Raw genomic sequence first — 40,688 nt, forward strand, 5'->3', positions numbered from 1 at the left:
CGCCTCACCACCTGGCAATCCACCGACCCCGCACTACCCAGCACAGCCACCAACACCACCAGCCTCTCCACCTACCTCTACGCCAACGCCAACCCCATCAACTACACCGACCCCGACGGACGCAACCCCCGCAAGCCCATCGCAGCAGGCCCACGAAACCTCGTCGCAGCTGGCGGCGGCAGCGCCAGCGCCAACGGCCGCACACCAATCGCCGCAGGCGGCGGTTCAACCGCCAAGGCCCTGCCGCTGACTGCTCCAGGTCGAATGTCCTCCTACAGGGTCGCTCCAACTGAGGGTGGCTTCTATGTGGACCTATTCAGGGATGGGGCCGGAATCAGGGCTGACATGAGCCCCGACGGTGTTGTGCACCTCGAAGTTGAGGCGGTTCAGGGTGTGACACCTAGAGGCACCGAAATGTACAACGCAGCGATGACGGTCTTCGGGGAAAATGTCAAGACAGTCCACGCCAAGTGGGTGACGTCAATGCCGACGAATCTTGATGAATTCAATAAGGCGCTACTTGATAATCCTGGACTGAGTGAAGAGAGTGCTGCGTTGAATCACACCTGGTCGGGCAGAAGGGCGCAGGACTGGAACTTCGATACGGCGACCGTAACTAAGAGAGTCGGTGTTCGAGGTCAGTACACCCAGATTGAGGTTGACTTCACTCGCTCAGGCGCGGCTGCTGGGGGCACGTTGGCTCCTGTGGCGAGCGAGGCAATGGAGCCGTCCGGAGTGCGACCTAGGAGTGTCAACGCAGTAGGCGCGGCCGGTGCTGCAATCAACATACTTGGTCTGATCATCATGTGGCGTGACTACCCGGCACTACAGAACTGGGCCTTCGCTGAGGGGTATCGAATTCGCCTCGAAAAGATGGGCGGGAGACCGGGAGATTCAATTTCCTGTGATCACGCGGGGTGCGGACTGCATCTCTCCCCCGAGCACAACAATCTCTAGTAATTCTGGAGTGGGATGCAGTGCGGTCACCGCCGGATCATTCTACGGTCGCGTTGATGCGGCAGAGATCCGGCGGTGGCCGCGCGCTGAACTGGCGGAAATTCGTGGGACTGCAGAATTTTTCTTATTGTATGATTTGAGGCAGGAAATGTTGACTGATCGGTATGGGTCGCGAATGCAATCCATTTCCTCTGTTACATTCTTTGATGAGACCCTGCGGGATGGTATCCAAGCTCCGGGGGTAGCTACCCCGACGGTCGACCAGAAGATCGAGCTGATGGAGCTTATTCATCGCACGGGGATCCGAGCGGCCGACCTCGGCTATCCGGGGTCGAGTCCGGCGGCGTTGAGTGAATGTCATGAGATGGCGGCTTCTGCGGCCCCGGACATGGCGGTGTGTTTCGCGGGGCGGACGCACCCAACGGACGTCCGTGCGATATGCGAGATTGCGCAGCGTAGCGGGCGGCCGGTTGACGCCTACATCTTCATTGGGGTCAGCCCGATCAGGCAATACGTGGAAGAGTGGGACGCCGACTTCATCATGCGCACAATCCGTGCCGCTGGCCGAGAGTGCCAACGGGGTGGGGCCGAGTTCGTGCTGGTACTCGAGGACGCGGTTCGCTGTACCCGGGAGGTCCTTTCAGCGATATTCGCCGTCGCCCTCGATATCGGCGTTGGCAGGCTTGCGCTTTGCGACACAGTCGGCGCCGCAGCACCCGCCGCGGCTGCGGACCTGATTCGCTGGACCGCTGAGTACTTCACGAGCAGGGATCACGCGGTTGCGTTGGATTGGCACGGCCACAATGATCGAGGGCTTGCGCTGGCGAACTCGATGGCGGCGTTGGCTGCGGGTTGCGATCGCGTGCACGGAACGATCCTCGGAGTCGGCGAGCGCGCGGGCAACACGGCGATTGACCAGCTGATCGTGAACAGCTGGTTGGACGGCGGCAGGCAGTACGACTTGCAGGCATTGTCCGAGTACGGCACCTATGCCTCTGAAGTGCTGAGGTTCGATGTGCCGAGTAACTACCCAGCCTTGGGGCGCGACGTTTTCAAGACGAGTGCCGGTATCCATGCGGCCGCGATCCTCAAGGCGCACGAGAAGCAGGACGAGGAAGCGAAGGACAGCGTCTACTCGAGCATTCCGGCCCGGCTGCTCGGCCGGGAGCAGGAGGTGGTCATCGACTCGTCGGCCGGCGCAAGCAACGTCAAGTACTGGCTCGCGGTGCGCGGTCTGCAGGCGGATGACGCGGCTATTCGGCAAGTCCTGACCGCGGCCAAGTCGCAACGGCATCCGATGAACGACGAAGAAGTTAGGCAGGCTCTTGACAATGCCCGATGAAGCAGGTGGGACGTCTCACGGCATACGCCTTCGGGGGAATGTTCTTGTGCTGACCCAGGACACGAGCGTCGTTGCCGCACAACTCGGCAACGGCAACCGGCCGCGGGTGGAGGACCTCGTGAACATGCCCCTGTTGGGGAATATCTCGACGGACGAGATCATCCCCGGACGCTGTTGCTACGTGTATGACGAACGGCTCGGCGACTATGCCTACCTGGGTCTGCGGGGCAAGGTTGTCGAGGAAGGTGCTGTTCGGTCGTTCGCCCCGCAGATCATTGTCAGCGGAGAGGCGAAGGGCTGCGGCTCGTCACGCGAGCACGCGGTCTATGCGGAGAAGTACGCGGGCGTAGAGATCGTGTTCGCCAAATCCTTCGAGCGCATCTACGAGGCCAACTGCCGGAACGTCGGCATCATCACCTCCGATGACTTCACGCTGCTGGACGCATTGCTGGCCGGTGACGAGGTAACACTCGAGGCCTTCACTCTGGGTCGCAACGACGTCGAGCGGGAGGTCATTCACAGCGGAGGCCTTTTCAGCTTCAACCGGTCGACAGGCGGTAGGCCGACGGCTCGGCGGTTCGATGGCCTTCGTCCGCTGAACAGCGTGGAGAAGATCCTTCAGGCTCACCTGTCGCCCCGCAACGAGCTCCCTAATGGCGCCTCTATCCGGGTCGGCGAGTCGTACTTCGTAGACGTCGACGTCCGTTTCTCGCACGAGTACGTGACGCCGATGGCCGCAGAGATGTTTCTTCGTGAATTCGGCGCGGAGGCGGCTTTGGCACAGCCGGAGTCCTGCTACTTCTTCCAGGATCATCTCTCGCTCGCTCCTTCGGTGCTCGAAGGACGCAGCGGCGGACCTGCTCTCATCGAGCGGGTCGAACTGCTCAACTCCAGGCAGGAGGAGTTCGCCGCGATGGCCGGCGGGCACTTCGTCGGTCCGGCGGTTGCCGGCGGCAGCCGTGCGATCTGCCACAACTACATCGTCGAGAACGTCGCGCTGCCGGGCGACATCATCATCGGCACCGACAGCCACACCTGCACTAGCGGCTCAGTGGGCTCCTTTGCGTTCGGCGTTGGAGCCACTGATATCGCGAACGCCTGGTACAACCGAGAAGTCCTGGTCAAGATCCCGCCGGTGATCAAGATCAACCTCCAGGGACAGCTCCAACAGGGTGTATGCGCCAAGGACCTGATGCTCGCCCTGCTTGCACACCCAGAGATCCAAGGCACCAGGACTCTGGGGAAAGTGCTGCTGTTCACCGGTCCAGCGTGCGCGACGATCGAGATGGACGAGCGGGCGACGCTCTGCAACATGGCGGTCGAGGCCGGCGCCACAACAGCGATCTTCGAGCGCGACACGATCACGGATCGATACGTCGAGGGCCGCGGTCTCGATGATCGGAAGGCGGATCGTTCAGCAGGATGGAGTTCCGATAAGGAGGCCTGCTACGACGCCATCGTCACGATCCGCCTCGGCCAGATCGAGCCGATGGTAGCCCTTCCGGGCGATCCGAGGAATGCAGTGCCACTCGGCGCAGTCCAGGAACCGGTGCTGGTCGATTCGGTGTACGGCGGTTCGTGTACCGGAGGCAAGGCTGCGGACATGGATATGTACGCGAGCGTGTTTGCCAAGGCCGATGAGCGAGGGCTACGCGTTGCGGAACAGGTGCACGCATACATCCAGATGGGTAGCGAGGCGGTGATGAGCTACGCGACGAGCAAGGGCTATGTCGAGCTCTTCGAGCGGGTGGGAGTCAAGGTCCTGCCGCCTTCATGCGGAGCCTGTATCAACGCAGGACCGGGCGTCTCGACCAAGGAGACCGAGGTCACGGTCAGCGCACAGAACCGGAACTTTCCAGGTCGGTCCGGACCTGGCCAGGTCTACCTCGCGTCGCCGTACGTCGTCGCGGCGACTGCGATCGCCGGTCGACTGAGCTCGGTCGAAGCAATGCTCGGGAACGAGGAGACGCCGTGAGGATCGCGGTCATTCCGGGCGATGGGATCGGCCAGGAGGTGATCTCCGCGGCTTTGCGCGTCCTTGCGAGGATCGGCGACGTTGTGGATGGCGGAATCCGCTGCGATGTATTCGACTGGGGTGCCGACAAGTGGCTTGCGGAGTCGGTAGGACTGCCAGAAGGATCGCTGGAAGTGCTCAGGCACGAGTACGACGCGATTCTGCTCGGAGCATTTGGTGATCCACGGATCCCAGACATGGCGCACGGACGCGACATCCTGCTCGGCCTGCGGCGGGGTCTCGATCTGTGCGTCAACTATCGCCCAGTACCGCTCCAAGGCGGTTCTCTCGATGTCTATCGAGAGAACACGCAGGGCCTGTATGTCGGCGTCGGGGGAACTGTGTGTGTGGGCAACACTGCCCAGGTCGCGATCGACGAGTGCGTTTACACCCGCGACACGGTGGAGCGATTCATGCAGTACTGCCTGGCGGATCTCCGACGCAGAGGACGTGCCAGGGTCACACTGGTTCACAAGTCCAACGCCGTGCCAAACACGGGTGGATTGTGGCAGGACGTCTTCAGGCGCGAGCTCGGCAGGCTCCCCGGGTTGGAGGGCACCGAGGAGTATGTCGATGCCTTCTGCTACCACCTGATCCGCGATCCTACGCGCTATGAAGGTGTCGTCACATCGAATCTCTTCGGTGACATTGTCAGCGACATAGGTGCGGCGCTAATGGGTGGGCTCGGGCTCGCGGCTAGCGCGAGCATCAATCCGGAGACCGGATTCGGGCTGTTCGAGCCAGTGCACGGGAGTGCTCCGGACATCGCCGGTACAGGTGCCGCGAACCCGTATGGCGCGTTGATGTGTGTCGTGCTTCTCCTGAGGCATTTTGGCCTGGAGACGGTCGCGAACACCTTGCACAGCAGCTTGTCGGAGGCTGTCGGCACCCGGGCCGCGACGCCGGACGTGGGCGGCACTGGAACGACCAGCGCATTCACGGATGAGGTCCTGTGCAGGCTGAACGCAAAGCTGTCCGGGGAGCTCATGAGTATCCATTTGGAAGGAACCGGACAGTGAGGCAATCCTCGTCCATGGAGGCGAACACCTTCGCGTGCTCGGTCTACATCGACGTTCCACCGCTCGAGGCCGCGAACTTCTTGCGCAACGGAGACAACCTGGGCGCGTTCGCCCTGGACACCGCAATGGCCGAGCGGGTCGATGATGTCACTTGGCGTGGTTCGGTGGGACCGTACCAAGATGGCTTCTACTGTCAGTCTCGGTATCAGGACGTCGTCGACGTTCAGGTAGTCGAGTGGTTCTGCGGGAGCGAGCACGGTCGGTGGAACCATTTCTATCCTATGGTTCTGTTCCCGGCCGGCTATTTCGGCAGTCAGCAAGCTGGCGTTTATTGCCACTGGATCAGTTTCGTCGATCCTGCCCGGTCGGCGCCGATTCTGGAGTTGCTGCCCTCTGTACGCAGGGGCGAGCGGCACTCGCTGAAGGCTGCGCTAGAGCGTCGCGCGGGTCACCACGAGCCGGTCGAGAGCACGATCGAGCTGAGGTCCCACACGCTCTATGTGGATGCCCCGGCCGCGTCCGTCGTCAGTTACTTGGCTGCTCGGTCGAACCTCACCGAGTGGAGTTTCCCTTCTCATCACGACGATCAGGAGTCGCGGGACGAATATGGCCGGCCGATCTCCGTCCGGATCGGCGTGCGGGATCTGCAGGACTATCACCTGGTGGAGCACGAGACCCGAATCGTGGAGACCGGGCAGACCGTTCGAGCCCCGTTTCTGGTGATTCCGACATCTTTCGCCTTCGGGCAGCCGGACGCGACCGGCGTGGTCCTGCATCGAGTGACAGCAGCGGAGATCGGATCGGGACGGCGAACTGGCGATCTGTACGACGCCGAACTCGTGCGAACCAAGAGATTCCTTGAGGCCGGCGTCGGGAACGGAGCGTCGTTCGCGCATGGTCCGAGTTATCGCCCAGTCAACTAGCTGCGTTACCGACTGAGTTCCGAGCGGTGCGCAGCGCCGTCCGGCTATCGAATGAAATGGATCAATGATGCACACTGCAGCAGAGTTGCTGGCCAACTCCCTCAAGGAACGTGGAGTGCGGCATGCGTTCGGTGTTTCGGGAGGCGCCATCTCCTTCTTCTGGTCAGCCCTCGGGGCAGCCGGCGTTGACGTCACGCATTTCCGCCAGGAGAGCGGAGCGGCGTTCGCGGCCTGCGAGGCTAGTATCGCGACCGGCGAGCCTGTCGTGGTCTTCGTGACGAGCGGACCTGGCCTCACCAACGTACTGACCGGGATCTATGCGGCAAGGCATGAAGCGGCAAGAGTCGTCCTGGTGAGTGCGCATACGGACGCGGCAATGCAAGGCCGCCACTCGATCCAAGAGACTGGGCCTCGGACTTTTCCTCAGGAGGGGATCTTTACCAGCGGAGCGTGGTTCGACTACGCGACAATGGTGTCGCGGCCCGAGCAGGTCTTGGATGCCTTGGCCGAGCTGGATGCCTTGGCTACCAGGCCGACTGGCTTCGTGGCCCACATCAGTTTGTCTCTGTCTGTACAGCGTCTGCAGGCTCCGGCAGGAGACAGCGTATCGCCGGTGACACCTGGTCCGCACGATGCCGAAGTGGCCTTGCCTGGTCAGGCTCATGAGGTGTACAGCCTACTTCGTGACAAGTCCTGGGCGATCTGGGTCGGAGGCGGGGCTCGTGCGAGCGCCAGACCGGTGCGCAGGCTGGTGGACCTCGCTGGGGTTCCGACCATGGCCACCCCCAGGGGGAAGGGCGTCGTCGCCGAGACTGACCCTCACTACCTGGGCGTGACAGGATTCGCGGGCCATTCCTCGGTACTCGAGTTTCTCCAACACAGCCGACCCGAGTACATGCTCGTCCTGGGTACTGGAATGGGCGACTTCGCCTCCGGATACCACGTCGGTTACGCACCCCAGACTGCGTTCATCCACGTCGATCTCGACAACTCCGTGCTTCGTGCGGCGTATCCGACCATCGCCACAGTGCCGGTGGTGGCGGAACTCGGCGCATTTTGCGAAGAGCTCGCACGGCTCATCGAAGACGATCAGGCTGTATCGCGAGTCGCCGGCGCGATCGCGTCGCCGTTCGAGCAGAAGCAGGCCCGGTCGGCCGGCCGATTGGTCGATCCGCGCTACCTCATAGAGGTGATTCAGACCGTTCTGGTGGATCGCGGTGTACCGGTGATGGCCGAGACCGGCAACGGGCTGGCATGGGCTGTCAACGGACTCCGCATCAGTGATCCAACGCAATGGCGGGCTCCCTCCGGGCTTGTCGGTGCGATGGGGCATTTCGCCGCGGGCGTTGTCGGTGCAGCGCTAGCCACATCTAGGACGTGGGCCGCAATCGTGGGGGACGGCTCGATGCTGATGAACAACGAGATCAGTACAGCGGTGCATCGGGCAGCCCCGGCGATTTGGGTAGTCCTGAACGACGCGCGCTACAACATGTGCGAGCAGGGAGCTGAGGTACTCGGCCTGACTAATGTTGACTGCTCCATGCCAGAGACGGACTTCGCGGCAGCAGCAATTGCGCTCGGGGCACGTGGTCTCCTGGTCGACCGCGCGGAGGATCTGTCGCTAGCCCTCCGATCGGCCGTCGACGTCGGCGGGCCCGTCGTGGTCGACGTACGTATCGATCCGTTGCCGCCGGCGCCAACAGCTGGCCGCAACGCCGGCCTACTCAGAGCCTCTGCGCCAGAAGGAGTGCACTGATGCCCCGATTCCGCCCGGCTCTCGACGACATTCCAGACTATCGTCCGGGTGAGCCGCCGCTGCGGCCCGATGGTGGTCCGGCATACAAGCTGTCGAGTAACGAGAATCCGTATCCACCACTCCCGGGCGTGCTTGACGCAGCGATCGATGCGGCCGCCAGGATCAACCGTTATCCCGACATGGTGTCCAGCGCGCTGCTCGACGCGTTGTCGGCAAGGTTCGCCGTATCGGTGGACTGCATCGCCGTGTCGAGCGGCTCCCTAGCATTGCTGCAACACGTTCTGCAGGCCACATGCGACAGCGGTGATGAGGTGGTGTACGCCTGGCGATCCTTCGAGGCATATCCGATATCGGTGAAGCTCGCCGGAGCAACGGCAGTGGAGGTGCCACTTATTACCGATGGTAAGCACGATCTGGATGCGATGGCTGCGTCGGTGACGGAGCGAACCAAGGTGATCATCGTGTGCTCACCGAACAACCCGACAGGCGCCTCGATGAGTACGGACGACTTGGCTTCCTTTCTGCGGAAGGTACCTCCGGCCGTCATCGTTGTCGTCGACGAGGCTTACCGCGAGTTCGTCCGAGATCCGGAATCCATCGACGATCCAGCCCTCTACCGGCTACATCCGAATGTCGTGGTACTGCGCACCTTCTCGAAAGCGTACGGGCTGGCCGGCCTAAGGGTCGGGATGGCGATCGGATCGAATGAAGTCATCTCGGCCGTGCGTAAGTGCACGACGCCGTTCGCTGTCAGCCACATCGCACAGGAGGCCGCCATCGCGTCGCTAGCAGCGGAAGCGGCCTTGTTGGAACGAGTGGAAATGCTGGTCGCAGAACGTGTCAGGGTTCTCTCGGAGCTCCGCGCTGCCGGCTGGGAGGTACCCGATAGTCAGGCCAACTTTGTCTGGCTGCCACTTGGGGAGCGGGCAGGTGCGTTTGCCGCAGCGGTCAAGTCGGAGGGCATCAGCGTCCGGGAATTTGCCGGCGAGGGAGTTCGGGTATCAATTGGCGAGCGCCCCGCGAACAGTCTGTTTCTTGAGGTCGCTCGGCGATGGGCTCCGCGCCGGCGGGCCGTATCAGCAAGACTTTCAGATAACAACTAGCAACCGGCACTGCTCCGGGGCTCTATCGGCGCGGCCGCGTGTTGTCGCCCACCGACAACAGTTGCCAGCGTTGATCGCGCCCGATCTCATCGCTCGCCAACTCCGTGAGCAGAGTCCCAGCAAGACAACTAATGGGCATACCGGGTCCCGTCGACCGGCTTGGTGCTCGTTGCACCCGAACGTGTCAGGGCGGAGAGTCGGCGCGGTCAGATGATGGTTCTCGCCATCTGCGTAGACCTTCGGAGAGGCTGGGCATCTGTGTGTCTGCGCCGTGGCTACAGATTCCTGGATCCGTACTCCGTCGCCTGCGCTGCGGCGGTACCTTTTGACGGATCCATAGGCTGGTGCGCCTTCATCGCCCGAGGTACGACGGTGGAGGCCTGGGGCAGGGAACGGTCAACCTCCGCTCGTCTCCGCCAGACACGACCCCTCACAGCTGACCTTCCCTGCCCTAGGCAATGAAAGGATGAGCGACTTGGCTGAAGCCATACTGACTCTGTCCTGAACAAGAATCCATCCGGAGCGCAGGACTGGTAGCTCGGGCCGGCCTTCAGTGGCAGAGGGACAACGGGAAGCGCCGGTGGTCCGGCTTCACCGCGGATGGTCAGGCTCGGACTCAAGCCCGATAATGCACAGGATGCATGCTGCGTTTGCCGCAGGCCTGGCAACGCATACCGACGCTCCTGTCGCTGCCTTTTGTGCCATATCTAATCCCTCCGATCTCCCAATACGACTGCTCCAAGCCGCAGTTTCGGCACGTAATGATCCAGCGGCGCGAGTCATGCTCGATCTGTTCAGCGCGCTTCGGAACAAGGCGCAAGATGATCTTCTGAAAGAGAGTCGGCATGCTTCTCAGAATGCCACAGGTATCAAACTGTCCCTGACCTGTGCTGTCCGCAGAACTCGCTTCTTGCGGCGACACCTTGCGGTGCGCAAATCCGGCGCGGCCGCGACTGACGCTGGCAGGAGCCAGGCGAGGTCGATTCGATCCTGCCACTCTGCTCGGGCCATCAGTGGCGCTGCGTGAATCATGGGAGCCGGCGACGGCCATGAGCATCGTTGGTTGCTGGTCAATTGCGGTGCTTCAGTGAGAGATCAGCGCCTTGGGCAACCATCGGAGCTGGAACCAGCTGGCCGGAGATGTCGGTCGTGGGCCACCGGCCGGCGAAAAACATGGTTGAAAGGGAGATCTTGGTGAGGTACGTACGAATGCCGACGGGCCGCAGGCCGGCCCGACGGCAGTGGAACGCTGCACTTGCGGCACTGTTTGCTCTGTTCGTGCTTGCGGGGTTGGTGCGGGCAGGTACTGCCCCAGCGTCTGCCGCGCAAGCTGGCCAGCCAATCTATGGGCAGGGGACACTTGCGCTCGTCCAAACTGGCAGTTCCTTCTACATGTTCGGCGTCGACAAGACCGACCGGATTTGGTGGCGCCAGACCAGCGGGGCCGACGGCACGACTGGATGGAGTGCGTGGCAGCAACTCAGCGGCTCGCTGCGCGGAATTACCGCCGTGCTGAATTCGGCTGGCCTGATTGAACTCTACGGCGTCAATGCGGATGGCAATGTCTATCGCAGCAAGCAGGTTGCCCCATCGGTTGCCTATTGGACGCCGTGGACCCAGCTGAGCGGCCAGATGGATTCGATCGCTGCGATCCGCGACTACCGAGGACGCATCAACCTGTTTGGCACGAGTCGGCCCTGGTACGCCTCGTGGTCGAGCTCCTATCGGCGAGTCGAGACGGCGGCGGGCTCCGGCGCGTTCAGGGACTGGATGAGCTTCGGCACCAGTGTTCGGAGCATCGCGGCGACGGCGGGGCCAGATCAGCGCATGCACATCTTCGGGGTTACCGACTCAGACAAGGTGCTCTACAAGCAGGAAGTTGTTCCAGGAACAATCGAAGGCTGGCGACAGATCGGAGAGTCGTTCATCTCGATCGCCGCTTCGACTGGCGGGGACGGGCGCATCGTGGTGTTTGGAACGGACCGGTCCGACAGGCTCTGGCAGATGATGGAAACGGCACCGAAGTCGGGTCAGTGGATGCCGCCCATGCAGATCGATGGCAGCATGCGGTCAGTGGCAACTGGAGCTAACGTCGTCGGGCGCGTCGTGCTGGTGGGCGTGAACCGCACAGGAGATACCTTCGCAAGAAAGCTGGTTGGCGAATTCTGGACGCCGTGGTCCCAGCTCGTGGGAGCTCTTTGAGCTAGCCAGCATGTAACGCCCGATGTGTGATGGAGACGGATCCCCGGTCGGCATGACAAACCCTGATCAGCCGACCTGGGATCTACTCTTCAAGGCTTTGCCAAGGCAGCCGAGTTGGCGGCTTTCCTCTGGGCCGGTCATCTCATGGTCTGCGGCGTCGGCGGCCCGTGCATCAGCTCTGCATCAGGTCCGGCTCAGGACAGATGCTTAGCATCGAGCTGTCATATCGAGCCCTGAGCCCGTCGTGTTTGCCGCGTGTGGGAGTGCGAGATGCGTCCTGCTCCGTTCGACTACTTAGCGCCTCAGGATCTGCCTGAGGCACTCTCGGCCGTTACCCATCCTGACCATGTCGTACTGGCGGGTGGGCAGAGCCTTGTGCCAATGCTCAATCGTCGCCACGTCCGCCCACGCCTCGTGGTTGACATCAACTCCATCGAGCAACTGCGAGGGTTCAGTGTCCTTGACACGTCTGTGCGCTTGGGATCCCTGACACGGCACCGTTGGCTCGAAGTGAGCGCTGAGGTTGCTCGGGGGTGCCCCGCGCTTTCGGCAGCAGCTCGACTGATCGGTGATCCTGAGGTACGGCGGCGCGGCACGCTTGGGGGCAGTCTCAGTCATGCAGCTCCGGGGGCGCAACTACCGACAGTCGCAGTTCTACTGAACGCAGTTATTGAAGTAGCCGGGATCGAGGGAAATCGAGTCATTAGTTCGAGGCAGTTCTTTGTCGGGAGGCATCGAACGGCGCTCGCCTCGGGCGAGGTGATACTGGCGGTCCAGGTACCTCGAGTGACATCTGCGGAGGGACAGGCTCTCCGGCAGTTCACTCGTCACAGCCACGGGGTAAATCTCGTTGCTGCCGCGCGCGTTGCCATCTCGCAGGACGGGCAATGTGTTGGCGCGGACCTTGCTGTAGGTGGCGCGGATGTCCCAGTACTTCTGTCGGACGAGGCGAGCGGCCTAGTCGGTGCTCGCAGCCTCACGGCCGAACAGGTTTCTCCGATTGCACGCGGAGCTGCTGAAGTTTGGGTCGAAGCACATGCAGCCGGCGCCGGTGCCCGCCACCAGAGATTGGCCGAGGTAGCGATCGGAGGCGCGCTACTAGCGGCGTGGCGATGTGCCTTCCAGGAGGGGCGAATCGACGATGCCCACTGAAGTCACCTTCGATTTGAACGGATCCACTGTAGCCATCACGGTCGAGCCCCGAGAGCTCCTCGGACACGTCCTTCGGGAGCGCTTGGATACCCGAGGCGTGCATGTCGCCTGCGGACAGGGAGTATGCGGAGCCTGCACTGTCCTCGTAGACGGTGAAGCAGTCCGCTCATGTTTGATGTTGGCCATCCAAGCCAACGGGCGGAGGTTGCACACCGTCAAGGGCCTGCACCACTGGCAGACTCGCGAGGAATTGGACCGCCTGCGCGAAGCGATGAAGGAGGCCGGCGCCGTTCAGTGTGGGTATTGCACTGCAGGGTTTCTGATCGGCGCAGCATCGTACCTGTCCGAGGAGCCTCGGCCGAGCCGCGCGGAGCTCGCGCAGGCAATGGCCGGTCATATCTGCCGCTGTACCGGCTATACAGGAATCCTTGACGCATTGCAGCGTTTTGCCGATCCGCAGGCTGCTGACCCTAAGGATTGACCATGAGCTTTCCCCTATGGCGCCAAAGTGCGGATAGATTTCTCAACGGCGCGGGAACGTACCTACCCGATATCAAAATCTCAGGTCTCAAACATGTGGCCTTCGCCCGTAGCAAATGCGCTCATGGTCGGATCCTCCAGGTCGACATCGCGACGGCGCGTGCAATGCCGGGAGTGCACGCCGTCCTGACGGGCGCAGACCTCGCTCACCGACTATGCCCCATGTCCCATCGGTTGCCGACGCCGCCGTTCCAGCCACTGACTTGGTCACTACTCGCGACGGACAAGGTCCGGTACATCGGCGATCCGATAGCTGTCGTCGTCGCGGACGACCCGTATCTGGCCGTGGATGCAGCCGAGCTCGTTCATGCGACCTATGAAGAACTAGCGTCGGTGGAAGACGCTCAAATGGCGTCAGCCCCAGATGCTCCGCTCCTCTTCGAGGAGTGGGGCACCAATATTTTCGCGTCACTGGACTACGAGCACGGAGACGTCGAAGCCCGTTTGAGGGCGTCCGCCGGCGTCGTGCATGAGCGGTTCGAACACCATCGGATGTGTGGCTTCCCGTTGGAGGGCAACGGAATCTGTGCTTTTGTTGAGCCGTCCGGGCGTCTCATTGTCCACGCGTCGACCCAGTTTGCCTCGCAGCTTCAGACGGTGCTGGCCGACATCACCGGAATGCGCCTCGCAGATATTCGAGTCGTCGTTCCCGACGTCGGCGGAGGGTTCGGGCTCAAACAGCATGTTGTTCGAGAGGAGCTGCTCGTCGCCGCACTTCCTCTGATCGTCTCCTGTCCGGTGCGCTGGATCCGCGGCCTCGATGAGACTGTAGAGAACAGTATCCATGCCCGTCGGCAATACCATGAAGTGCGCGCGGGATATGACGCGGATGGTCGGATCACCGCGCTCCAGCTAGGTATCTTGGCTGACGTCGGCGACCCAGTTCTGTATTTCAGCGGAGTTGGTCCGGCGATCGTGACTGCTTCGAGTTTGCCGGGTGCGTATGCTGTGCCAGCTTACTCCTACCAGGTCAAAGCGGTTGCGACGAACACCGTTCCGGTTGGCGGCTTCCGAGGATTCGGTCAGCCACAGGCGCTCTTCACCATGGAACGGACGCTCGATCTGATAGCCCGACGCATCGGCAAGTCACCGGTCGACATCCGTAGGATCAATCTCATCCCCGATCAGCCTCGACCGTTTCTCTCGCCGACCGGATCGGCTTACGACGTCGGCAGCGTTCGGGCTCAGTTCGAACGAGCGATACTCGCGGCCAGCGAACTGATGGAGACGGATCGAGACGGCGATGCTGGAGTTTGCTCCGGTATCGGATTCTCTTGTTTTGTCGAACCGACTGCGCCGGACCTCCACTCCTTCGCCGGCCGCTGGGGTGCGTACGAGATGGTCCAGGTGACGATGCAGGCTGACGGCCATGTTGTGGCGGCTGTGGGAACGAAGGACATCGGTCAAGGCAGCGCTTCTGCATATGCCCGTATCATTGCCGAAGAGCTCACCGTGGACCCTGCGGCCGTGGTGATTCGAGACGGCGACACCGATGCCCTACCGATCGGTCTTGGCACGCTCGCGAGCAGGTCCCTCGTACTGACAGGTGCCGCGCTCAGGGACGCCGCTCGTCAGTTGAGAACCAAACTCCTGGCTATTGCCGCCCACGAACTCATGACCCCGATCGAGTCGATGACCCTGCGGGAAGGCAGCTGCCGATCAGACGATGGTCGAGGCATCATGTTGAGGGAGATTGCAGAGATCGCCTACCTCTTCCCGTTCCGACTACCCGAGGGAGTGCCTCCTGGCCTCACCAGCGTCGGTTCCTTTCACGCCCGGAATGCCGATCCGTTCCCGAGTGCCAACGGCCGCATCAACCCTGGCGCGACCTACGCATCGCAGGCAACTGTTGCCCGTGTTCGGGTCGATCCGGTCAGCGGAACCGTCCATGTCACCGACATCGTCGTTGTGTACGACTGCGGGAATGTAGTTGACCGGCTTGCGGTACAAGGGCAGATCCAAGGTTCCTTTGCGCAAGGAATCAGTGCGGTTCTCTTCGAGGTACAGCGATACCGTGATGGCCGGCCAGCCGCACTTGACGACTACTCGGTCGCAAGAATGCCAGACATTCCTCGAGTCAGGGCCATCGCTATGGGCGCACCGTCAACGATGCCTGGCGGGAGCCGCGGTGTCGGTCAGATCGGAACCATCATGGCACCGGCCGCGATTGCCAACGCCATCGACGATGCCCTTCGAGCCTACGGCGTCGTCGTTCGCCAGTCAGAACTCACGCCTAGTTCGATTAGGCGGCTGTGTGCCCCGGCGGCCAATGCCACGAAGTAGGCTGTTCGCTCGATCGCGTTTCAGGTATGTGGAAGCGGCGCGACGTTCACGTCTTCCTCGCGGATAGGCCGGTCGCGCAGGCCGAGCTTCACCGGGTCGGTGTACAGTCGGCTTCCACCTAGGAGCGGAAACGCTGCCGGCGCATTCGAATATGTCCCTGGAGCAATGACGCGGGCTACGGACAGGCCCGCCTCAGCAACGTCAGGTGTCGTGACATCCACGCCATATGCTTCAATGCCCTGGCCGTTGAAGCGTTCTAGGTATGCATCGAATGGATCACCCGTGATCCGTGGAAGCTGATCGAGCGTGATGGGATCGCCTACGCCCAGCACAGGCTCAAGATATCTGCGCATGCGTGGATCCAGCCAGATCTGGCTGTGGCAACCGAGGTCAGCCACATCGCGAAAGTCGGCGCGGTACGCATCGATGTAGCGGCGATCGGAGCGGAACGGCTTGTAGAAGTCAATCGGGATGACTCCTTCGCGCGCCGCAACCCAGATATCCCCGTCAGGGTTCAGAAGGCCGAGCGCGTAATATCGCAGCGTTACGGCCTCAGCCAAAGCCTTCAGCACCGCCGTGGCCGGGTCCGGCCGCGCCGCGAAGCCCATCATCAAGATGCGGTTGTCCGTGTCCTCCAATAGGACACCAGAGACGGTCACGTCGAATACGGTCGGGATCGACAGGAGCCGGTATCGGCAGATCCTTGAGGCTCCCGCTCCGTAGGCCCACCCTGTTCCAAGCTCCGGTGCGGGGATCAAGGCACCTGCCAGTTGCGGATCCGCAGGGTCGATCGGCCGAGTCGGCAACCGGTTGGCCCACCAAATGACGGTTGCGTCCCGCTCGATGATTTCCTCCATGCTCGCTGTCAACGCAGCGCGCGGGGTCTGGCCGGCCGCGATACCGGCGAGCATGACGAAGTTGGTGATGGGTTCCATCTGCCTCGGCCCGCTGTGGTAGTTGAGATAGACCAGCGATGCAGGGATCGACGCGTCGGAGCTATCTCGCAGGCAGGTCCCCTGCGCCCACAACACAGGAAGATCGTGAGTGAACGGGAGGAAGGGACAGCCAGTCTCGGCATACTGGTTCTGCGAATAGAGAGCGAAGGTGGATGGGGCAAGCGCGTCCTGTCCAGCCTTGGAGTACGCGGCGCGACGTAAAGTTGAGGGAACGAAATTGCCGCAGTAGCGTTCGACGGCCTCGCCCAGTGCACTTTGCTGAGCACGCTCAGCATCGTTGAAGGCTGTCCCTGTAGAGACTCGATCGATCGGCCATGGAAGGTGAAGGCTGAGGTCCGCGAGATGAGTTGACCACACCTCCAGACCTCTTGGCCACCAGGGCTCTGGCGCCGTCCGGCTAAGTCGCGTGACGATCCCGGTCCGATCGTCAACGAGCGGATTCACAGCGTCCCCTCAAGGTACTCGCGATCCCGTACATGCTCGTGTGCCGGACGCCACTGGCAAGATGCCCTCATGGCTGATCTCGCATCAGGCCAGATGGAATCGGCAGAACCGGGTGGCGACGAAGCTCACCTGTCAATGGGTCGTAGCCGCACTGAAAGCCTCGTCCAGGTGGTCGCTTCCCGCCGAACCAGATGATGAGATCGGCCGCGAGCAAGGCGGCGGCGGTGGTGGCAGCCAGCTCGCTCAGGCAATCACTGCTTGGCGTCCCTCCGCCGTCAAGCCAACGCCAGTACGCCAGCAGTTCGTCTGGCCAAGGACTTGCGGCGATTCGGCGGAGTCGGGTATCGAGATAGCCAGGAGCGTCTGAGCCAGTCGTGAACGGTCCCAGGTACCATCGCCGGCCCTCCGCGTAGCAGCGATGCCAAGGGAGCGCTATGCCCCGGCACCGCTCATCCAACACGGTCCATGCAGTGTCGGGCAGCCAGCGCGACGTCGCAACCAATACTGCCAAGTCACGCGAAGGTTCGTCGACGACCTTCACTGCTAAGTCAGCAGCACGAAGGATACGGCCGAGCTCGTCGGCGACGAGCCCGTCGCCGAGCAGGCCAACTGTTCCACTCGACAGACTAGTCGCCACGAGGCCGTCGTCTGCGAAAGCGGCAAACGAGTCGGGCACCAAGTCCCCCGAGCCCCTCACGGTGAAGTACTCCTCAGCAGGAGTATGGATAAGTCGCCCGGTCGGCTGCGGGACTATCGAAACACCACCTGCCCAATCCATGGCAGCTCCTGTATGAAAGGAATCAATACCGCGCACGATTCGAGACGCAGGCAAGCGCACGATGACACCCACACGCCTGCCTGCGTTTCGTCTGAGCTACCGCAGCCAAGAGATGGTCGGGGACGTGAAGGCATGTGCCTTCGTCACCAGAACCTTGCGGCTCAGCTGAATTTCCAGTTTGGTCGCTTCCATCATCGATACACCTCCCTTCAATGGAGATGTGCCCACAGCCGGATGCCCAGAGAATGGACAATGACCCTGCAGTCATGTGTGCGACCGCATCTTGAGGACGCTATGAACGTCATGGAACGCTACAACGACAGGTGACCCTACTTCTAAAGTTAACGTATTGTGTTGTGCTGAAGGCGAACTGAAATGCAGCTGAATTCTCACTCGGACAATCAGGGCCTTTTGTGAGGATCGGTCAGCACCTACGAGGTCTTCTGGGTGACGGGGCTATCGTGCTTCGGTCGGGGGAGGGTCGGCGTGCCGGTGCGCGAGCTTCCATGCCCCCTCGTCTCTGCGGTAGATCTGTGTAATGCGCAGCATGCTCGAGACGATGGGGCCGCCGTCGAACGATCCGTAATAGGTTTCGTGTGCGGCAAGGTAGGCAAGGGATCCGCTCACTGATGCGGCCATCACGTCGAGTTGCGCACCACCGCCCTCGCAGAAGCGGGCCGAGACGCTCTCGAACGCTTGACGAACATCTGACCAGCCTCTCCTTGTGGGTAGTAGGAGTCCACCGAAAAGGGTCACGGAGTCGTCCTTGAGCCAGTGATCGCGCCAGAGTTCAGGGTCGCCGCAATGGAAGGCGTCGAGCGCCATCAGATGCCGCGGCAAGACCTCCTGCAGAAACGCCTCTAATTCGTCCATCTTCACAGTGAAGCATCAACACATCAAGGTGGGGAAGGTCTAGTCGCGTCTGCCAATTCGCTGCAGATCAAGAGTGAATTTCAGTGCCATTCCAGATGGACTCAAGGTCCGGACGCAACGCTGCAGCCCGACGGCCCGGTCGAGAGTCCATAGACCGGCGCCGCGATTCCTGCCGGATTTCGCACTGGTTGCGAAATTGCGGCACCATCAACCGGTCGAATCGGCCGGCTTAGCAAAGGATGAATGCGATGAACCACAACGAGGTGCTGGTCGAGGTGGACGCGATGAACCACAACGAGGTGCTGGTCGAGGTGGACGCGATGAACCACAACGAGGTGCTGGTCGAGGTGGACGCGATGAACCACAACCACAACGAGGTGCTGGTCGAGGTGGACGCGATGAACCACAACGAGGTGCTGGTCGAGGTGGACGCGATGAACCACAACGAGGTGCTGGCCGGCTGATTGGTCTATATGGCGATGTCTGGCGTCATGTAGCCAGGTTGGCCTGGCTGCGCCGCAGGAACGAACAGACCTGCGGCGCGGTCAGGCCTCCTGTGGCCGGAGGTGTTCCCCGTAACCGATAAAGAGAACGAGGCCATTATGTTCAGGCAGCCACTGCCGCGAGGTACCGTCCGCGTGGTGATGGCTGTTGTGGTGTCCGCCATCGGATCGGGAATGACCAGTCCGCTGCTCGTGATCTACCTGCACAACGAGCGTCACTACTCACTTGCCTTAGCAGGCGCCGCCGTCGCGATCGGTCCACTGATCAGCCTGGCTGGAAACCCTCTTGGTGGCTACCTGACCGACAGGCTCGGGCCATCCTGGCCGTTAGCCGGCGGCTACATCATTTCGGCATTCGCTTGCATCGGGTTGGTGTCGCCTGCTTACGTCTGGCAGCCGATCACCGCCTGTGCGTTGGTCGGGTTTGGGGTGTCCATTGCATGGCCTGCGGAAACAGCGCTGCTCGCCCAGATCAGTGGCGGCGGTCAACACGCCACGCTGTACAGTCTGCGCAACATCGCGCTCAACGTCGGTCTAGCGCTCGGCGGCCTGACGGGCTCGATCGCAACGGGCAACTACGAGATTCTGTTCGTGGCGGACTCCATCAGTTTCCTCGGTGCGGGGGCCATACTGGCACGATCTGGCAGACGCAGCCGACCGGGTGCCGTTCCGGCAAAAACCGCGCCAGGATCTGCATCCGGTGGGTATCGGCGAGTTCTCGCCGACACGACCTTCTTGAGACTGCTTGTTGTTACCTGCGTTCTGTCTGCCGTTGCGTTCGGGCAGTTGCGCATCATCTTGCCGGCGTACGCATCCGACTTAGGATTGGATCCCAGATATGTGAGTCTTGCCTACGTCCTCAACACCGTACTGGTCGTTCTCGGACAGTTGCCGATCGCACGGCTGTTCGCACGGCGACGACGTACTGACGCGCTGAGGGCCTTATGCGTCACCTTCATCGTGACCTGGACGGTCTTCTGGTCGTCCAGCCATCAGGCCGGGTGGGTGCAAGTCGTGACGTTCGTCAGTGCTGCAGGACTCTTCGCCGTTGGCGAGCTGTTCATAGCCATCGGTATCCAGCCGCTCGGCGCGGGGCTTGCGGTCGCTGGTCTCGAGGGCCGCTACAGCGGTGCGCTCACTGTCGCATTTACGGCTGGCTTCACCCTTGGCCCACTGCTGACGGGATTCACCCTATCTCTTGGATCGTCGACCGTTCTCTTCGCGACCCTCATCGTCGGATGTGCTGTGTCGCTCCTCTTCGTGAGGAGACTCCGAGTACTGGTGCGGCCCGCCGTTGACGATCCGGAGCATGAAAGAGAGTCGCATGTTTGATCGAGACTGGGCTCCCGCCTGCGGTCGAATCGCGGAACTTCGTATCAGCGGCCGATACAGGGAGGCAGCCGCGTACGGACGTGATGTGCTCTCAGACGCTGAGCAAGCGTTCGGCCCGAACAGCGCCGAGTTGATGCCTGTCCTGAACCAAATTGGCATACTTGGGAAGTATTCGGGAGATTTCGTGATGGCTGAGGACGCCTATCGCCGAGCACTGCGAATAGTTCAAGCCGGCGAAGCGGCGGGCACTGAAGTAGCCTCCGCGGTGCTGCTCCACAACTTGGCAGGTCTTGCTCATGCTCGAGGCGACGTGGCAGAGGCGGAGCGACTTGCTCGTGCCGGTATCCGTTCGAGAACGGAAGGTTCCTCACAGCTGGATCCTTCGGCGCTGGCAGCTGATAGGGCAGCACTTGCTGCGATCCTGATCGATGCCGGCAACGGAACGGAGGCGGCCGAGATCCTCCTTCGAACCATCCAGGATTCTGAAGCATCGTTCGGTCCCGATCACTACGAGGTCGGAATCGCCAGGCACAATCTCGGATCGTTGTACTTGCGCTCTGGCAGACTCGACGATGCCATGCAAGAGCTGGAGAGCGCCTTGCGCATCAAGGAGCTGGCTTGTGGCATGACACATCCGGAGTTGGCGATTACTCTTCACAATCTCGCCAAGGCCTACTTGGCATCGAGGCGACGTGATGACGGTCGAGCATGCCTGAAGCGCGCCGTCCAGGTACTTGACGGTGTGGTCACCGCAGATCATCCAACGCTCGTCGCCTGTCGTACAGCGCTCTTTACCTCACCCAAGAAGACCGGCGAGGGGAGTTCGACTCGAGGACTAGCGGACGGCTAGCTGATTCCGGCACCGCGATGCGATATCGAGGAGTCCAACCCGATGGGGCTGGTTCATAGTCGGCGATCGTGTGGGAGCCGACCGACAAGTCGTCCGTGCTGCTCCCGCGCCAGAGCTGGGCGCCTGGTGTCGTAGACAAGTGTCGGCCGCGACGATGTAACTCTGCCTCAGACTTAGGCCAGGCGACGCGCTGACCATCTCGCGACCCGCGGCTATACGAGCCCGCCCCACGCCGCAATATACCCGTGCTGAAGTAGTTCGGCCCGGCTGGGGCGACGGGCGGCTGCTGATCGTGGCGGCTGATCATCCGGCCCGGGGGTACAGTCGGCCGAGTCATCGACCCGGCGATCGATCCACCGGGCCAGCCGGTGCAACGTCGATTCCGAGATCCAGGTTGGACTGGTCGATCGGCTGATACTGATCCATCTGTGTCAGATACATGCGTGCGAACTGGCCGCCCAAAGCCATCAGTTCATCGTAGGTTCCGGACTCGATCATTCGGCCGTGGTCCAGGACGTAGATCCGGTCAGCGTGCCGAATCGAACCCAGCCGATGGGTGATGAGGAGCACCGTCTGCCCTTCGCCCGCTAGCGCCATCAGCCGATCGAAGGCCTCGACCTCAGTTATCGGGTCCAAGGCAGCCGTCGGTTCATCGCAGATCAGGATGTCGGCATTCCGAAAGTGCGCCCGCGCCAGTGCGATCCGCTGCCACTGCCCTCCTGACAGCTCGGTCCCACCTTGGAACTCTCGGGCGAGTAAGGTCCCCCATCCATCGGGAAGCCCTTCTACCACTGCGGTTGCGCCGGCGAATCGGGCGGCCTTCTCGAGCCGGATGTTGTCGTCAGCCGCGTCAGGCCGTCCCATCGTGGTATTGGCGCGTGCTGTGAAAGGCCACCGCTGGAAGTCTTGTGCCACCCAACCCACACGCGAGAACAAGCTCCGCCGATCTATGTCGGCGACAGCCTGCCCGTCCCATGTGATCAACCCACGATTTGGTTGATGAAGTCCGGCGATCAGCTTTGCCAGAGTGGACTTCCCGCTGCCGTTTGCACCAACCAGTGCGACCACCTGGCCCCGGCGTAGCTCAAGGTCGACAGCCTCCAAAGCAGCCGCATCACTACCAGGGTAGGTGAAGTGAACTCCCGACAGCCGGATGGAGCCAGGCCTACGGGGAGCGTCCCGCCCCCCATAGGGAATCGCGACGTGCTCTGCGCGAGTCATGCATGCGCGGTAGTCGCCTACTAGAAGACCATGCTTGTACAGCCCATTGAACTGCAGAAGCAGTAACGACAGTTGTGACGACACCTTCGTCATCGCTAGGACAGCCGTGGCTACGGCAGGCAGTGGTATTGCCCCAGCGAGGAGAAGACCCAGCAGGGCGGCGAAGGCCAGCACACGGCCAACTCCGGCACCTGCATCGGCAAGGACGCCGACTCTGGCCTGTGCCCTCGACAACCGGGATCGCTCCAGTTCCAATGTGCCTGCGAGACGTCGGTAGTGCTGAAGCAGGAAGTCGCCCAAGCCGTGGACTCGGATTTCCTCTGCAGGAGCGCCGTCGTCAGTGAGTAGATCGATGAGGATGTTTTTCTGCCTGACCTGGTCCATGGATCTGATGGTTGAGGCGTATTCCCATCGCGCAACTGTCACTGCCTTCCAAGATTGCGGAGCGACGCCGAGCATTAACAGAGGAATCAGCAGGGGGTGCAATACCCCGATGGTGCCAAGGATGGTCACGGCTCCGGTCGTCGCCGTCAGTGCAGACAAAAGTGAGGCGACCAGCTGCTCGGTTGCTCGCACGCCAAGATATGCGCCATCGAGTGACCGTCGAAACTGGCTGTCCTCGAGAATGGCCAGTTCTACCCCGGCGACCCGTTCAAGCAACCGTTCCTCAGTCAGCCTCTGCACTCTCGAAGCCAAGATGCTGCCGGCGGCCGTAGAGATGGCGCGGGTGATGGATCCACAGAACGCAACCAGGCCGATGACGAGCAGCGCCGGTAGGGCGGCTTGTGTCTTCGCTTCAAGGGACGATGGAGCGAGCAGTGCGGCGAAGACACGGTTGAATGCCAGCACGCCCGCAGCTCCGCCGGCTGCTTGAGCGAGTTGCGCAAATGTGGACAGCAGAAAGGATCGCCGATCGGCGTCCCATGCCAGGCGCAGCGCGAAGCGGAGCAGAGGAGGAAGGGACCGGACAGCCTCCCAGAGGCCGACCTTTGACGCAGCCAACTGATGATGTTTCCACTGTCCGTCCATGCGAAGACCGGAACCAAAAAGCGGATCGGTCATCACCACTCCTGTTGGTTTGTACGGTCGAGGGAGCACATACCGGCGTCGCCCGGCCGTCTTCGTACGCCGCAGTGGCATGGCAGGGGAGAACGGATGATTCGAATCATGGACGCCGACGCTGAGGCGCCCCTGACGTCGGCCTGTACCGCGAACATCGTGCGCGGCTTTCGATGAGACTCTCGCGCGTGATCAGCGCCACTTCAGCGCTCGTGTACAGCATGGCGCTCAGTGTCGCGGCGAATGCCGCACCCTTTGAGAAGGCAGGAGCAAGGAATGTCGAACGTTCGAGCGCTGCAGATGCTTGCTGAAGCGCAGCCGCGTCCAGAGTCGGCCCGGTGCCGGTATGAGTCCGATTCGCCGACGGCGAACACCTGTGCTCCGTATGAGTCGGGCACCCCATGCCGTCCTACGGACACATCGATCGGCACCGCGACGTACGCCTGATCGGATCGAACAATGCGAGAGAGGGGTGGCCTGGCGGAGCCCGCCAGGCCACCCCTCTCTCGTTCGGGGACTGTGGAGTTAAGGTAGGGCAGCCGTACCTGGCTACTGCCTAGACTTGCTTGTCGCGACGAACTGGCCATTCGGGTAGCCACATCGCCGGACCTCCATGGCGAAGCCTGAGCAGAAAACCAAGTACGCCCGCCGAACCCCAGCCGTAGCTCAGGTCGCTCGCGAACCTGCCCCCGAGATGGCCCTCGCCTCCGAGGTCATGGGTAGTATCTATGATCCAAGCGATCCGGTTCGCCTGCTGCATGTAAGTCTGGTCGGCAGTGAACTCCGCCATGTCCATCAGGAAGTGGCCGACACCTGCGAGGCCACAGCAGGCCCCGGCTGTCAGCGACCAGGGATTCCGAGTGACCGATTCCGCGCATTCTTGTGCGGCCGTGGCGTAGCGCCCGTCCTGGGTTACGTCCCACAGACGGATCAAGAACGTCCCGATCCCGGCACGCCCGCCGCACCACTCGCCCCCGGCCCTGAAGAGATCACCGTCGATCGCAGTCGGCCAAGCGATCGATCCGTCGTTGCTGGTCGCAGCGCGAAGCAGAGTATCGCCCGCGCCGGATGCCGCCTCCAAGAAGGATTCTGACCGGGCGCCAGCTGCCTGAGCGGCGGACACCAGAAAGGTGCCGACTCCTGCAATCCCATGCGCGAAGCCATATGTCGAGTTGCCGGCGAGCTTTGAGTTCACAATTGAAGGCGTTGGCCAGATCCAGTCATCACCGCGTCGCCGGGCTGCGCTGATGACCGCAGCTGCGGCTGCACACGCGCCTTCGAGGAGTTGGGTGTCACCTGTCATTTGCCAGAGATGGATATGGGTGAGGCCGGCACCGGACAACCCGTGCGTGACGTCTGCGATCGGTCCCCTGGTAGGAAGTCTCTTCGCTAATTGCAATGCAGTAGTGCCGAGTTCGTCGTCGCCAAGAAATGCCGAGGCATCGAACAGAGCCCATGCTGTGCCGCTGCGGCCGAAGCCGAGCCCGGGCAGGAAGCGAGGTACATCGAAGGCGCGTTCGCCGATCCACTTACTGGCGGCAGCGACCGTGTCACGCAGTTCATCACCTCCAACACCCACTCTGGCGGCCAAGGTCAGGCTCGCGAGTACACCAGCGGCTCCGTGCCATGCGCCACATCTATCGCGTTCCCCACCCGGCTCCCTGTTCATGGGCCAAAGGGTGGAGCTGCCTGTGGTCATGGTCCGCATCAGGTTCGAAAACGCGGTAGTGACGATTTGATCCAGACGTTCTGGCCTTATAAAGGCGTCGTCGGGCGTATTAGGCAAGGCGGATGAGATCGGGCCGGCTGTGTCGACACTGGAGACTCGCGCGAGGAAGCGATCAGCCTGATCGAGTGTCCAGCGCATCTCCGGGTCGGGTTCCGTGAGCCCAACAATCATGTCAGCGAAGACATCGACACCGTGGTACACGCGAGAGATGTCGTTGAGCACGTCACGTCGCTCGGACGCAGACCCCGGCTCGCCTCGTCCTCCCGACATCGGCGTAGGCGCCAATCCGGTGAGAGCACTGAACAGGGTGATCCCCAAGCTGAAACAATCGGCGCCTGGGTCTGCCGAAATTGGCGCCGTACGTTGGGCGTTTCTGATGCATTCAGGGGCGATGAAGCCGCGGGTTCCAGTGCCAGGGGCTACTATCTGCCCCCGCGAGACGATATACTCGACATCAATGATGTACACCTTGTTCTCTGGTGTCACTATCAGGTTCGCTGGCTTCAGATCGCGTATGACATAACCTGCGTCGTGCAAAAGCCGTAGCGCTGAGACTAGCGCCCTGACAATAGCCAGTACATCACCAGCGCTCGCTCGGCCCGCGGCGATGTTCTTCGAGCTCCACACATTCAAGGGGACGCCGGGGACACATGTCTGAACGAGCATGAGATCACCTTCGTCCTCGAACAACGCCAGTTTGGCCGGAACGATCTCAAGGTGTTTCAAGTTGTCCAGAATGTCCGCCTCTCGGCGCAGGCGATCGCGAACGTCGCAACCATCAAGCGTTCCACCGACATGAGCTCGCGCCTGTTTGATGATCACCTCGGTGCCATCTCGGATGTCCGCCGCGCGGTAGACTCCTCCCTTATTTGCGTGCCGGATCGCCTCGTGAACTCGGTAGCGATCAGCGAGAAGGATCGGTCCCTGCTCGACATCCGGCTCAACTGACTCATAACCCGGCGGTGCCTGCGCCCAGGGCGGCGGGGAGAACCAAGGTGTCCGCTCGTCGTGTACCAACGTGCCATCCGGACGGCTCATCATAGTCTCGAAGACACCGTCCTCCGTGAAGACCGTGCGAGCTTTGAAAGTTCCGTAGCGATATTGAACGATGCTGCCGGGCTGATACGGCCGGTCCGACAGAATTGCTGGTCCAGGAAGGCCTGACGTTGCCGAGTGGAGGGCCTCGGCCAGCACCCTGAAATGTTCGTCATCTTGGGGATAGACGGTAATGAACTTTCCGCTGCCGCCCCGGCTGTACCAATCACGGTTCAACTCGATAACTCGCCGAATGTCTGTAGCGAACTTGAATGCACCGTTCAGTCGCACGATCTCTGCGATGGAACGAGCAAGGACCAGCGGAGCTGATAGTGGCGTGGCCGACACATGGATCTTCCAGCCGTGTGGCCGCATCGCATACGCGGCTGGTGTGATGTAGCACCAGGCCTCGGCCGAGCGTACTGTCCACAGCTGACTGCCGGCGCGATCGAGTGCTGCATGCGCGATATCAGCCAGGAGGAACGAATCCGCGCCGACCGGGCGACCAGCGTCCGGGCTCGAATCCAACATGAGGTGCACCCTTTCGACCAGCCGCTAGTAACGAGGTGCGAGGACGAGTGTGCACCACGGCTGATCGTCTCCGTCATCTCTGTATCAAGGCTGAATCGGCGCTGAGGTGGAGTATTGTGCTGCGGCGGGCCGCGACTGGGTGAGGTAACAGACCGCGATAAGGTCCAAGCAGTTTGTAACGATTGGCCAAGCAGCGCCGGCCGATCGGGTTGCGTCAGCTAGGGATCAGCCTTGGCACGAGCCGCTGGCCCTCGAGGAGTGCCAGCGACAACGCGTCCTCGGGGCGGCGACCAGTCACCGATCAGCCGGAATGCGTGGTTATAGACGCCGCGGGCAAAGTCATCGAATAGCTTGCCGAAAAGCGTCTTCGTCACCGCGGACCTCGGCGCGGAAATCACCTTCACAGCCAGATCTCTGTCCGCACTAACGCCACTGGCTTCGTCATCTCCGGACTTCCAGATGCAGGAGGAGCTCAACAGATTCATACCTTGCGACGCGGCGGAAGCCGGAGGATGCCCGGGAGATCAGGGTCTCGCGGTCCTCTCGAGCCAACCTTGCGCCAGTTGGAGGCGCCGACGCGCCTCAGTCACCCCGCCGCGAGTCCACTCGAACCACTCACCCACCGACCCTGGACCGCAGCCTTGCCTCGTCGCGTCCACCGTCCAAAACGCAGGTTGCCTTCGCGGAGCCGAAAGTGACGCTTGAGCTCAAGGGAACACATGTTCGAATGTGTGAGATAGTTTAGCTACTCTTGGGGGATGCCCGTCATGAAACGGCACAGAGTGTAGCGGCGATTGCTGGGGCAGAGCTCCTGATCCCGGTATCGTCCGTCATAGGAGAGGTGGTGAGCCGGGTGGACAATGGCGAGGTGCTGGCGCTGGTAGCGCTGTTACGCCACACCGAGGCGCGCAAATCGTGGCGGGCGGTGGTGAATGAGGTCCGCGAGCTAGGGGCGCTCGGTGTGCTGCACCGTGAGCACCCTCAGACGCTGCTGGATCCCGACCCAGTAGTGGCGCTCTTAGAGGCCGCCCAGCGGGATCTGCGCGCCTGGAGCGAGGTGGCGCGGGTGCTGACGCTGTTCGACGACGATTTTCCGCCCCAGTTGCGTGAGGTCCACGACGTACCGGCTGTGCTGTTCGCGCGCGGTCGCCTCGCTGCTCGTGGCGAGACGGAGCAGGGCGCCTGCATCGTGGGGTCGCGCAAGGCGTCGCCGGAGGCGTTGCGATTTGCCGGTGCCGTGGCAACAGCGCTCGTGAGGAGGGGGACAGCAGTCGTATCCGGTCTTGCTGAGGGCATCGACACTGCCGCGCATCGGGCGGCGCTGGAGGCCGGCGGTCGGACCGTGGCGGTTATCGGTACGGGGATCGATCAAGTATTTCCAGCGGTGAACAAGGACCTGCAGCAGAGCATAGAGCGCGAAGGCCTTGTGTTATCGCAGTTCTGGCCCGGTAGCGGCCCAACCAGGTCGTCGTTCCCAATGCGGAACGCAACGATGTCGGCATACGGGATGTGTACTTTGATCGTAGCGGCCGGAGAGCAGTCCGGAGCACGGATCCAGGCTCGTCAGGCAGTCGCGCATGGTCGGCCGCTGATCCTAACGCGCAGCGTCGCTACCTCGACTGAATGGGGTCGCGAGCTGGCCCGATCGGCGTACGACGTTCAGGTCATTGGCGACGTCGACGCCGCGATCTCGGCGATCGACGGAGTGCTCCAGCGCCCGCGGCGACTAGACGACCTATTGGCGGACCTCGCCAAGTGACTGATCCGCAGCTCGTCGGGTACCGCCGCGAGATCGCCAGCGTGATGACCAACCCGCTGCGGATAATAGGTGTCACGTGCGTAATATGCACTCGTGAGGTCGACGCTGGACATCAGTTGTGTGTCAAGTGTCGTGGACACCGTAGCCGCTTTGAGTTGTCGGGAAATCCAGGGTCGCCCAGTTACCTGACGTCGGACCTGGTGGTACCACTCACGTATGCGGTCCAAGGCTACCAGGCCTATACCGACATGTATAAATACAAGGACCCAGTGTCATTTGAGGCGGCGCAGCGAAGGCTCGCGTTGCTCGCGGCAGTGTTCGTCGGTGCTCACCATTCCTGCATTGACAGGTTCACCGGACACCCAGTCACCTGCCTAGCTGTTGTGCCCTCGCTAAACGGCCGGGTTGGTCAGCACCCAATGGAAAAGTTCGCGGAGCTGTTCCCGCTGAACTGGCACCGAATCCAGTTGAGTCCTGCGCATGACCTTCCATCTGACAGCAACCAGCGCCGCGAGCCGAATCCAGCGTTCTATCAGTGCAACTATGACCTCACCGGGCACCACGTTGTTCTTATCGACGACACGTGGGTAACCGGCGGTCACACCCAAGGAGCGGCTGTGCGCCTACGTAATGCCGGCGCGGCCCGAGTGACTATCTTGGTTTTCGCGCGCTTCCTGATGACTAACTACCCGCCGACCTTGGAATTCATTCGCAAGTATGATATTCCGCACCCGCCGTACGAAATCACGATCTGTCCAGTGACCGGCGGCGTGTGCCCGCAGTGATCTGACACGGGAGGGGTAACTGGTCACGAAACGAGTAGCAGTACGGTCGTAGATCGGCACCGCGATCGGTGACTGGATCGCTGCGGCATTGTCGTGCTTACGTTGGGCTAGCCGCAGGACTGGAGCCCTGTTGGACCGGCTCAGCGGGCCGCTGTCGCCGAGAGCCCACTGTTACACCAATAGATGTGATAGCGACAATGTGGTGCACCGAGAACGGCAGGTTCGACAGCCGGGATTGGGCGAGCTACGGCCGACCATGTGCTTCTACCAGTGACGAAGTACCGCTGAGCCTTGCAAAGGCATATGGCTCGACGACGTCAAATCGCGCCGAATCAGCCCAGTACCTGTTGCGGGTTGTCGCGCCAGGCCACCCTGCTCCAAACGCCGCACGCGGCAAGGCTACGACCGGTGGTCGGCTTCTCGTCGACCGGGGAAGGCACACGACACCATCGCTCGATTCCTGGCCACGAGCTACGAGCCGTGCGACCGACTTCCATCGACTCGGCGAAGCTATGACCGGTCACGCGTACCTGCGTGACAACGGCAGCTGAGACTGTTGAGACTGTTGAGACCAGCTTGAGCCGAATGGTGCCTTGCTGCGCCATCAGTGGTCAGCCAACATCGGTCCACGGTCGCTCATCGGACTTCTTGCATCATCCGCGACCTACTCCTGCTCTGTTCATCGCTGTCAGATCTGTGGAGGCGTCATGCGTTGGAAGCCGGTCATTCTTGCTGCAATCCTTGCGATTCTGATGTCGGTCCTGCCTGCGTCGGCCTCCGCTCGGCAAACGGCAAACGCTTATCACGACCCTGCCTTCGGCTCGCTATGCCAGTGGCATCAGTACGGCGAGGGCATCATTCCGCCGTGGTGGATCTACGCCGAGAACCCTTTGTGTGTGGAGTATCTCAAGCGGGACATCACCATCGACAACGGTGGAGCCGCGGCGTTCCTGTTGGCCGAGCCGTTCCGCGTGGCGGTCGCCATACCGACCTGCAGGTACTGGCAGATTGATCACTGGAGTGTACAAACCCACCAAGGCGACGTCCCGTATGTCGCGTGGGACGGAAACTACTGGTTCGACAAGCATTCCGGTGCCGCCGGCATGCTGTTGCAGCATTTCCGGATCAACGGCGTAACGGCCGGGGTCGGTGACGTCGTGCAGGCCCTCCGGCCGAGATTCCCCGCCTTGGCGGACGCGCTCTCCCGTTACGGCTCGCAAGGTGGCGAGACCGGCCTCACCATCAGCATGCCTACCTCTTGGTGGTGCTGAGATGGACCGCCGCACTGTGATCGGTGGATTGCTGGCGGCGATTGCTCTGCCGAGGTTGACTGTCGCCCCGCAAGCCGCGGTCGTGGCTGACGATTCCGTCACTACGGTGACGTTGGAGGCCTTTGCCGACACTCTTATTCCAGGCGCCAAGCGGTTTCCAGGTGATGTCGCGGTGGCCGGTGCGGCCGCAGGCCCGGGGGGCGCCGACGTCGGATACCTCCAGTTACTGCGCGATTCGCGGGTGAAACTGTGCTGGGCGCTTCCCGAGTTGGCCGTTGTTCTCAACATGGCCGCTGCAGCCTACGCGGCGGGCCGGCTGATCTTGCTGCCCTGGGGCGTGCCGCCGATGGCCGGTCTCACATTCGCTCAACGAACGGCCTTCCTGCCCAGCTTGTTCCGGACCAGCCGATCAGACAGATTGATCTGGATCCTGCTAGCAGTACTGGCGTCGATCGCCTTCGACTCGGCCGCGCACCTGCAGACCGCCGAGGCCATCCGCAACGGGCACCCGGGACTGAAATTCTTGAGGTTCCCGCCGCCGAATGCCGACGGGCGTTGGCGTTTCGAGCGCTTCTCCTACGGCCGCCAACTGGCAGCTGCCCATCCTGGTACCACCACCGGCGGGAGTCCGTCATGACGGTCGAGACCGTCGACGTCGTCGTGATCGGCAGCGGCTTCGGCGGTGCCATCCCTGCCTATCATTGCGCAGCCGCCGGGGCCCGGGTCGTCATTCTGGAGCGAGGACCACGACTAAACACGAGTCAGTTCGCCCAGGACATGGCCATCGGTTCCTACACCCGGACCATCGACACGATCATCGGAGACGGGATCACGGTGCTGGCCGGCAACTGCGTCGGCGGTTCCAGCGTCGTGTATTTCGCAGCGTCCTTGCGGGCCCCAAGCTTCGTCTTCGATCGCCATGGTGGCCAAGGGCAACGACTATGGCCAGCCGCTATCAGCCGCGCCGCCCTCGATCCCTGGTACGACCGAGTTGAGGCAGCTCTACCAGTAGCCCAGCAGGCCTGGACTGACGTCTCGTACGCCGGTGGCGTGTTCGCCGCAGCCTGCGCGCGTGCCGGTCGTACATGCAACCCCGTGCCGGTAGCCGTGGATCTCGAGCGGTGCACCAACTGCAACTGGATGTTGTCGGGGTGTGTCTTCGATGCCAAACGCTCACTTCTGCACAACTATCTGCCTGCTGCCGAGGCCGCCGGTGCTCAGATCCGGCCACTGCACGAAGTACAGATGATCTCCCCGGCCCTGACCCCGAACTTCCGCTATCGGGTCACCGCGCTGCGGTACGACACGGACGGCTTAGTGGCCGCCACCGAGTGCATGGAGGCAAAGGTCGTCGTCCTCGCCGCCGGTGCCGTAGGAACTCCTATCATCCTGCAACGGTCCGCGGTGCTGCTCGGATCGATGCCGCGAGCTGTTGGTCGGTACTTCTCGGGGAACGGTGATCGGGTGAGCGTGGCCGTCATGAACGACGACCGGGTCAGGAATGTACTGCGGCTCTCGACCAGCGCGGGATCTGGCTACGATGCCTTCCCTGTCGGCAAAGCGATCACAGCGATGACATTCGACCGGTTGGACGGCAGCCGACCTGAGTTCGAGCGTTTCGCCCTGCAGCAGATCTACTTCCCGCCGATGACCAACCTCTTGGGCGCTGCTCCAGGATGGTGGGGGCCGAGCAAGAAGCAGATGCGTCAGCGGTGGCGGTCGTGGCTGACGATCCTGGCGATGACCGAGGATGAAAACGAAGGATCCTTCGGGCTCCCCCCGCCGGTAGGCAGTTTCACCAGGATCGCGCCGGCGTTGGCACTCGGCAGCATGTCCTATCGGCCGTCACCGGACACCAGGCTCGGTTGGGCACTCGCTGATGCCGAACTCAAAGCCGTCATGGAGCGTGACGGGCTCGCGACCGTGACCCCGTGGCACGAGGAAGCCGGCGGAGTGGTGACCGCGCATCCGCTCGGCTCCTGCCGGATCGGGGACGACCCGGAGACGTCTGCGTTGGACAGCCGACACGAATTGCGCGGTCATCCAGGGCTGTTCGTTACGGACGCGGCGGCTGTACCGACGACCCTTTGCGTCAACCCTTCGCTCACTGTTGCCGCACTTGCCGAACGGGCCGCACCTTTCGTGCATGAACGCCTCGCTGCTTCCGGAGTCTCGGTCCGCCCCCTCAGTACTGGCCTCAATCAGGAGCTCACATCATGACTGTTCGCCGTCGCACCGTCCTCGGCGCCGCAGGCGCCGCCATAGTCGGATCAAGTGCAGTCTCGGCACTCCACGCGAGCGGATCGTCCGCCGCTGCGCCGTTCGCCCACGGTGTCGCCTCAGGTGACCCTCTCCCAACCGGCATCCTGCTCTGGACCCGGGTGACGCCTACTCCAGAGTCCCAGCCGGGCTCCGGCCTCGGACCGATAGTCGTAGTCGGATGGCAGCTGGCCTCCGATGCTGCCTTCGTCAATGTGGTCGCCGCTGGAACTGTGACCACGGGTCCATCAGAAGATCACACGGTCAAGGTCGACGTCCGTGGCCTGCAGCCGACGACCACCTATTGGTACAGGTTCCTGCTGAACGGGACCGCGTCTTCGACCGGACGAACCAGGACCGCACCCGCCGCCACGATGTCGGTAGATCACCTGCGCTTCGGAGTAGTTTCGTGCAGTAACTGGGAGGCCGGGTACTTCTCCTCCTATCGGCATCTAGCCCAGCGCGGCGATCTCGACCTGATCATCCACCTCGGCGATTACATCTATGAATACGGCACCGGAGAGTATGCCAATCGTGGTCGACCGGTACGACTGTGCAAGCCACCGAACGAAGTCGTCACGCTAGCGGACTATCGGACCCGGCACGCGCAGTACAAGACCGACCCAGATGCCCAACTGTTGCATGCAACCGTTCCATGGGTGATGGTGTGGGACGATCACGAGTTCAGTAACGATGCCTGGGCCGGCGGTGCTCAGAACCACACGCCGGCCACCGAAGGCCCGTGGGCGCAGCGGTCCGCGGCTGCCCGCCAGGCCTACGCGGAGTGGATGCCGGTTCGGCTGGACGCTGCAGGCCAGATCTATCGGAGGCTGCAGTTCGGCACCCTTGCCGATCTCACGATGCTGGACCTGCGGTCGTACAGGTCCCAGCAAGCCTCAGGCACCGCGACAGACGACCCCACCCGGACCATCACCGGCGACGCCCAGATGAGCTGGCTGAAGAGCGGCCTGACAAGCTCGACGGCCAGCTGGAAATTGATTGGCAACTCCGTGATGATCTCCCGCCTGGACGTCGGGTCCCTGCCAGCCTGGTTGCTGGGTCCGATCGCGAAACTGCTCGGCATACCCAGCAACGGCCTGGCATACAACATCGACCAGTGGGACGGCTACAACGCCGACCGCGACGAACTCGTCGACTACTTGCGTGGCAACCAGATCGACAACGTCGTGTTCCTCACCGGTGATATCCATAGCTCCTGGGCGAGCGAGCTCACGACGAGGAACACTGCACTGGCTCCGACCGCGGTCGAGTTCGTGATCCCGTCGGTGACCAGCGACAACATCGATGACATCCTGGATGTGCGCCCGGGCTCCATATCTCCTTACCTGGTCGATCTCATTCGTGCCAGCAACTGGCACATCAAGTGGGCGGAACTCGACCGCCACGGTTTCGGCGTACTCGACATCCGGCCGGATCGGTGTCAGATGGACTGGTACTTCGTCGCGGATCGCCGGGACCCGGAATCGACAGCCAGGCTCGCGGCGAGTTGGAAGGTCGTCGACGGGCTGGCGCGAGTTCGCCAGGCATGAGCGAGATCAGGGAAGGCGCTCCACGAACGACAGCGATCAAAAGAGGGCAGGTACTGCGGAGATGTCCGATCTGATGGCTTCACGGTGGCGTGGTCAACCGGGCCGGCTGGAGGTCTGGTACACCACCCTTACCGACCCGGCAACAGGCACTGGGTTCTGGCTGCACCACGAACTGATGGCGCCGACCGATGGTTCGCCAGCGTACGCCCATGGCCTGGCCGCCGTGTTCCGATCCAGGAGTGAGCCGGTCCATCGCCGGTTCGGTCCGGTCGAGTGGGCGCCGGATCCCGCCAAGACATTCAAAGCCGGGCCGGTGGAGGTCACCAAGACGCATCTGGCCGGAGTGGCCGAAGACCTTGCTTGGGATCTGCGAATGCATGGTGGTGGAGCCCCGTTGTTCACCTTTCCGACCTGGGCTTGGCGGCGGGAGATCTTGCCTGCAGCTCAGATCGTGCCGGCACCGGTAGCCCACTACACCGGAATCATTACGGTGGGGAAGAAGGAGATCGCGATCGATCAAGCACCCGGTGCTACCGCGCACATCTATCGTCGAGGCAATGCCAAACGATGGGCTTGGTTACACGCCGACCTCGGTAACGGTGACGTCCTCGAGGTAGTCGCAGCCGTTGCCTCGGCACCCTTCATGCGTGGCCTCCGTCCACTTCCTCTGCTCAAGCTCCGGCTGGACGGCGAGGAGCATCCCAACGGGGACACGTTGCTGGCGGCACGGAGGTTGCGGGCCGACATCTCCCTGCCCACCTGGCGCATTCACGGCCGCATCGGCGACCACGAGCTCGACGTCGTCGTCACCCAACCGCCAGGACAGACTGTCACGGTCCCACTTCTCAACCCGGACGGGAGCAGGACCCTCTGCCACAACAGTGAGACTGCCACTGCCGACATCACTTGGGCCAAACGAGGCCGGACCGAGCGAACCTGGCATATCGCGGACTCTGCCCACGCTGAGGTCGGCGGCTAGCGGCATTTCGTACTGGGACCGTCAACGGACTCTCGAGCTGGTCGAGTTTCAGTGTGCCTTCAGCAGCGCCGTGGAAAATCGGGCGTTATCGACGAACTCGGGAGGCGTGCTGTGGAGCGGTTCGGACGTCCGGTCTTGTGGACCTCGGCTGGAATTGCGAGTGGCCTAGTCCTCGTGTTCCTGGGGGTTCTACTCTGGCCAGGGACCGACACAGTGGATGCGAAAGATGCTACGCCGACGGAGCGGACTATCTCGTTTCCAACGACCGTCTCACCTAACGCGCCCACTCCACCCGTTGTCACGATACAGAGCGCACCACCTGGACCGACGGCGACCACGACGCAGACCGTGCCGCCTGGACCGACCGCCACCACAACGCAGACGGTGAGGGTAAAGGTGACGCCGGCGCCGAAGGTGCCGACCGCACATACCAGTACTTCAGCGGCGCGGATTGTCTACTTTCGGGTGACCCGGGAACCGAAGTGTGAGGTCGCTGCGACAGCCACAACGCCCGCCCAGGCTGCCGTCGATATTCAGCTGTCTTGGAAGGTGCTCGGCGCGGATCAGGTCGCCTTCTCCGATGACGAACCGAACTACTTCGAGAGCCACGGCGGGCGGGCCGGGAAACGCGGAAGGTTTCCCACGGTTCACACTCTGTCGATGGAGTACTTCTGCAACGACGGCGAGGACACAACGCACGAGTACACCATCAACACCATGGGCAAGGGACCGAGCACGAAGCTGAGCATCGCGTACACGGTGCCTGCGGCCGAGCCGGCCTCGTAGCCCGACAGACCGCCGTGTGATCATGAGTTGGCGACCGCATCTGCTGCCCATGATCACGCGGCTTGTACTTGCAATACAAGGAGATCTGGTTTTGGTCGGGATTTGGTCCGCCATTCCGGCTTGGACCGCGTCCTGGTCCCTCTACCTCGACCTGCAACATTGGGCCCACGGTCAACCCGAATGCTGGGCACGGTGGGAGGTGCCCTGCCACATCCGCCAAACCGAGGTCAAAGAGCACTCCCGCGGTGAGAATCGCCGAGCCAGCAAACAGACCGCAAACCGGGCCCGGCAACGGGAACCACTGCTCGGGCTCCTGGTCGGCCACATCGATGACCGCCATCAGCACCCCGCCGGTTGTTCACCACAGCACAAGCACCCAGCGCTGGCGAGGAATTCACCTACGCCGGAGTCCGCTATCACCGGATGGACACTGCCCACGATCAGCGGCGCGAACGAGTCACCGGAATCCAGCCGGCCCGTTTTCAGAACCTCTCGACCAACTAGGTCCTCAGCGTCGATGCCTATGAGGAACGAACCATTTGGGACTGGGCCGTCATCCCGACATTGCGATACTCCGGCGTCCGTGTCGAAGAACTCACCGAGCTGAGCTCTGTCAGTATCCGGCCGTACCGACTTCCGAACCGCAAGGTCGTCTCACTTCTGGTGATCGGTCCAAACAAACTGCGAGCGCATCACCCCAATGTCCACTGAGCTATTCGCGACCATCGCCGCATCCGCCGCATCCGCCGCATCCGCCGCGACCAAAGCACTATCCCTGCCATCAGATGCATCGACCCAGACGAACAGGTCTGGAGCGAGCCCTTGCCGCATCTGTTCCAGCGCAAGATCGGTTCCCGCGGGCGGTGCTGACGATGATGGTGATCAGCCGCATGCTCGCCGCACGCTGCGAAGGCCTCATTGCGATTCACCCACGCTTTGCAGAGATCACCTTCACCACGCACGACTCCCGCGGCTCTCGCCACCTAAGGCGTCAACACAACTAAGGCCTCATCCGCCACCACCAAGGCTTTCTCGAACGACGGCGCGCTCAACGACCCACCCGACGAATACCGAAGCGCCACCGACGAAGGATGGACTGGATTCGAGATCCTTCGACAACCGCAAAGTTGAGCTCGGCAACTGCAGTCGGCCCTGGGGAGCTACACGCGCCCATGAGCACGCCTACGTCCGCTGCCCATGCTCCGTGTCGCCCCGAGGATGCTCGCCCGACTGGGCGAACTAGAGGCGATCTCATCGACCTCTCGCAACGAGCCCAAGCCGACAATTGGCTCGGTGGGATCGGAAGCATCAAACTGACCTTGTCGTTCCTCGGGGACAAGCACGCCCGAGCCCAACAACTCAACAGCCGGAAACATCTTCTTGAGCTCCCAGGTCGCCGACCGAGGCTAGTGCATCGAAAGCCTGTTACTACACTGCGATCGTACCGGGGCGGATGGGTTGGAGTTGTTTTGATGACCTTGGTCGCTGGAAGTCGTCTGGACGAAGGTCCGTACTCGTATTCGGGGCTAGCTGCAGGCAAGGGCGGCTTCGGCGGGAACCGTTCGCCGAAGCGTTCACAGTGATCCGGTTCGGTGCTTAAAGGACTTGCGGGGTATGGGCTCTGGCAGTCACGCTCCAGGCATGACTGTTTCTCATTGGGTTGTCGGCGAAGGGCCCGTGGTGGTGCTGGTGCATGCGGGCGTCGGAGATGCTCGGATGTGGGCGCAACTGGTGGAGGACCTGCGGGTGGATCACCGGGTGATTACGCTCGACTTGCGCGGGTACGGCGAGACGCCGCTGGCAATTGGAACGAAGTATTCAGATGCAGGTGACGTGCTGGACCTGCTCGACGAGCTGGCGATCGAGACAGCCGCGATGGTCGCAGCGTCGTACGGCGGATACGTCGCGCTGCAGGCGGCGACTCGGCGGCCTGAGCGGTTTAGCCGGCTCGTGCTGATGGCGCCGCCGGTCGACGGGGTTGATCGGACCGATGACCAGCGGGCGTTCGGCGCTGCTGAAGACGATCTGCTGGAGGCTGGTGACGTCGACGGCGCCACCGCGTTGAACGTGCATACCTGGCTCGGCCCGGACGCCGATGACAAGGCGCAGGAGCTGGTATTCGCCATGCAACGGCGTGCTTTCGAACTGCAGCTTGCCGCTGGGGATGACATCGAAAACGAGGAGTACGAGGTCGATCTCGCCGCGGTCAGTACACCGGTGAAGTTGTTCACCGGGGCACACGACCTGCAGTACTTCCACGACTGTGGAGCTCACCTCGCCGCTAACTTGCCGAAGGTCGACTACACCGAGCTCGCGTGGGCCGGCCACCTGCCGTCGCTGGAGCGCCCGGCCGAGATGAACGCACTGATCCGCGCCGCGCTGAGCTGAAGGTCGCGGGCCCGCGCCTGGGCCAACTTTGGCCCTCTAACCACATCGGCGCCGCTGCGGTGGCCCCGAAGGCTCCCGCTCCGATGAGCAAACCTGCATCCGCTGCCGATGCTCACGCTCAACTCGAAGATGCTTCCGCGTCTGGACGAAACTCGAAGCCGACCTGGTTCAGCGCCGCGACCACGCCGCCACCAACAGTTGGAAGGGTGAGATCGAACGCATCGACCTCACCCTCACCTTCCTGTGCGGAAACGCCGCCAGGTCCACACAGTGGTCCTCGGAATGCCATTGCGAATGCGCGTGTGGAGGGGAAGGCATGTGGATTGACCTGGGCGCGAATTCGCATCACAACCCACCAGGCCGCAGCCTACGTGCACCTCCGCTCGCTGGTCGCTCGGCATGACGCGGCGCGGTACGGCTGCCTTGTCGTCGAGCGAGGGAGCCGGATGCCGGGCCGAGTCGCACAGTCTGCGCCCGTTGTCGCTAGTCCGGTCCAGCAATACCGACCCGACGCCCGAGGACCGCTGGCCATCACCGGCCTCCGCTAGGCCAGCTCCGGCCCATCGGCCGGCTTGGTACCGCGCAGCTGCGTAATGCGCGGTTAGGGGAGTCGCCAGTTGGCGATGTTGGATGCTGGGCACGAGGTCAGTCGCGGCAACGGCGTTGACATGATCAGTCGTCCTGTCTGTCTTGGTGCCGTGGGCGCTGGACGTTCCGGCGTACGAAGCAGCTACCTGACGGCGGACCAGCCTGTCGCATCTGTCGACCGTCGCAACCCGGGCCATCCTGCGCCCCTGTGGACGAGGTTGCCAGCCAGGCCCTATGATCATAAGTTGTATTATCTTTAGGTCACAGGGACCGGAGTCGGCATGGGACATTCGCTTGGTGTCGGAATCATCGGGTGCGGTGGCGCTGCCAATGACTTGTGCGCCGCCATCAGCAGGGTGCCTGAGGTGGCCGTCGCCGCCGCCCAGGACCGGATGCCGGAGCATGCGACCGGGCTTGTGCAGAATCACGGCGGAGTCATCCGGCCCACGATCGACTCTCTGATCGAGGATGCCGGAGTTGATGTGGTTTACGTCGCTCTGCCGCACAACCTCCTGGCGACCACTGCACAGAAGGCGCTTCTAGCGGGCAAGCACGTACTTGTCGAGAAGCCCATGGCCCTGGACGTTCCTGCGCTGGTGGAACTGAGGGATATGGCCTCCGCGCGTGGCCTCGTTGCTGGTGTGAACTTCGAGCTCCGTTCTTCAGCCGCAGTGCTAAAGGCGCGCGATCTCGTCGAAGCCGGCGCGATTGGGGACATCACCGCTATTCGTATCCGGACGGTCATCGACAAGACCGATAGCTACTGGCTGTCCGGGCCGCGAGGCGCCGTGGTCGACTCGTGGAGGTCTCGGAGAGAGTCGGCAGGTGGTGGGGTGGTGTTGATGAACTCGATCCACCAGATCGACCTGGTCCGGCACATCACAGGACTCTCGTTTCGACGGGCGAGCGCCGAAGTCGCGACATTGGCCGCGCCTGTCGATGTGGAGGACACTGCCTCAGCCTCGCTGATGATGTCGAACGGCGCTATCGCCACACTGGCTGCCGCGGCACATAGCCCAGGCGCAGCAGACGAGGAAGTAATCGAAATCGAGGGAACGCGCGGCCGACTGAATCTGCCTGACGCGTATGGCGTCGGCCCGTTGCGATTCTACGTCCGGGAGGACTGGAAGGACTATGCTGCTCGCACCTGGCATGTGGTCCCGGGGCGGCAGGATGACTGTCAGTCCGTGTTCTTGTCCGAATACGTACGAGCCATTCTCGATGGCGGACCCCCACCGGCAGGTCCGGAAGATGCCATAGCCGCTCTTGCCACAGTTCAAGCTATCTACAGGTCCAGCATGACCGGATCAAGGATCGCTGTCGTCGACGCTTGACTCTCGTCCCTCGAGATCTCCAGCTAGACGGCGTCGCGTGATGGTGTAACGCGCTGGCGGAGCGGTCACGATTGGCTCCCAGTAAGTCAGCTGAGCTGACGGCGGCGCCATCGTTGAATCGGAAGGGCATCGGTCGGTGCGCTTGTCCGGCGAGCAATCTGCAGCTCGGCCGTATTCCAAGTGTTCAGCGTAAGACTCGAGCGCTCGGACCTAAGCCTCGGTCTGAGCGCTGTGCTTCCCGGCAGATCAGCCCGCAGATCCGGGGGTCAAGTCCCATGGAGTGGTGTACGACGGTTGGTCCTTCGTCGTTGTGTGGTTAGGCGCTGATGGCGCCGGTGGTGGTGTTGTCCTCGGTGGTGGTGATGAGGGTGAGTCGGCTGCGGTGGA

29 protein-coding genes and 1 pseudogene are annotated in these 40,688 nt (G+C 62.3%); 25 read left to right on the forward strand and 5 right to left on the reverse strand.

The window, feature by feature from the left end:
- From ABD768_RS42480 to ABD768_RS42525, 12 genes and pseudogenes are all read left to right on the forward strand, one after another.
- Window positions 1-957, forward strand: a 957-nt coding sequence (locus tag ABD768_RS42480; protein WP_344850592.1) for an RHS repeat-associated core domain-containing protein, incomplete at its 5' end; no start/stop codon positions are given.
- 175 nt (window positions 958-1,132) lie between these two features.
- The gene (locus tag ABD768_RS42485; RefSeq protein WP_344850594.1) at window positions 1,133-2,299 is read left to right on the forward strand and encodes a LeuA family protein; all 1,167 of its coding nucleotides are present in this window, start codon (window positions 1,133-1,135) and stop codon (window positions 2,297-2,299) included.
- Window positions 2,300-2,345: 46 nt separating this feature from the next.
- Complete coding sequence (locus ABD768_RS42490) at window positions 2,346-4,274, forward strand: aconitase family protein (protein WP_344850596.1); 1,929 nt, start codon at window positions 2,346-2,348, stop codon at window positions 4,272-4,274.
- Window positions 4,271-5,332, forward strand: a complete 1,062-nt coding sequence (locus ABD768_RS42495; RefSeq protein ID WP_344850598.1) for an isocitrate/isopropylmalate dehydrogenase family protein — start codon at window positions 4,271-4,273, stop codon at window positions 5,330-5,332. The genes ABD768_RS42490 and ABD768_RS42495 overlap by 4 nt, the downstream gene beginning before the upstream one ends.
- A 14-nt stretch (window positions 5,333-5,346) precedes the next feature.
- Window positions 5,347-6,255: a hypothetical protein gene (locus ABD768_RS42500; RefSeq protein ID WP_344850600.1), complete on the forward strand. Its 909-nt coding sequence runs from the start codon at window positions 5,347-5,349 to the stop codon at window positions 6,253-6,255.
- Window positions 6,256-6,322: 67 nt separating this feature from the next.
- Complete coding sequence (locus ABD768_RS42505; protein WP_344850601.1) at window positions 6,323-8,011, forward strand: thiamine pyrophosphate-binding protein; 1,689 nt, start codon at window positions 6,323-6,325, stop codon at window positions 8,009-8,011.
- Window positions 8,011-9,114, forward strand: coding sequence for a histidinol-phosphate transaminase (gene hisC, locus ABD768_RS42510; RefSeq protein ID WP_344850604.1), 1,104 nt, complete (start codon window positions 8,011-8,013; stop codon window positions 9,112-9,114). The genes ABD768_RS42505 and hisC overlap by 1 nt, the downstream gene beginning before the upstream one ends.
- Window positions 9,115-10,323: 1,209 nt before the next feature.
- Window positions 10,324-11,316, forward strand: a complete 993-nt coding sequence (locus ABD768_RS42515) for a tectonin domain-containing protein (protein WP_344850606.1) — start codon at window positions 10,324-10,326, stop codon at window positions 11,314-11,316.
- Window positions 11,317-11,586: 270 nt separating this feature from the next.
- Window positions 11,587-12,468: an FAD binding domain-containing protein gene (locus ABD768_RS43255; protein WP_425558483.1), complete on the forward strand. Its 882-nt coding sequence runs from the start codon at window positions 11,587-11,589 to the stop codon at window positions 12,466-12,468.
- Window positions 12,458-12,628 (forward strand): annotated as a pseudogene (locus ABD768_RS43260) (2Fe-2S iron-sulfur cluster-binding protein); the annotation flags it as partial. The gene ABD768_RS43255 and the pseudogene ABD768_RS43260, both read left to right, overlap by 11 nt.
- 15 nt (window positions 12,629-12,643) lie before the next feature.
- Window positions 12,644-12,949: a (2Fe-2S)-binding protein gene (locus tag ABD768_RS42520; protein ID WP_344850608.1), complete on the forward strand. Its 306-nt coding sequence runs from the start codon at window positions 12,644-12,646 to the stop codon at window positions 12,947-12,949.
- A gap of 2 nt (window positions 12,950-12,951) precedes the next feature.
- A complete protein-coding gene (locus tag ABD768_RS42525) occupies window positions 12,952-15,291 on the forward strand; it encodes a xanthine dehydrogenase family protein molybdopterin-binding subunit (RefSeq protein WP_344850610.1) in 2,340 nt (779 codons plus the stop codon).
- A gap of 20 nt (window positions 15,292-15,311) precedes the next feature.
- Here ABD768_RS42525 and ABD768_RS42530 read toward each other — a convergent pair whose 3' ends face one another.
- Together ABD768_RS42530 and ABD768_RS42535 are read right to left on the reverse strand one after the other, a co-directional pair.
- Window positions 15,312-16,691, reverse strand: coding sequence for a YcaO-like family protein (locus ABD768_RS42530; protein ID WP_344850612.1), 1,380 nt, complete (start codon window positions 16,689-16,691; stop codon window positions 15,312-15,314).
- 1,234 nt (window positions 16,692-17,925) lie between these two features.
- Window positions 17,926-18,342 carry a YybH family protein gene (locus ABD768_RS42535; RefSeq protein WP_344850613.1) on the reverse strand — a complete coding sequence of 139 codons (417 nt, stop codon included), beginning with the start codon at window positions 18,340-18,342 and terminating at the stop codon, window positions 17,926-17,928.
- A 248-nt stretch (window positions 18,343-18,590) separates the two neighbouring features.
- On the opposite strand from ABD768_RS42535, the gene ABD768_RS42540 reads away from it, so the two are divergent.
- The 3 genes from ABD768_RS42540 (at window position 18,591) to ABD768_RS42550 (ending at window position 21,027) form a co-directional block, all read left to right on the forward strand.
- Entirely contained in the window at window positions 18,591-18,806 is a 216-nt protein-coding gene (locus tag ABD768_RS42540; RefSeq protein WP_344850615.1) for a hypothetical protein, read from the forward strand.
- Window positions 18,807-18,986: 180 nt separating this feature from the next.
- Window positions 18,987-20,177 (forward strand): MFS transporter, encoded by a 1,191-nt coding sequence (locus tag ABD768_RS42545; RefSeq protein ID WP_344850644.1) that lies wholly within the window; start codon window positions 18,987-18,989, stop codon window positions 20,175-20,177.
- Window positions 20,155-21,027 (forward strand): tetratricopeptide repeat protein, encoded by an 873-nt coding sequence (locus tag ABD768_RS42550; protein WP_344850617.1) that lies wholly within the window; start codon window positions 20,155-20,157, stop codon window positions 21,025-21,027. Before ABD768_RS42545 ends, ABD768_RS42550 begins: the two co-directional genes overlap by 23 nt.
- 333 nt (window positions 21,028-21,360) lie before the next feature.
- Here the strand turns inward: ABD768_RS42550 and ABD768_RS42555 are convergent, their stop codons facing one another.
- Both ABD768_RS42555 and lanL read right to left on the reverse strand, forming a co-directional pair.
- Complete coding sequence (locus ABD768_RS42555) at window positions 21,361-23,310, reverse strand: ABC transporter ATP-binding protein (protein WP_344850619.1); 1,950 nt, start codon at window positions 23,308-23,310, stop codon at window positions 21,361-21,363.
- Between the two features lie 553 nt (window positions 23,311-23,863).
- Window positions 23,864-26,602, reverse strand: coding sequence for a class IV lanthionine synthetase LanL (gene lanL, locus ABD768_RS42560; RefSeq protein ID WP_344850621.1), 2,739 nt, complete (start codon window positions 26,600-26,602; stop codon window positions 23,864-23,866).
- Between the two features lie 844 nt (window positions 26,603-27,446).
- Between lanL and ABD768_RS42565 the strand changes: the two genes are divergently transcribed.
- From ABD768_RS42565 to ABD768_RS42600, 8 genes are all read left to right on the forward strand, one after another.
- A complete protein-coding gene (locus tag ABD768_RS42565) occupies window positions 27,447-28,361 on the forward strand; it encodes a DNA-processing protein DprA (protein ID WP_344850623.1) in 915 nt (304 codons plus the stop codon).
- Window positions 28,362-28,780: 419 nt separating this feature from the next.
- The gene (locus tag ABD768_RS42570; RefSeq protein WP_344850625.1) at window positions 28,781-29,146 is read left to right on the forward strand and encodes a phosphoribosyltransferase; all 366 of its coding nucleotides are present in this window, start codon (window positions 28,781-28,783) and stop codon (window positions 29,144-29,146) included.
- A gap of 707 nt (window positions 29,147-29,853) precedes the next feature.
- Window positions 29,854-30,417 carry a hypothetical protein gene (locus ABD768_RS42575; RefSeq protein WP_344850626.1) on the forward strand — a complete coding sequence of 188 codons (564 nt, stop codon included), beginning with the start codon at window positions 29,854-29,856 and terminating at the stop codon, window positions 30,415-30,417.
- A 1-nt stretch (window position 30,418) separates the two neighbouring features.
- Window positions 30,419-31,054 (forward strand): DUF5987 family protein, encoded by a 636-nt coding sequence (locus ABD768_RS42580; protein WP_344850628.1) that lies wholly within the window; start codon window positions 30,419-30,421, stop codon window positions 31,052-31,054.
- Complete coding sequence (locus ABD768_RS42585) at window positions 31,051-32,637, forward strand: FAD-dependent oxidoreductase (protein WP_344850631.1); 1,587 nt, start codon at window positions 31,051-31,053, stop codon at window positions 32,635-32,637. The genes ABD768_RS42580 and ABD768_RS42585 overlap by 4 nt, the downstream gene beginning before the upstream one ends.
- Entirely contained in the window at window positions 32,634-34,226 is a 1,593-nt protein-coding gene (locus tag ABD768_RS42590; RefSeq protein WP_344850634.1) for an alkaline phosphatase D family protein, read from the forward strand. The genes ABD768_RS42585 and ABD768_RS42590 overlap by 4 nt, the downstream gene beginning before the upstream one ends.
- A 61-nt stretch (window positions 34,227-34,287) precedes the next feature.
- Complete coding sequence (locus ABD768_RS42595; RefSeq protein WP_344850636.1) at window positions 34,288-35,205, forward strand: hypothetical protein; 918 nt, start codon at window positions 34,288-34,290, stop codon at window positions 35,203-35,205.
- A 660-nt stretch (window positions 35,206-35,865) separates the two neighbouring features.
- Window positions 35,866-35,991, forward strand: coding sequence for a hypothetical protein (locus ABD768_RS42600; protein WP_344850638.1), 126 nt, complete (start codon window positions 35,866-35,868; stop codon window positions 35,989-35,991).
- Between the two features lie 654 nt (window positions 35,992-36,645).
- Here the strand turns inward: ABD768_RS42600 and ABD768_RS42605 are convergent.
- Window positions 36,646-36,822, reverse strand: coding sequence for a hypothetical protein (locus tag ABD768_RS42605; protein ID WP_344850640.1), 177 nt, complete (start codon window positions 36,820-36,822; stop codon window positions 36,646-36,648).
- Window positions 36,823-37,632: 810 nt separating this feature from the next.
- Here ABD768_RS42605 and ABD768_RS42610 point away from each other — a divergent pair.
- Together ABD768_RS42610 and ABD768_RS42615 are read left to right on the forward strand one after the other, a co-directional pair.
- The gene (locus ABD768_RS42610; protein ID WP_344850641.1) at window positions 37,633-38,379 is read left to right on the forward strand and encodes an alpha/beta fold hydrolase; all 747 of its coding nucleotides are present in this window, start codon (window positions 37,633-37,635) and stop codon (window positions 38,377-38,379) included.
- An 869-nt stretch (window positions 38,380-39,248) separates the two neighbouring features.
- Window positions 39,249-40,301, forward strand: a complete 1,053-nt coding sequence (locus ABD768_RS42615; protein WP_344850642.1) for a Gfo/Idh/MocA family protein — start codon at window positions 39,249-39,251, stop codon at window positions 40,299-40,301.
- Window positions 40,302-40,688: the final 387 nt, after the last annotated feature.

It is taken from the genome of Kribbella ginsengisoli (genome assembly GCF_039537185.1).
Classification (GTDB): domain Bacteria; phylum Actinomycetota; class Actinomycetes; order Propionibacteriales; family Kribbellaceae; genus Kribbella; species Kribbella koreensis.

Bases quoted from the DNA above. Each gene is read 5' to 3' on its own strand.
- ABD768_RS42485 (WP_344850594.1), top strand. From the start codon at position 1,133: ATGCAATCCATTTCCTCTGTTACATTCTTTGATGAGACCCTGCGGGAT.
- ABD768_RS42500 (WP_344850600.1), top strand. From the start codon at position 5,347: ATGGAGGCGAACACCTTCGCGTGCTCGGTCTACATCGACGTTCCACCG.
- ABD768_RS42505 (WP_344850601.1), top strand. From the start codon at position 6,323: ATGCACACTGCAGCAGAGTTGCTGGCCAACTCCCTCAAGGAACGTGGA.
- hisC (WP_344850604.1), top strand. From the start codon at position 8,011: ATGCCCCGATTCCGCCCGGCTCTCGACGACATTCCAGACTATCGTCCG.
- ABD768_RS42515 (WP_344850606.1), top strand. From the start codon at position 10,324: ATGCCGACGGGCCGCAGGCCGGCCCGACGGCAGTGGAACGCTGCACTT.
- ABD768_RS43255 (WP_425558483.1), top strand. From the start codon at position 11,587: ATGCGTCCTGCTCCGTTCGACTACTTAGCGCCTCAGGATCTGCCTGAG.
- ABD768_RS42520 (WP_344850608.1), top strand. From the start codon at position 12,644: ATGTTGGCCATCCAAGCCAACGGGCGGAGGTTGCACACCGTCAAGGGC.
- ABD768_RS42525 (WP_344850610.1), top strand. From the start codon at position 12,952: ATGAGCTTTCCCCTATGGCGCCAAAGTGCGGATAGATTTCTCAACGGC.
- ABD768_RS42535 (WP_344850613.1), bottom strand. From the start codon at position 18,342: ATGGACGAATTAGAGGCGTTTCTGCAGGAGGTCTTGCCGCGGCATCTG.
- ABD768_RS42540 (WP_344850615.1), top strand. From the start codon at position 18,591: ATGAACCACAACGAGGTGCTGGTCGAGGTGGACGCGATGAACCACAAC.
- ABD768_RS42545 (WP_344850644.1), top strand. From the start codon at position 18,987: ATGGCTGTTGTGGTGTCCGCCATCGGATCGGGAATGACCAGTCCGCTG.
- ABD768_RS42550 (WP_344850617.1), top strand. From the start codon at position 20,155: ATGAAAGAGAGTCGCATGTTTGATCGAGACTGGGCTCCCGCCTGCGGT.
- ABD768_RS42555 (WP_344850619.1), bottom strand. From the start codon at position 23,310: ATGACCGATCCGCTTTTTGGTTCCGGTCTTCGCATGGACGGACAGTGG.
- lanL (WP_344850621.1), bottom strand. From the start codon at position 26,602: ATGTTGGATTCGAGCCCGGACGCTGGTCGCCCGGTCGGCGCGGATTCG.
- ABD768_RS42570 (WP_344850625.1), top strand. From the start codon at position 28,781: ATGGAAAAGTTCGCGGAGCTGTTCCCGCTGAACTGGCACCGAATCCAG.
- ABD768_RS42575 (WP_344850626.1), top strand. From the start codon at position 29,854: ATGCGTTGGAAGCCGGTCATTCTTGCTGCAATCCTTGCGATTCTGATG.
- ABD768_RS42580 (WP_344850628.1), top strand. From the start codon at position 30,419: ATGGACCGCCGCACTGTGATCGGTGGATTGCTGGCGGCGATTGCTCTG.
- ABD768_RS42585 (WP_344850631.1), top strand. From the start codon at position 31,051: ATGACGGTCGAGACCGTCGACGTCGTCGTGATCGGCAGCGGCTTCGGC.
- ABD768_RS42590 (WP_344850634.1), top strand. From the start codon at position 32,634: ATGACTGTTCGCCGTCGCACCGTCCTCGGCGCCGCAGGCGCCGCCATA.
- ABD768_RS42595 (WP_344850636.1), top strand. From the start codon at position 34,288: ATGTCCGATCTGATGGCTTCACGGTGGCGTGGTCAACCGGGCCGGCTG.
- ABD768_RS42600 (WP_344850638.1), top strand. From the start codon at position 35,866: ATGGAGTACTTCTGCAACGACGGCGAGGACACAACGCACGAGTACACC.
- ABD768_RS42605 (WP_344850640.1), bottom strand. From the start codon at position 36,822: ATGCGGCAAGGGCTCGCTCCAGACCTGTTCGTCTGGGTCGATGCATCT.
- ABD768_RS42610 (WP_344850641.1), top strand. From the start codon at position 37,633: ATGACTGTTTCTCATTGGGTTGTCGGCGAAGGGCCCGTGGTGGTGCTG.
- ABD768_RS42615 (WP_344850642.1), top strand. From the start codon at position 39,249: ATGGGACATTCGCTTGGTGTCGGAATCATCGGGTGCGGTGGCGCTGCC.